At 59.5% G+C, this 50,423-nt stretch carries 47 protein-coding genes and 1 pseudogene; 20 read left to right on the top strand and 28 right to left on the bottom strand.

What is annotated here, in order from left to right; all coding sequences use genetic code 11:
* Window positions 1-434: 434 nt before the first annotated feature.
* From FHT77_RS29805 to FHT77_RS29775, 7 genes are all read right to left on the bottom strand, one after another.
* Complete coding sequence (locus tag FHT77_RS29805; protein ID WP_183759094.1) at window positions 435-1,304, bottom strand: sugar phosphate isomerase/epimerase family protein; 870 nt, start codon at window positions 1,302-1,304, stop codon at window positions 435-437.
* A 158-nt stretch (window positions 1,305-1,462) separates the two neighbouring features.
* The gene (locus FHT77_RS29800) at window positions 1,463-2,110 is read right to left on the bottom strand and encodes a nucleoside/nucleotide kinase family protein (protein ID WP_183759093.1); all 648 of its coding nucleotides are present in this window, start codon (window positions 2,108-2,110) and stop codon (window positions 1,463-1,465) included.
* A 38-nt stretch (window positions 2,111-2,148) separates the two neighbouring features.
* Window positions 2,149-3,009, bottom strand: coding sequence for a sugar phosphate isomerase/epimerase (locus FHT77_RS29795; protein ID WP_183759092.1), 861 nt, complete (start codon window positions 3,007-3,009; stop codon window positions 2,149-2,151).
* Window positions 3,010-3,012: 3 nt separating this feature from the next.
* Window positions 3,013-4,008, bottom strand: a complete 996-nt coding sequence (locus FHT77_RS29790) for an ABC transporter permease (RefSeq protein WP_183759091.1) — start codon at window positions 4,006-4,008, stop codon at window positions 3,013-3,015.
* Window positions 4,005-5,021: an ABC transporter permease gene (locus tag FHT77_RS29785; protein ID WP_183759090.1), complete on the bottom strand. Its 1,017-nt coding sequence runs from the start codon at window positions 5,019-5,021 to the stop codon at window positions 4,005-4,007. The genes FHT77_RS29790 and FHT77_RS29785 overlap by 4 nt, the downstream gene beginning before the upstream one ends.
* A complete protein-coding gene (locus FHT77_RS29780) occupies window positions 5,014-6,504 on the bottom strand; it encodes a sugar ABC transporter ATP-binding protein (RefSeq protein ID WP_183759089.1) in 1,491 nt (496 codons plus the stop codon). Before FHT77_RS29780 ends, FHT77_RS29785 begins: the two co-directional genes overlap by 8 nt.
* A 115-nt stretch (window positions 6,505-6,619) precedes the next feature.
* Entirely contained in the window at window positions 6,620-7,594 is a 975-nt protein-coding gene (locus FHT77_RS29775) for a substrate-binding domain-containing protein (RefSeq protein WP_028827899.1), read from the bottom strand.
* Window positions 7,595-7,841: 247 nt separating this feature from the next.
* Between FHT77_RS29775 and FHT77_RS29770 the strand changes: the two genes are divergently transcribed.
* A complete protein-coding gene (locus tag FHT77_RS29770) occupies window positions 7,842-8,930 on the top strand; it encodes a LacI family DNA-binding transcriptional regulator (protein ID WP_183759088.1) in 1,089 nt (362 codons plus the stop codon).
* Between the two features lie 88 nt (window positions 8,931-9,018).
* Here the strand turns inward: FHT77_RS29770 and FHT77_RS29765 are convergent, their stop codons facing one another.
* The gene (locus FHT77_RS29765) at window positions 9,019-9,357 is read right to left on the bottom strand and encodes a sulfite exporter TauE/SafE family protein (protein ID WP_183759087.1); all 339 of its coding nucleotides are present in this window, start codon (window positions 9,355-9,357) and stop codon (window positions 9,019-9,021) included.
* A 244-nt stretch (window positions 9,358-9,601) separates the two neighbouring features.
* On the opposite strand from FHT77_RS29765, the gene FHT77_RS29760 reads away from it, so the two are divergent.
* Window positions 9,602-9,994: a helix-turn-helix domain-containing protein gene (locus FHT77_RS29760; RefSeq protein ID WP_183759086.1), complete on the top strand. Its 393-nt coding sequence runs from the start codon at window positions 9,602-9,604 to the stop codon at window positions 9,992-9,994.
* 27 nt (window positions 9,995-10,021) lie between these two features.
* On the opposite strand, the gene FHT77_RS29755 is transcribed toward FHT77_RS29760, so the two are convergent.
* From FHT77_RS29755 to FHT77_RS29735, 6 genes are all read right to left on the bottom strand, one after another.
* The gene (locus FHT77_RS29755; RefSeq protein ID WP_183759096.1) at window positions 10,022-10,291 is read right to left on the bottom strand and encodes a hypothetical protein; all 270 of its coding nucleotides are present in this window, start codon (window positions 10,289-10,291) and stop codon (window positions 10,022-10,024) included.
* A 66-nt stretch (window positions 10,292-10,357) separates the two neighbouring features.
* Window positions 10,358-11,104 carry a TfuA-like protein gene (locus FHT77_RS29750; RefSeq protein ID WP_183759085.1) on the bottom strand — a complete coding sequence of 249 codons (747 nt, stop codon included), beginning with the start codon at window positions 11,102-11,104 and terminating at the stop codon, window positions 10,358-10,360.
* On the bottom strand, window positions 11,101-12,354 hold the full coding sequence (locus FHT77_RS29745) for a YcaO-like family protein (protein WP_183759084.1): 1,254 nt from the start codon (window positions 12,352-12,354) through the stop codon (window positions 11,101-11,103). The genes FHT77_RS29750 and FHT77_RS29745 overlap by 4 nt, the downstream gene beginning before the upstream one ends.
* Window positions 12,355-12,365: 11 nt before the next feature.
* Window positions 12,366-12,497, bottom strand: a complete 132-nt coding sequence (locus tag FHT77_RS32015; RefSeq protein WP_259130587.1) for a hypothetical protein — start codon at window positions 12,495-12,497, stop codon at window positions 12,366-12,368.
* 124 nt (window positions 12,498-12,621) lie between these two features.
* Window positions 12,622-14,568, bottom strand: coding sequence for a BTAD domain-containing putative transcriptional regulator (locus FHT77_RS29740; RefSeq protein WP_183759083.1), 1,947 nt, complete (start codon window positions 14,566-14,568; stop codon window positions 12,622-12,624).
* A gap of 225 nt (window positions 14,569-14,793) precedes the next feature.
* Window positions 14,794-15,834: a glutamine synthetase beta-grasp domain-containing protein gene (locus FHT77_RS29735; RefSeq protein ID WP_183759082.1), complete on the bottom strand. Its 1,041-nt coding sequence runs from the start codon at window positions 15,832-15,834 to the stop codon at window positions 14,794-14,796.
* A 462-nt stretch (window positions 15,835-16,296) separates the two neighbouring features.
* Between FHT77_RS29735 and FHT77_RS29730 the strand changes: the two genes are divergently transcribed.
* Window positions 16,297-16,497, top strand: a complete 201-nt coding sequence (locus FHT77_RS29730; protein ID WP_183759081.1) for a DUF2735 domain-containing protein — start codon at window positions 16,297-16,299, stop codon at window positions 16,495-16,497.
* A gap of 164 nt (window positions 16,498-16,661) precedes the next feature.
* A complete protein-coding gene (locus FHT77_RS29725; protein WP_183759080.1) occupies window positions 16,662-17,891 on the top strand; it encodes a TIGR03862 family flavoprotein in 1,230 nt (409 codons plus the stop codon).
* 92 nt (window positions 17,892-17,983) lie between these two features.
* Here the strand turns inward: FHT77_RS29725 and panB are convergent, their stop codons facing one another.
* Together panB and panC are read right to left on the bottom strand one after the other, a co-directional pair.
* Complete coding sequence (gene panB / locus FHT77_RS29720) at window positions 17,984-18,808, bottom strand: 3-methyl-2-oxobutanoate hydroxymethyltransferase (RefSeq protein ID WP_183759079.1); 825 nt, start codon at window positions 18,806-18,808, stop codon at window positions 17,984-17,986.
* Complete coding sequence (panC, locus tag FHT77_RS29715; RefSeq protein WP_183759078.1) at window positions 18,808-19,683, bottom strand: pantoate--beta-alanine ligase; 876 nt, start codon at window positions 19,681-19,683, stop codon at window positions 18,808-18,810. The genes panB and panC overlap by 1 nt, the downstream gene beginning before the upstream one ends.
* A gap of 359 nt (window positions 19,684-20,042) precedes the next feature.
* Here panC and FHT77_RS29710 point away from each other — a divergent pair, with 359 nt between their 5' ends.
* The gene (locus FHT77_RS29710) at window positions 20,043-20,708 is read left to right on the top strand and encodes a J domain-containing protein (RefSeq protein WP_183759077.1); all 666 of its coding nucleotides are present in this window, start codon (window positions 20,043-20,045) and stop codon (window positions 20,706-20,708) included.
* A 59-nt stretch (window positions 20,709-20,767) separates the two neighbouring features.
* Here FHT77_RS29710 and FHT77_RS29705 read toward each other — a convergent pair whose 3' ends face one another.
* The 3 genes from FHT77_RS29705 to FHT77_RS29695 form a co-directional block, all read right to left on the bottom strand.
* Window positions 20,768-21,769: a Tim44 domain-containing protein gene (locus FHT77_RS29705; protein ID WP_183759076.1), complete on the bottom strand. Its 1,002-nt coding sequence runs from the start codon at window positions 21,767-21,769 to the stop codon at window positions 20,768-20,770.
* Between the two features lie 90 nt (window positions 21,770-21,859).
* Window positions 21,860-22,318, bottom strand: a complete 459-nt coding sequence (locus FHT77_RS29700) for a YbaK/EbsC family protein (RefSeq protein ID WP_183759075.1) — start codon at window positions 22,316-22,318, stop codon at window positions 21,860-21,862.
* A 52-nt stretch (window positions 22,319-22,370) separates the two neighbouring features.
* Complete coding sequence (locus tag FHT77_RS29695) at window positions 22,371-23,144, bottom strand: DeoR/GlpR family DNA-binding transcription regulator (protein ID WP_183759074.1); 774 nt, start codon at window positions 23,142-23,144, stop codon at window positions 22,371-22,373.
* 440 nt (window positions 23,145-23,584) lie between these two features.
* Between FHT77_RS29695 and FHT77_RS29690 the strand changes: the two genes are divergently transcribed.
* The 6 genes from FHT77_RS29690 to FHT77_RS29665 all read left to right on the top strand — a co-directional run bounded on the left by FHT77_RS29690 (window position 23,585) and on the right by FHT77_RS29665 (window position 29,789).
* Entirely contained in the window at window positions 23,585-24,364 is a 780-nt protein-coding gene (locus tag FHT77_RS29690) for a glycosyltransferase family 25 protein (RefSeq protein WP_183759073.1), read from the top strand.
* A complete protein-coding gene (locus tag FHT77_RS29685; protein ID WP_183759072.1) occupies window positions 24,361-25,725 on the top strand; it encodes an O-antigen ligase in 1,365 nt (454 codons plus the stop codon). Before FHT77_RS29690 ends, FHT77_RS29685 begins: the two co-directional genes overlap by 4 nt.
* 5 nt (window positions 25,726-25,730) lie before the next feature.
* On the top strand, window positions 25,731-27,656 hold the full coding sequence (locus FHT77_RS29680) for a nucleoside-diphosphate sugar epimerase/dehydratase (RefSeq protein ID WP_183759071.1): 1,926 nt from the start codon (window positions 25,731-25,733) through the stop codon (window positions 27,654-27,656).
* A 52-nt stretch (window positions 27,657-27,708) separates the two neighbouring features.
* A complete protein-coding gene (locus FHT77_RS29675) occupies window positions 27,709-28,620 on the top strand; it encodes an NAD-dependent epimerase/dehydratase family protein (RefSeq protein WP_183759070.1) in 912 nt (303 codons plus the stop codon).
* 40 nt (window positions 28,621-28,660) lie between these two features.
* Window positions 28,661-29,239: a sugar transferase gene (locus tag FHT77_RS29670; RefSeq protein ID WP_183759069.1), complete on the top strand. Its 579-nt coding sequence runs from the start codon at window positions 28,661-28,663 to the stop codon at window positions 29,237-29,239.
* A 112-nt stretch (window positions 29,240-29,351) separates the two neighbouring features.
* Entirely contained in the window at window positions 29,352-29,789 is a 438-nt protein-coding gene (locus FHT77_RS29665) for a GFA family protein (protein WP_183759068.1), read from the top strand.
* 84 nt (window positions 29,790-29,873) lie between these two features.
* Here the strand turns inward: FHT77_RS29665 and FHT77_RS29660 are convergent, their stop codons facing one another.
* The 3 genes from FHT77_RS29660 to FHT77_RS29650 all read right to left on the bottom strand — a co-directional run bounded on the left by FHT77_RS29660 (window position 29,874) and on the right by FHT77_RS29650 (window position 32,467).
* Window positions 29,874-30,926, bottom strand: coding sequence for an adenylate/guanylate cyclase domain-containing protein (locus tag FHT77_RS29660; protein ID WP_183759067.1), 1,053 nt, complete (start codon window positions 30,924-30,926; stop codon window positions 29,874-29,876).
* 84 nt (window positions 30,927-31,010) lie between these two features.
* Window positions 31,011-31,457, bottom strand: coding sequence for an SRPBCC domain-containing protein (locus tag FHT77_RS29655; RefSeq protein WP_183759066.1), 447 nt, complete (start codon window positions 31,455-31,457; stop codon window positions 31,011-31,013).
* Between the two features lie 278 nt (window positions 31,458-31,735).
* Window positions 31,736-32,467, bottom strand: coding sequence for a hypothetical protein (locus FHT77_RS29650; protein ID WP_183759065.1), 732 nt, complete (start codon window positions 32,465-32,467; stop codon window positions 31,736-31,738).
* Between the two features lie 232 nt (window positions 32,468-32,699).
* Here FHT77_RS29650 and FHT77_RS29645 point away from each other — a divergent pair, with 232 nt between their 5' ends.
* The gene (locus tag FHT77_RS29645) at window positions 32,700-33,830 is read left to right on the top strand and encodes a calcium:proton antiporter (RefSeq protein WP_183759064.1); all 1,131 of its coding nucleotides are present in this window, start codon (window positions 32,700-32,702) and stop codon (window positions 33,828-33,830) included.
* Window positions 33,831-33,892: 62 nt separating this feature from the next.
* On the opposite strand, the gene FHT77_RS29640 is transcribed toward FHT77_RS29645, so the two are convergent.
* The 3 genes from FHT77_RS29640 to FHT77_RS29630 form a co-directional block, all read right to left on the bottom strand.
* On the bottom strand, window positions 33,893-35,692 hold the full coding sequence (locus tag FHT77_RS29640; protein WP_183759063.1) for a serine aminopeptidase domain-containing protein: 1,800 nt from the start codon (window positions 35,690-35,692) through the stop codon (window positions 33,893-33,895).
* Window positions 35,693-35,823: 131 nt separating this feature from the next.
* The gene (locus tag FHT77_RS29635; RefSeq protein WP_183759062.1) at window positions 35,824-37,242 is read right to left on the bottom strand and encodes an oligosaccharide flippase family protein; all 1,419 of its coding nucleotides are present in this window, start codon (window positions 37,240-37,242) and stop codon (window positions 35,824-35,826) included.
* Window positions 37,239-38,321 (bottom strand): endo-1,4-beta-xylanase, encoded by a 1,083-nt coding sequence (locus tag FHT77_RS29630; protein WP_183759061.1) that lies wholly within the window; start codon window positions 38,319-38,321, stop codon window positions 37,239-37,241. The genes FHT77_RS29635 and FHT77_RS29630 overlap by 4 nt, the downstream gene beginning before the upstream one ends.
* Before the next feature lie 206 nt (window positions 38,322-38,527).
* On the opposite strand from FHT77_RS29630, the gene FHT77_RS29625 reads away from it, so the two are divergent.
* The 3 genes from FHT77_RS29625 (at window position 38,528) to FHT77_RS29615 (ending at window position 42,406) form a co-directional block, all read left to right on the top strand.
* Window positions 38,528-40,003, top strand: coding sequence for a GumC family protein (locus FHT77_RS29625; RefSeq protein WP_183759060.1), 1,476 nt, complete (start codon window positions 38,528-38,530; stop codon window positions 40,001-40,003).
* Window positions 39,996-41,360: an O-antigen ligase gene (locus FHT77_RS29620; protein WP_183759059.1), complete on the top strand. Its 1,365-nt coding sequence runs from the start codon at window positions 39,996-39,998 to the stop codon at window positions 41,358-41,360. Before FHT77_RS29625 ends, FHT77_RS29620 begins: the two co-directional genes overlap by 8 nt.
* Before the next feature lie 128 nt (window positions 41,361-41,488).
* Window positions 41,489-42,406: a glycosyltransferase family 2 protein gene (locus FHT77_RS29615; RefSeq protein WP_183759058.1), complete on the top strand. Its 918-nt coding sequence runs from the start codon at window positions 41,489-41,491 to the stop codon at window positions 42,404-42,406.
* Here FHT77_RS29615 and FHT77_RS29610 read toward each other — a convergent pair.
* On the bottom strand, window positions 42,403-43,272 hold the full coding sequence (locus FHT77_RS29610; protein WP_183759057.1) for a DUF6492 family protein: 870 nt from the start codon (window positions 43,270-43,272) through the stop codon (window positions 42,403-42,405). The two genes, FHT77_RS29615 and FHT77_RS29610, sit on opposite strands and share 4 nt — an antisense overlap.
* Before the next feature lie 14 nt (window positions 43,273-43,286).
* Window positions 43,287-44,057, bottom strand: a complete 771-nt coding sequence (locus tag FHT77_RS29605) for a WecB/TagA/CpsF family glycosyltransferase (RefSeq protein WP_183759095.1) — start codon at window positions 44,055-44,057, stop codon at window positions 43,287-43,289.
* 261 nt (window positions 44,058-44,318) lie between these two features.
* Between FHT77_RS29605 and FHT77_RS29600 the strand changes: the two genes are divergently transcribed.
* From FHT77_RS29600 to FHT77_RS29585, 4 genes are all read left to right on the top strand, one after another.
* A complete protein-coding gene (locus FHT77_RS29600; RefSeq protein ID WP_183759055.1) occupies window positions 44,319-45,395 on the top strand; it encodes a glycosyltransferase in 1,077 nt (358 codons plus the stop codon).
* A gap of 293 nt (window positions 45,396-45,688) precedes the next feature.
* Window positions 45,689-45,991, top strand: a complete 303-nt coding sequence (locus FHT77_RS29595; RefSeq protein ID WP_183759053.1) for a DUF982 domain-containing protein — start codon at window positions 45,689-45,691, stop codon at window positions 45,989-45,991.
* Window positions 45,992-46,181: 190 nt separating this feature from the next.
* Complete coding sequence (locus FHT77_RS29590; protein WP_183759050.1) at window positions 46,182-46,364, top strand: hypothetical protein; 183 nt, start codon at window positions 46,182-46,184, stop codon at window positions 46,362-46,364.
* 1,412 nt (window positions 46,365-47,776) lie between these two features.
* The gene (locus FHT77_RS29585; RefSeq protein WP_183759048.1) at window positions 47,777-48,064 is read left to right on the top strand and encodes a hypothetical protein; all 288 of its coding nucleotides are present in this window, start codon (window positions 47,777-47,779) and stop codon (window positions 48,062-48,064) included.
* A gap of 1,044 nt (window positions 48,065-49,108) precedes the next feature.
* Here the strand turns inward: FHT77_RS29585 and FHT77_RS31815 are convergent.
* Window positions 49,109-49,238 (bottom strand): annotated as a pseudogene (locus FHT77_RS31815) (ATP-dependent DNA ligase); the annotation flags it as partial.
* Between the two features lie 506 nt (window positions 49,239-49,744).
* Here FHT77_RS31815 and FHT77_RS29580 point away from each other — a divergent pair.
* The gene (locus FHT77_RS29580) at window positions 49,745-49,951 is read left to right on the top strand and encodes a hypothetical protein (protein WP_183759047.1); all 207 of its coding nucleotides are present in this window, start codon (window positions 49,745-49,747) and stop codon (window positions 49,949-49,951) included.
* Window positions 49,952-50,423: the final 472 nt, after the last annotated feature.

The following is a 50,423-nucleotide window of genomic DNA, read 5'->3' as shown; positions in this document are numbered from 1 at the left end:
AGTTCGTAGCGGCGGCGTGTCATCATAGCTCCTAATTCGGAAGCCTTGAATCACGCCGAACGCAATACGCCAAGAGAATTTATGAGTTTACGGCCCAGCACACAGCGGCACGCAGTCGCGGGAGCGGCGAGGATCCCAGATACCGTAACATGACAGAAGACGGGTCAACACCGTTTTCCCCGGTCCGCGCAAAGGGGAGCGCGCAATTGACCGTGCGCTCCAACTGGCGATCTCCTGCTTTTCAAAGCCTATCAGGGACGCGCACGGGCGGCATACCTCAGAACCGCACCAGAGCACTTCGAGCAACGCTCTTGATCACTGCATCGACCCGTTTACGGTCGCGGCGGTATCAGCGCATTTCGTGCCATGTGTCGACCGCGACCAATGTTCTTCATGCAACTGGGGCAATGAACACTGGCCGAAGTGGCCCTGGATCACCCCCCGAGCACAAACCGGGAAAATGCCAGAGAATTACGCGCATCGTCATCCATCCTGGCTTCGTCTGCGCCATCTGTCAGATCACGCCAAACACGAATGTCAGAGCCAATCGTGCCGCCGGTCTTGACGAACGGTTCCATCACGACCGCACCGGTGTAGTTGATCTCACGGAGCGCGAGGCCGATCTCGTGCCAGGGTATTCTGCCCTTCCCAGGTACACGGCGATTACTTTCCCCAGTGTGGAAATGACCTAGCAGCGGACCGGCGTTGCGGATGGCGTCGCCGAAACTGTCTTCCTCGATGTTCATGTGGAAGGTGTCAAGCATCACCTTGACGTTCGACTTGCCGACGTCCTTCACGAAGGCAACGCCTTCAGTGGCGGTGTTCAGAACGTGGTTCTCGAACCGGTTCAACACCTCGATGCAAAGGTTTATGCCGAGGTCGTTCGCAAAGTCTGCAATGCTGTGTATGCCTTCGACACCGCGAGCCCGATCGCCGACCTTGTCGACCGGTTGCGTATAATCGACCGGCCAGTACGAATGCAGTGCACCGCCGATCGTCTTGATATCAAGCTTGGCCACATTGGCGAGCGTCTGCTTGAAAAATGCCTTGCCGGCTTCCCTGACTGCACTGTCGGGCGACGACAGGTTTTTGCTCTTGGAAGGACCAATACCTGCAGTCAGGATGATGTTGTTATCTATCGCGCTCTGCCTGATGATCGCGAGGTCAGCATCACTGTATTCATTGATATGATGCGCCGCGACTTCGATAACGTCGAAACCAAGTTTCGCGACCTTTTCAATGTACGGGCCAAACTTTGCGCTCCACTCATGTTCCCAGTAAGAGTAGTAGATGCCATGTTTCATAGGAGCCTCCTTGAGGTTTCAACTTGCATTTCCTGCCGACGCTTTGTCGGACAGATACGAACGATGGTGCCTGACAGGGCGACGGAACCGACGAAGACGGTAAAGCGACCCGGTGGCGAAAGGCGGCGAAGCGAAAGGCTTCGTTCCGACTTGGAGAATTAATTGTTGTCGATGCGTCGGTCGGGCTCAGCGCTTCCCGAGATGATGGCAAGGCCATTCGGCAAATCGTTCTCTTCGACCTTGCGATCGATTTCCCTTGGATCGAGCCCGAAGGACCGCCAGCGATCCTGGAGCCTTTTTCGCAGATTGTCCTCGCTGACGTCCACAAAGACAGTGAAGTCGAAAATCGGTTTCAACCTGTCCCAGGGGGCCTGGCGGGAGAGGAGGTAGTTCCCTTCGCAGACGATGATGTCCACCGATTGCGGGATCAGGCTTCCCCCAGCACGGGCGATTTCGATCATGCGATCGAAAACCGGGACGGCAATGACGTCATCTTCGTTTGCCTTGATCCGCTCGAGCATCCGACGGAACCCATGCGTGTCGAATGTGTCGATGGCTCCCTTGTAGGGCCGCCGGCCCATCTGCTCCAGCACGGCGTCATCATAGTGATAGCCATCCATCGGAAACAAAGCGGGCCTGACAGCGTACTCGGTCTTGAGATCGTGAACGACCTTTTCCGCGAGAGTGGATTTTCCCGACCCGGGTGCACCTGCAATGGCAATCAGGACTCTTCTGCCACCATTTTCAGATAGGCGCTGAACGGCGACTTTCGCGATCTCACGCGCGTTTGCATCAATCTTGCTCAAGGAGTTCCTCCTTTGCCATCCGCCAGACAGACCACGGCCTAGGCCCCGAAATCCCGCCACCCGTATTGAGCGGCCTTGCCACGCAGGAACGAGAGACCGCTCCCCATGACTTCCTCCACGTCGCGGGCCACCGGACGCCATGTCGATATGTCGCCGGCCATCTCCGTCGGCATGCTGACAAAGCTCTCCAGCACCAGTGCCCCTTTGAAGCCGATTGCCGAAAGGGCGACGAAGATCGAATCCCAGGGGACGTTGCCTGCGCCCGGCGTTCCACGATCGCTCTCCGACATGTGCATGTACTTGAGGTGATCACGAGCTGCGAGAATGCCGTTGGCGGCCCCCTTCTCCTCGATATTCATGTGGAACGTGTCCAGGTGGACGAAGACGTTGTCCATGCCGATCCGCTCGACCAGCGCTACGGCTTGCTCGGCGGTATTGACGAGATGGTTTTCGTATCGATTTACGGCCTCGACGCCGAGCTCAATACCCTTGGACCTGGCCCGTCTCGCAGCCGCCTCGAGGGCACGGGTAAGGTTGTCGTATTCGGCCTGGGTTGGCAGCGAGCCCGTTCGTTCATTGGTGCCGCCAAAGGTTACGCCGGTGAGCGCCTCGGCGCCCATTTCGGCGGTCTTGTCGATTGCTGTTTCCAAGTGGCGGATCGCCGCATCGGGTTGTCGTGATGCCCACGCCGCCTCGGGCAGCACGAGTGAGCATGCGGCTTTGATCCTGTTTGTCTCGAGGAGCGCACGAGTGTGCGCGGCGTCTAACGAGGATGCATCAACCAGCGGGATTTCGATAAATCCGAGCTGGTACTTCTTCGCCCCGGCAATGGCCCGCTCCGCACCTGCGCGGTCCCAATTCATTGTCCACATGCTTGCGTGAATTCCAAAACCCTGCACCGTTCAACCCTTCCTTCTACGTGCGGCCATGTAGGCCGAAGCTATGGTTCGCGCAGCCATGACGACGATCATCAAAACGCCCCATAAAGCCGTTGCGAGATGTTGGTTGGCCCCCATCAAATTGAGACCCGAGGACAGAAGCTGAAGCACGATGAGTGCGACGAAGACCGGCAAGACCCGCCCGAACCCACCAAAGGGGTTGATCCCACCCAGGAACGCCGCAAGAACGGTAATTAGCAGGTAGGATTCACCGTGACCGACGCGAACCGAATTGAACCGGGCAAGCATGATTACGCCGGCGACAGCACACATCACTCCGGACAAGGTATAGACCAGCACCAGAATGCGACGGGTATTGAGACCGGAGTAGCGCGCCGCGTCGATGTTCGAACCGATCATCAGGAGGCCAAAACCGAGCTTGAAACGTGTGAGCAGGAGCTGCCACAGACCGACGCACACGATGAAGATCAGGAGGGGAATCGGGAACCCGAATATCTGTCCGTGCCCGATCGGAGCAATGAAGGTCGGAAAGCCGGACACGTCGCCGCCACGCGTGAGGAATTCGCCCAGGCCGCGCAGGAAGATCATCATCGACAGCGTCACGAGGATTGGATGCGCACGTGTGTAGGCAATAGCAGCACCCGTCATCAGACCCGCTGCAGCGCCAGTGACAAGAGCCGCGATGACGCCAAGAAGAAAGGCAGACGGCGACGCATCGACACCACCGTACGTTTGCATCACCCACGCTGCGGCAAGACCCGACAGATTGGCGGTGAATGTCACGGACAGATTGATGCCGCCGGTCAAAAGCGGCAGCAGCATCGCAAGCGTCAGCAGGCCGAGTTCCGGTAACTGGAAAGCAACCGAGCCAAACGTTGCAGCGGAGATAAAATTGTTTGCTGCAAGACCGAAGATGACCATCACCGCCAGGAAGGCGATGGCCGGACCTGTCATATCCGCGCCGAAGGTGGCATTGAACCTTTGAGCTATGGCTTTCATGAGTGGGTGCTCCCCCTTCTGGTGCCGCCCTTGGCAAGGAATGGCAGAAGCTTGTCGATCCGTGCGGAAGAAAGCGTTATGGCGGCAAGAATGATCGCGCCGACGATCATCTTGAATGCGAATGGCGAGACGCCCATCAGGTTCAACCCGTTCTGGGTAACGGACACCATCAGCACCCCGAGAACGCATCCGATGACCGACCCCTTGCCGCCCCCGAGCCGCGCGCCGCCGAGAACCGTTGCGGCAAGGACGTCGAGTTCACGACCGTAAAGCGCGTTCGGAACGACCTCCTCGGCGTAGTGGGCCTGCATCAATCCACCGATACCGGCCATCAGACCGAGCCAGCCGAACGAAATGTAATGCATGGTTCCGATATTAATGCCGAAGCGGCGCGCTCCCTCCGGATTGTCGCCAAATGCGTAGAGCTGCCGCCCAACGGTGGTGCGCGAAATCATAAACCAGGTCGCTACACAGCAGAGGACCATGACGACGACAGGCAGGGTAAGCTCCACCCAAGACCCGTCGGCCATCTCGCGTTCGAAAAACACCACGCGCGTCGTCAGCCATTCGGGCAGGTCGTAGATCGAGACGCCCTTGGTGAAGAACATCAGGAGACCGAAGAAGATGTTGAAGGTCGAGATTGTCGCAACAATCGAGATGATATGGAGGCGGTAGACGAGTGCCGCGTTGATCAGGCCGAGGCCGATCCCGATCGCTCCGGCGATGATGAACCCTTCGGCCCAGTTGCCGCCGCCCAACGCGCCGAGCGCGAGAGCGGTGACATACTGCACGACGGATGCAGCGACGGCGAAAGAAATGTCGATCCCGCCTGAGATCAGGACGACGAGAAGTCCGACGGCGAAGATAATGTTGACGGCCGAAACGTTCAGCACATCAAACGCGTTGGAGATCGTCAGAAACCGGTCCGTCGCAAAGGACAGACCGAAGCAAAGCACGATCATGACCGCAAGAAGCGTGAACTCGGTTGTGTGTCCAAGGATCAGCCTACGCATAGACGGAAGCCTCCAGTTCGGCGAGCGATACGCTTCGCGGGTCGTAGGTCGCGTGAATCTTGCCTTCCACCATGTGAATGATGCGGTCGGCGTTGAAATAGACCTCCGGTGGTTCGTCGGAGATCAGGATGATGGCTAGACCCTGGGCCGCCAGCTTGTGTACGATCTCGAAGATGCCTGCCCTGGCCCCGACGTCGACGCCCACCGTCGGGGCGTCGAGGATCAGGATTTTGGGATCGATGGCCAGCCACTTGGCAATCGCAACGCGCTGCTGGTTGCCACCTGAAAGCGTCCGTATGGGATCATCAGGCGTACCGATCTTGACGCCGAGCGCGTTGATCCAATGGTCGACGACGCTTGCCTTCTTCGTCGGAGAGATCATCCCGCCCGACATAAGCTTGTCGAGGGATGCCATGACAAGGTTGTCGGCAATCGATTGCGGCTGGTTTAGGCCGAGTGACAGCCGGTCTTCGGACAGGTAAGCAACACCAGCACGAATGGCGTCCCGATTAGACCCGAAACTGACGCGCTCGCCCTCGATGCTGATCTCACCGGCTTGCGGCCGATGCATTCCGAAGATCGTAAGCGCCAGCTCTGTGCGACCCGCCCCAAGGAGGCCTGTAATTCCGAGCGTTTCACCGCGCCGCAGGTCAAATGAGATGTTCTCGAACTCTTTCGCTCGTGTAAGTCCACGCACGGAGAGCACGACTGGATCTTCATCGTGATCGTTGGCGATGACGATGTTGTCGAAGTTGCGACCCGTCATGAGTTCCGTCACGCGCGACTGGGTCATGCCTTCGACGGGGTAAACGCCAACCAGCGCACCATCGCGGAGCACCGTCATCCGATCGGAAATCTCCAGGACTTCGGCGAGGCGATGCGAGACGAACACGACCGCGACGCCGGATGCCGACAGGTTGCGAACGATGTCGATCAGATAGTCGGTTTCGGATTGCGTCAGCGACGCAGTCGGCTCATCCATGAACACAAGGCGAGCTTCGCCGACAAGTGCTCGCGCAATGGCGACGATCTGGCGTTGCGCAATTGGCAGCTCCTTGAGTGGCAGGTCGGGGTCGATCGTAACGCCGAGCCGGGCAAGCGCCCTTTCGGCCGCGTCTTCAATCTTCCGCTTGTCGACGAGGCCGTATTTGCCATTGACCGCGTACTGAAACCCGATGTTTTCGGCGACCGTCATCTCCGGGAAGAGCGCCAGGTCCTGCCAGATGACCTGAATGCCAAGTGACTGCGCCAGCGTCGGTGTCATCGCTGTGACCGGCTGGCCGTCGAAGAAGAACTCCGCACCATCCTGCGGTTTATAGACGCCGGTTATGACCTTGATCAGCGTGCTCTTGCCGCACCCGTTTTCTCCTGCAAGGCAGTGGACCTCGCCGGGATTGACCTCGAACGAGACCCCTTTCAGAGCCCGCACACCGCCAAACGTGACTTTGATATTCTTGAGTGAAAGGAGCGGTATAGCGCTCATGGCATATCTCCCTGATCAGCCGCCCGCTCGGCGGGGTCCGCAGGTACCAGTAAATCTTAAGGAGTGGGTCGCGTGGAGCGAGCTCCTCGCGACCCCAGGCTGAGGCCTCGGGAGGTTAGAGGCCCATGCCAACCAACTTGTCGATGCTTTCCTTGTTGATGGCCAAGAGCTGATCAACGATGATTGTATTTCCTTCTGGAGTGATCTTGCCGAGACCCTCTATGTCATCGCCGGCTTTCGGCTCCTGCCCCTTGGAAATGCGATCAGCGAGCGTCACGAAGACCTCACCGGCCTGCTTGGGATTCCACATGAACCCGCCGGTCAGAGCACCCGACTTGATGAGCTTCGCACCCTGTCCTGGCGAGAACGGCCCGATCACAAAGACCTTTCCGTCCTTGCGGCGCTCTTCAACAGCGCGGCCCGCACCAATCGGACCTTGCGAGCCGAATGCGAGGAAGCCCTTGAGATCGGCGTTCGCTGCCATCAGGTCGAGAGCGGTCGAACGGCTCTTGTCGACATCTTCAGCTACACCGTAGCGGTCGCCTACCAGCTTCATGTCGGGATAGTTGGCCTTGATATAAGCAATCGCAGCATCGGCCCAGGCGTTGTGCAGAGGAACGGTCAACGACCCAACGAAGACCGCGTACGAGCCCTTGCCACCCATCTTCTCGGCGAGGAGCTTGCCATGCGCCTCACCGAAGCCCTTGGCGGAAGCCAGTTCGAAGTCCCAGTTCGCACCGACCTGCTTGGGTGATTCATGCGTAATGACCTTAATGCCAGCATCCTGGGCCTTCTTCAGCACCGGCTCAAGAACCTTGGCGTCGTTGGGAACGACACCAATGTAATCGACCTTTTGCGCAATCAGGTCTTCGATAGCGCGAACCTGGAGAGCCGGATCGGCGCTGGTCGGGCCGACCATGAAGCCCTCGACGCCGAGCTTGGCGCTCTGCTCCTTGATGCCGGCCTCCATGGCATTGAACCACGGGATGCCGCCAATCTTAACGACCACACCAATCTTTGGCCCGGCAAATGCAGTCGATGCAAGAAGCGTCAGCGAGAGGCCGAGCGTGATTGCGAGCATTCTCTTCATGGGTTTCTCTCCTCCAAACAGCGGGCAAAGGAGATGCGCCCACACGAGCCCCATGCTGGTGTGCCAAGCGTTTTCGGCTCCATGACAGAACCTCCTCCCTCGTCGCCTTCCTCAAAGCGCCCATCTTTTTGCACAATCGTTATTGCTTTCTTGCACAATCGATGGTGCAATAACCATAACATCAAAAAGCCTTTCGTCAAGAGGTGCGATTGTTCTAAATAGTGACGAGAGGCGAGGAGATTCGCGGATGTCGGAAAAAGAGCAAAAGAAAGCAACGATTTACGATCTGTCTGTCGTATCCGGCGCGTCGCCTTCGACCGTCAGCGCGGTTCTGAACGGCACCTGGCGCAAGCGGCGGATCTCGGAGGAAACAGCGGACAAGATCATGACGCTCGCTAAAGCACACCGCTACACGGCAAATCTCCAGGCCCGTGCGCTGAGAAGCTCGCGATCCGGCCTTACCGGACTGCTCCTGCCCGTCTATGATACCCGGTTCTTCTCCTCAATGGCTCAGACCTTCGAAGCGAAGGCGCGTCAGCGGGGGTTGGTCCCCATGGTTGTTTCAGGACGACGGGATCCTGAGGAGGAACGACGCACCGTCGAGTCGCTGATCGCATACTCCATCGATTCTCTCTTCGTTGCCGGCGCGACCGATCCCGACGGCGTTCATCAGGCCTGTTTGCGGGCGGGCGTGCCGCACGTAAACATCGACCTGCCCGGCAAGTACGCACCATCGATTATTTCGGACAACCGGCAGGGCGCGGAGGCCCTGACGACAGCTATCATTCGACACGCGGAGGGAATGGGGCCGCTCGCGCCCGAGGACGTGTTCCTGTTCGGCGGGCGCGACGACCACGCAAGCCGTGACCGCGTGATCGGCTTCCATGCGGTAAAGCACTCCATTTTCGGCGGTGACGTCCCGAAGGACGACATAGAGACAACCGGATATTCTCCGGGAATGACCGCCCTCGCTTTCGAGCGCTTTTACGAAAAACATGGCCGACTGCCGCGCTGCTTCTTTGTGAATTCCTCAATCAACTTCGAGGGCCTGTTGCGATTCATGGGACGTCACGACGGAGAAGCCTTCGGGGACATCGTCGTCGGCTGCTTCGATTACGATCCTTTTGGATCGTTCCTTCCCTTCCCCGTCTACATGATCAAGCCAAACGTTTCCGAGATGCTCGATCGGGGGTTTGACTTGCTCGAGGACGACGATGCGGAGCCGCAGATCATCATGATTGAGCCGCAACTCGTGCCTCCACGCACGGCACTCGAAGGACCTCTCGACGCGATAAAAGATCCGTCGCCCTCTCTCGACCGACCAGGCCGACATTAATAATGAAATCTGCTTGGGCCACGAACGCATTCCATGGGATGAGTAATCGTTCGGTCAGCCCCGGTCCGGGCGCCACCCCCCCCGGTGCTCAGCCGGCAGCGGACACATAGTCCAAAATGAGCTTTATCGACAATCCGAGCAAGGCAATCTCGACCAGGCGGAAAAAGAGCTTGTCGGGAATCACTTTCGTCAACTTGCGTCCAACGAAGCTTCCAATGATCGCGGCCGGAACGATGCAACTTGCCAAGTTGACGTCGAACTGGGCAAACTGTCTCAGTTGCCAATAAGGGACTATCTTTGCCGCGTTCACGATCGCGAAGAGAATTGTCGAGGTCCCCGCAAACACCACGACGCGTCGCGTCCGTGGCTCGGTCGGGCATGGTGCGAGCCGCCGAGTGGCCTGTTTTGCCGGAAAATAAACCGACATTGAGAAAGCCTCAAAGCGGATTACAATGGAGCATCGCGTAGTGGGGATCTTGAGGGGTTCTGAACGCCACCGGGGCTCGCGTAGTGTCAGAATTTCGGGCCGGCCGACGTTTTCACCATGTTCGGATTCACCGCTCTATGCGGGATAAAAAACGTATCAACACAATTGATCCGTTCAATTATCTCCGTTAGGTTGATAACTGGCATTATAGTCGCGCAGCAACCGGCGTTCGAAGGAGACACCGATGAAAGATGGACCGCACGCAGTCGATGTTCACGTCGGGAAGACGATCCGCATCAAGCGATTGATGAGGAAAGTATCGCAGACAGAGCTCGGTGACAGGGTCGGCGTCACGTTTCAGCAAATCCAAAAATACGAAAAGGGCTCGAATCGTGTTTCGGCAAGCATGCTTGTCGAAATCGCCGGCGCCCTCGACGTCGATGTCCGGTCCTTTTTCGAGGAAGTCAACGCCAACATGGCGAATGACAACCCGTCGCCAAGCGAGGAATTTGTCGTTTCGCGCGACGGCGTCCTCCTCAATGCCGCCTTCCTGTCGATCAAAAGCGAATCGGTTCGCAAGAAGATCGTAAAGCTTGTGCAGGCAATTGCCGGCATGGATCACACGGACGACGAATAAACGTCAACGTCCTCCCGGTCCTGAACGTCAGTGGCAGTCGAGAAGCACCAGGTTTTCGGCTGCGTCTTTCATCGCGACCTGCGTTTTTGTGCCGATCAGCTTCTCAAGATTGACGTCGAGCTCCCGCTCCGGATCAATCCCGTCCCAGTCAATGACAACCTGAAGAAGAGCCATGTTCGTCAAGTGCATCAAATTTTGCAGCTTGAGCTTATGGGCCTCATCTTTTGCGGCCGACAGCAACCGGAAAATTCTGGCGTACTCCTTCCCCGTTCCTTCGTCCCTTGTCAGAATGTTCATTGCCACCGCCTTCTCCATAGATGAGCCCTCCGGGGCTTCAACACGACCCATCATTTACAGGCGGCGTTACTCGGGCGTTACAGGCGTGACAGCACCCGTGACTTCGGCACGCAAATGCTCCCAGTGAGAGGTGGCAGCAAAGCCCCAGTCACGGTTCTGCGCAACAAATTCCACGTCCTGCAGATATTGCAGCACGAGATCGGCATCCTTTCGCTTGCGCTCGACCTTGCCTGCGCGAATCGCCCGCAGGATTTCCTTAGCCCGGCCCTCGGTCGAAAAATTGCAACCCTCGACGGCCTTCGGATAGGTTCGCTCGGAAAAATGCAGCGAGCGACCGGCCAGAAACAGCATCTTCTGCTCCGCAAGCGATAGCGCGCCATTCCGGTAGAGCCGGGTGATCGTCGGTTCGAAGTCCACCCAGGGAATGGAAAGGGGCAGCCAGCCGAGCTCGGCGGGTGCATGCACGAGGGCGACGGCCTCATCATCAACCAAGGTGCCGCTTTCATAATCGTCGTAGATCGACCCGATGCCGACCATCCCGAAGTCGGCACATTCGGCCGCGCGAAGCGCGCCCATGCTGGCGCCGCCAACCACGATCACATTGTGCTGCAGGGCATAGAGGATTTCCTTGTGCCATACGGACGGCACCTCGCCGAAGAAGCCATCAACAATCCCGATTGCTTTTGCGCCGTCCTGGACGGCTTGCAGGATGTCGCCGCGCGCTGCCGGTCCACGGAAAACCACTGAGGGATTCTCCGCACGCAGCCTGTCGATGTCAGCGCCGAAACTGGGCCCCGCGAAAATGATTCTCATTGCAAAGTTCCCTGCATGGCGCTGACGGCGCGAAGCCCCAGCTGGATATACTCTCCGCTGACATCGACCTCTAGCCCCGGGACGATGACTCGTACGACCGAGACCGGCAAATGCCGATGCTCGAGTGGGACAGCCACCACCTGCTGGATGCCCCTTGCCTTCAGTCGGTCGAGAATGTGACTGATGTTTTCCTGGATTGTCCGCTGCTCGGATCCGAATGTGGCGGCGACCGGCTTTTCATTGCAGAGATTGACCAGATCCTGCATCGGGCCGCCATCCTCCATTCTTTGGTAGATGCGCGGAGAAAAGTCGTCTCGGCTTCCCGCAATCGCCGTCAAGCGGCTTTGCGCGGCTTCGGTGATGGCACGCAACGCTGCCCGTATGGGATCGGGGTGACATCCACATCCCCCACATACATGGGTCCAGCGGGCGTCAACCCGTTCCCCGAGATTTCCCGGGATGATCACCGCAAGAAAGCTTGGAACCCCGATATCGGTCGTCATGTTCAGCAGCAGCAGGCGCATGCCAGCGCGCTCGATGCGGTCGACGATGATATTCAAAACGGTGTCGCCGAAGGCGGCAGGATCGATCCGGGCACCGCGCAGCTGATCGTAGGGCCGCAGCTGCGTCAGCGCCCACGCGTCGCGTTCGACCAGTTCACAAAGGCCGTGCAGGACGGCTTCGGCGGGCCGGTTGCCGGAGGCAAGACCATCGCTCGACTGTTCGAAGCCAGAGGGCCTCGCTCCCCTGTGGTCGAGGCCGACCAGGGGCCAGGGAACGAAGACCGGGCGATCGGACATGATGTCGAGACCCTCACTCCATGCGAGCGGCTGGTCACCGATTTCGGAAGGCACACACCGGGCAACAGAATCGAGATCGATCATCGGCGCGCGTTCGGCCTTCATGCCCTCGAGCGTCGCGATGACAGGCGCGCCTGGCGGAATTTCCGCAACGCGGGTCTCGACTGCCTCCATAGCGGCGGAAGTCATGGCAGCCTCTTCATCGATCCCCTTGCCCTGAAAAACCGAAAGCGTGTAGCTGTTCGGCCGCGTGGCGAAAGCCACGGGAATTTCGAGCAGATCGAGAGCCGTCAGCAGCCCGACGCGTGTGATGCCGAGCTCCTTGAAATACGGCTTGATCGCCGCGAATGTCTGTCCAGGCGTCATTAAGCGGTCGTGATAGCTGTTGATGCCGGTCGACGACAGGCTGAGATCGCGAGCCAAACGCTCCAGTTCCGTCTGAACAGACATTCGCATGTTCCTCAACGAAACTTCAGGGCGTGAACGATGTTCGCCGTGGCGTTCGTGTCGAGCTGGACGCATTCCTGCTTGAGAACGGCCTGGGCGGCTGCGGACAGGCGGACTGCAACGGGCTTAATCTGGGTCGTCGTCATCGGGTTTCTCCTGGTTGGGCAGCTGGGTGCTGCAGACAGGAGAGAACATGCCTCGACAGGCGTTATTTCGGCGTGACCGCACTCAGCACAAGAAACCAGCCCAAAAGGCGGAACGTGTAACGCTTCAGGACAATCCGGCCATGCGCAGGCCGTCAATCAGCTGGCGCGTGTCGTCAGGATTGCGGTCAGGCACGAATTGCCACACGTCGTCGGTGCGGAAATCGGGAAAATTCTCGAGCACGATCGAGGCGTATCGCGACGCAGCCCTGCGGTCACCGTTCTTTGCATGGGCCGCGGCAAGGAGGCGAGAGGTTGCCGGACGATCCTTGACGCGATCCAGAACCTCGATGGCCTTGGCGTAGTTTTCCTGCACGAAATGGATCCCGCCGAGGTTCCAGTAGTAGTAATCGGGCGGCAGAGGATTGAGCTTGAGCGCTGCCAGGCTGAGTTCGAGCGCCCGGTCGCTCTGCCCGTCATGCAAGAGCGCGTCCGCGTGGTCAGCCAGGATATCGGCATCGTTGGGGTTGAGCATCTGTGCTTCGGCAAAGAAATCCAGGCTGTCGCCGAAGCGCCGGCGATAGAGGGCGACAAAGCCGAGCTCACGCATCGCCCGCCCGCTGTTCGGATCGTTGTCACGGGCAAGCCACGCAAAACGATCCGCCTCCTCCAGCAACTGCGTGTCCTTCATTCCCCGGACGAGCCACTCCATTCCCAGCACGCGCGCCATGCCGGCATTTGCAGAGGAGAACCTGTCGTGACGCGCAAGCGCCGACTTGAACCATTTTCTCGCCTGGCGCAGATGCTGCAGGTCGGTCTTCGAGACCAGCCGCTTTCCTTCGAGATAAAGGCGATAGGCCGACGGATTGACGTCATGGGTCATGTCCAGCAGCTCGCGCCGCTCGATCGTATCGGCCAGCGTCATCACGATACGCCGGGCGAGCTGGCCGAACGATTGGTTGACCTTCTGGATGGCAAGCGGCAGGTCGATCGCCCACAGCACCTCGGCGGTCGAGGTTTTCGTCAGCCGGCAGGTTGCATAGATGTCGTCCTCGCGGCCATGAATGGTGACGTAGACCGTGTAGTCGAACCTGAGTTCGGGTGGCGTCGGAGCTGACAGCGCTCCGGTCACGCTGCGGTTGACGATTTCGAGACTGGTATGGGCAGCGATCACCTTGAAGCCACGCTGCTGGCTCAATCCGATCGTCACCTCTTCAAGAAGCGCGCGACCGACACGCTGCAGCACCGGATCTGACAGGATCGTATCCGGCGGCAATATCAGGACTCGCGGCTGACCAAGGGGATCCAAAGTGATACTTGCCGCAGTCGGGGCGGCCTGCCCGGCAAGCCCGGCCGGAACGATGATCCCGAGTTCATGAGCCAGGACCTGGGTCGCGGCATCCGGCTCTGCACCGTATTCGCTTTTGAGTTCACTGCGGCAACGCGAGTAAGCCTGGCGCGCGGCGGCCACGTCTCCGGCCTGCGAATGCATTTGCATCAACGCCCGGCAAGCGATCTCGTTTGCGGGATCAGCATCGATGAGCAGACCGGCGAGCAGAAGGATATCGTCGGACGTCAGTTTTTCCGGCGCGTCGAGAAGGGCGACGATATGGGCTTCACGGCGCTGCTCCACGCGTTGTCGCTCGACGACAACCCTCTCTTCGGCCTCCATCGTCGGCGCCTTGAATCCTTCAAGCAAGTCACCGCGAAACAGGTCCCACGCAGGCCGAGGCAAGGGCGCGGCCATGTTGCTGAGCATCAGGACGTCGGCTGCCCAATCCTCGTGATTGAAGAACACATGGGTGTTGGTCGCCTTCAAAAGCCGCGGCACTTCCTCAGGAACCCCGCGATCAATGCGGGCAAGAAGCTGGCGCAAGCTGCCGGCGCGCTGCTTCGACTGGTCCGACTGCCAGAGAATGGAGCGCAGAACCTCACGATCCATCGCAAACTGGGGAGCAGTCACGAGAAAGACGAGAAGCGCATAGGCCTTTTCAGGCAAGACGATCTCATTGCCATCTGCGAATAACGCGGGCGTACCAAGTAGACGGAGAAATCGGCTCTTTTTGCCTGTCACGGGCAACTCGCGATTGGGGGATCTACCTCAACTATAAGGGTAATCACTGCCAACGCAAAGGATTATGCGTGTCAGGTTGAATATTTCAACCGGTGGATGATGCAAGCAAGCGACCACGTCAAAAAGCCGCCTTCCAGAGAACGAATCCGTTGTCGAACGTACGCTCCAGAAGAACGTGGCGCCAGTCGAGATCGGCGCCACTGATATCGAATAATGACGGCCCGATCAGGCAGCCGCGGCCGCGTAACCGGTGGTCGGAACTTCCGAGATCGTCTTCAGAACCTGCGAGGCGATCTGGTAAGGGCAGCCCTGGGAGTTGGGGCGACGATCTTCGAGGTAACCGCGGTAGTCGTTCTTGACAAAGGAGTGCGGAACACGGATTGACGCGCCACGATCAGCAACGCCGTAGGAGAACTTGTTCCACGGGGCAGTCTCGTGCTTGCCGGTCAGGCGCAGGTGGTTGTCCGGACCGTAGACATCAATGTGATCCTGGAGGTTCTTATCGAACTGAGCCATGAGTGCTTCGAAATAGGCCTTGCCGCCAACTTCGCGCATGAACTTGGTCGAGAAGTTGCAGTGCATGCCCGAGCCGTTCCAGTCGGTATCGCCGAGCGGCTTGCAATGGAACTCGATGTCGATGCCATACTTTTCGCAGAGGCGCAGAAGCAGATAGCGCGCCATCCAGATCTGGTCGGCGGCTTTCTTCGAACCCTTGCCAAAAATCTGGAACTCCCACTGGCCCTTTGCCACCTCGGCGTTGATGCCTTCGTGGTTGATGCCTGCGGCGAGGCAGAGGTCGAGATGTTCTTCAACGATTTCGCGGGCGATCGAGCCGACGTTTTTGTAGCCAACACCCGTGTAGTACGGACCCTGCGGAGCCGGATATCCGGTTTCCGGGAAGCCGAGCGGACGGCCATTCTCGTAGAAGAAGTATTCCTGCTCGAAGCCGAACCAGGCGTCTTCGTCGTCAAGAATGGTTGCGCGGCTGTTGGACGGATGTGGCGTAAGGCCATCGGGCATCATGACTTCGCACATGACGAGCACACCGTTCGCACGGGCCGGATCCGGATACAGCGCGACAGGCTTCAACACGCAGTCAGAGCTGCGGCCTTCGGCCTGCATCGTGGAGGAACCGTCAAAGCCCCAGAGCGGAAGCTGCTCGAGCGTCGGGAAAGCGTCGAATTCCTTGATCTGCGTCTTGCCGCGCAGGTTTGGTACCGGGGTGTACCCATCGAGCCAGATGTACTCGAGCTTATACTTTGTCATTTGCGAGTCTCTCAAACATGAACCGTGAGCAAATCCTCAAGCAAACGGCCGCAGAAAGGCCGCCCGCGAAGGGATGCCACCTATCATGCACGTAGCGTGCCAGTTTGAGTTCGTCCCGCGGGGATCGGCGCCCAATTTTTCGTCTTGGCGGTAGATCCCCACGGAACTGATAGCGGACTCAATCAGTTAGTGGGAGAAAGACATCCCTACCCCTGTCGATCGGTGGCGTCGTTGGAAAATCCTTCGTCAGGGCGGATATTTGGCAACACACCGGCACCGCACAACAATTAGGCAATTGCCCATTTAATTTACTCGACGAAAAACTGATACAAAGACCAGCAGATCTCAATGCACATTATTCCAACAAATATTGCCTTATTTTCAATCATATCGCGCATTTCCTGTGCATCTATGCTATATCGATCTTGAGACGACGGAAGTGGATGAGCAAGGAGGCAGGAAATGGCCATTGGTGTGCATCACGAGACAGCGACGATCTACGCCTTCCCGGGAAAGCGTTTCACGGCGGAGCCGCGCAAGTCTATTGATCTTGAGAGCCAGATAGAGCCTTCCGTCTATGACAGCTGCTGGTACCACGACGAGGCAATGAAGGAAGCTGAAAAGCCATGCCCACCGAAATCCAAACCGCGCATCGTGGACTGATACTAGAGACGACGGCCAATCGCCCGTCGGCTGTCGCACACGGGCGATCGGCACGCTATTGCGCATGACCCCGACCGCTTCCCCCCTGCCCAACACAGGAAACCTAGCAGTTTCCATTCAGCCCGGTATTGAGGACTTTCGCTCGAAAGCCTAAGCACCGTTTCATGGTCAAAAAGGACATTGCAATACTTGGCGGCGGCCCGGCAGGACTGATGGCCGCGGAAAGCCTGGCGGCAAACGGTCACGCCGTTACGGTTTATGAAGCCATGCCGACGGTAGCGAGGAAATTCCTGCTCGCCGGGAAATCCGGGCTAAACATCACGCATTCCGAAGACTATACTGATTTTACCCGGCGCTTCGGCCCGTCGAATTTCCGGTTGCGGGACGCGCTTGACGCCTTCATGCCATCCGACGTGAGGGCCTGGGCGGCGGCGCTTGGGACCGAAACCTTTATCGGATCCTCCGGACGTGTCTTCCCTGTCGTCATGAAGGCCTCACCGCTCCTGCGGGCCTGGCTGCGGCAGCTTGAGGCAGCAGGCGTTCGTATCCGGACGCGGCATCGCTGGATGGGTTTTTCCGACGGTGGCTATCTGATCGCATCGCCTGACGACACCAGGGTCGTTCGTCCCGATGCCGCGCTGCTCGCACTCGGCGGCATGAGCTGGCCGCGGCTCGGGTCGGACGGAACATGGGCTCCGTGGCTGCGCGAGCAAGGCATCACCGTCAATGGCTTCCGTCCTGCCAACTGCGGCTTCGACGTCGACTGGAGCGACATCTTGCGCCAACGCTTTTCCGGCGCGCCCGTCAAATCCGTCACGGCAACCTCGCAGGCAGGCACCCTACCCGGCGAATTCGTCATCAGCCAGCGTGGCATCGAGGGGAGCCTCGTTTACGCCCATGCAGCAGCATTGCGGGACAGGTTGTCACGCGGCGAACCGGCTTCGCTCGTCATCGATCTGGTGCCGGGCCGTTCCGGCGACCGGATTGCACGGGACCTCAGAAAGCAGGATGCCAAGGCGAGCCTTTCCAATCGCCTGCGCAAAGGCGCGGGTATCGACGGAGTGAAGGCCGCCCTGGTTCGTGAGCTTGCCCTCAGCGGAGAACTCAACGATCCGGATCGACTGGCAAGACTGATCAAGGCCTTGCCCATTCCCGTTTTGAGGCCGCGTCCCATAGCCGAGGCGATCTCATCGGCAGGTGGCATCGACTGGGCCGGCATCGACCCGAACTACATGCTGCGGGCCATTCCCGGGCTCTTTGTGGCAGGAGAAATGATCGACTGGGAGGCGCCGACAGGTGGTTACCTGCTGACAGCCTGTTTTGCCACCGGCCGCGCCGCAGCGCGCGGCATCACCGACTGGCTCGCCCGATCACAGCGTCCGGACGCACCGTAACGCATGGGACGGCCGGCTTTGCCCTCGGGCACTCGGACGGTCCAAAGCGCCCTCAACTGCGGCCTGTCAACCGCAACCGGAGAGCGCCGATGCTAGCGCTGCCTGGGCTGGAATGTATGTTCCTTGGCGGGGAACTGCCCGTTACGGACCTCCTCGGCATAATCCCGGACGGCCTGTGAGACAAGCGGGCTCAGATCGGCGAAGCGCTTGACGAACCGTGGCTTGAAATCATTGAACAGCCCCAGCATGTCATCCGACACCAGAACCTGGCCGTCGCAGGCTGGCGACGCACCAATACCGATGGTCGGTACCATCAGGCTGGCGGTAATCTGCCGGGCAACGGGCTCGACGGTGCCCTCCACGACAACAGCGAAGGCGCCGGCCTTCGCGACCGCCTCGGCATCGCGGTGGATCTTTGCAGCCTCTTCGTCCGAATGACCGAGCGAGCGGAATCCGCCGGCTGTATTGACCAGTTGCGGCATGAGCCCGACATGACCGAAGACCGGCACGCCCCTCGCCGTGAGGAAGGCAACCGTTTCGGCCATCTCCTCGCCGCCCTCGAGCTTGACGCCATCGCAGCCGGTCTCCTGCATCAGCCTGACGGCGCTGCGAAAGGCCTGCTCCTTCGATTCCTGGTAGCTGCCGAACGGCAGGTCGACAATGACGCAGGCATGCGAGACGCCACGCATGACCGCGCGGCCATGCGCGGCCATCATGTCGAGGGTCACGCCAACGGTCGTCTCCATGCCATAAAGGACCATGCCGAGGGAATCCCCGACCAGCAGAAGGTCGCAATGGGGATCAAGCAGCCGTGCAATCGGTGTCGTGTATGCCGTCAGGCAGACGACGCGGTCCTTGCCCTTCATTGCTCGGATGGATGCCGTCGTCTGGCGCTTCTCTTTGCCGTGAGCGCTCACTATGCTGCCCTCGAATGCTGGGTCGGGCTAACCCCGATGACGCGGTTATCAAGCAGACGCGTCGTTCCAACGCGCACGAAGAGTGCGACGAGCGCAGGCGCAGACTGCAAAGACGGCAATGGTTCGAGCGTCTCGGGGTGGCGAACGGCGACCACCTCCGGCGTAGCAAGCGGTTCGGCGGCGATGAATGCTTTCAAAAGCCTCTCCATCTCGTCGGCACTGTCACAGCCGCCCGCGTAAAGCCTTTCGGCTTCCTGAAGCGCCCTCGGCACGATCACGGCCGCGGCCCGTTGCTTCTCGTCGAGATAGACATTGCGCGACGAGCAGGCGAGACCATCGGCTTCCCGCACGGTCGGAACGGCAACGACCTCAACCGGCTGGGCAAGATCCTCGACCATGCGCCTGATCAGCGCCACCTGCTGGTAATCCTTCTCCCCGAAATAGGCTCGATCGGGCTGTACGATGTTGAGAAGCTTGGTCACGACAGTCGCCACACCGGCAAAGTGTCCCGGCCTGACCTCTCCCTCCAACACGCTTCCAAGCCGCGGAACATCGACGACGGCAAGCATCTCCCGCGGATACATGTCGCTGACCTCCGGGGCGAAAAGGACGTCGACACCGGCTTTTTCGAGCATGTTGGAATCACGCGCCAGATCGCGGGGATACTTGGCAAGGTCCTCGTTCGCGCCAAACTGCAAGGGGTTCACGAATATCGAAACGACGCTCACCGCATTGTCACCGCGCGCACGCGCGACCAGTTCCATGTGCCCGACATGGAGGTAGCCCATCGTGGGAACAAGACCGATCGAACGCCCCTCACGTCGATGCCCGTGCAGGAATTGCCGCAGCTCTGCGATCGTGCGGATAGTGCGCATGTAACCTCCTCCAGATTTGCCTGTCGCGAGAGCGGTCCGGCAAACGGTGGCGGATAAAACTCGATTTGACAGACAGCGTCAACGCGGACCGCGCCATTATAACGATTAACACCGGGCTCGAGCATGCTTTAATTCGCCGTCCGACCGCAAATGGTCCCGCTGCCTATGTTTTCGCGAGGCGGCCATCGGCCTGGGGGCTATTCACCAGATGCGCGTCGGTCGGGCCTGCTTTATCGGGATAAGCGATTTTGTTTATTCTTTTTGTCCAAACTCCGCCCCACTGATGATAGAAGAAGGCCTCAAGGGATGAATGCCCTTCATGGATGTCACGGCAATGTCCGAGCAACAACGGAGGGATAGTGACCAATCCTTATGAGATTCTTGGTGTACGGCGCGACGCGACCGACGACCAGGTGAAGGCTGCGTACCGCCGGCGCGCCAAAGCGACCCATCCGGACTCGGGCGGCGACCCGGATGCTTTCAGCCGCGTACGGAAGGCCTACGAGCTTCTGCAGGACCCGGTGCGCAGGAAGGTCTTCGACGACACCGGCTATGACGTGGAACTTGCGGACCCGGTAGACCTCCAGGCCCTGATGGTCATCGAGAAACTCGTCAACCAGCTGACCCTCGACGAGCGCGAGCCGGGGACATTCGATCCGCTCACACGCATGCGCACGGATCTTTCCGAGGAAATGCGCAAGGCGCGCTTCAGCAAGCGCGAACTCGAACGTCACTCCCAACGCATCGAGCATCATCTTGAGCGGTTGGAAAAGCGGCCGTCAACGGACATTTTGGGCTCGATGCTCCGGGCCCGCATCAAAACCATAGCGATCGCGATCAGCGAAACGGACGCCAAGATCAAGGCCAATGAACGCGCCTGCGAAATGATCTACGACTACAGCTACGAAGTGGACGTCCAGGAGCTCGAGGATGGCCTTGCCGTCGAGGACCAGTCACCGCCAGCCATTCGCAAACGTGAGGACCGGCCGCTCTGGGTCGTACCCTCCGCAGCCCAGGAGGGTTGAGGGCCAGACCAGGGCGGGCCGCCCTGGCCAACAAGACAAGATCAGGGAGGCTTCGTCCCTCAGGCGGCACGCTGCTCCGTGCCCTGGATCGCGGCGAGCTTCCACTCTCCCGCGCCCTTGCGAAGGAATGTCCAGATTTCGGTCGTCTCCGTCGGGCGGCTGTCATCGCCGCTGACGAGCTTGCCGCTGCCCCGCTCGACGAGCGAATCAATCGAGGAGTAGCGCATCGCAAGCGTTGCGTAATCGGCGCCATCCTCGCGCCAGGCTTCGGCGACATCACCCTGCAGCAGCTTGACACTCGAGACCTTGTTGCGCACGCCATTCGTGGCGTTCTCGCCAAGCTCCTCGGCAAGGTAGGACATCGCCTCGGGCGTCGTCAGTCGACGCAACGTGGCATAGTCTTCAGCCCCATAGGCCGTCTGAATTTCCGTCAGCAATTGTTCGAAGCGATCAAGGTCGCCCTGCCCAAGACCGACCTCGTCGCCAGACTTCGAATTCGTCTGTCCGCCACCGTCGCCCGCGCCTGTGCCGATCGAAGGAATGCGGAACGAAGAGGTGTTGCCACCAGCCGCGATGGGGCTATGAGGGGCCGGACCCGCGGCCGGGCCATAGGCAGGCTGGCGCCGGTTGGCAAAGAAGCGCATGGCAAAGGAAATCGCGATCCCGATCAGCACGATCTGCAGCAACATGCCGAGGAAGCCGAAGCCGCCGCCAAAGCCATGGCCGAGCAGCATGCCGAGAAGGCCGCCGGCGACAAGGCCACCGATCATCGACCGGCCGAAGCCGTTAAACAGGCCAGGGCGCTGCGTATTGACGGCCGATTGGCCTGCATAGGGAGCAGTGTTCTGGGGGCGCGGCGTCATCGACCGCTCGATCGGAGCAGCCGGGGCCGGCGCAGTCCTCGTCACCGGCGGCGCCTGGAACGTCCTGGTGCCACGGCTGCCAAAGCCGGAGCCGCCGGCGCGACGCGCATCAGCATCCCCGATTGAGGCAAAAACGGTAGTGCCTGTCAGGACGGCAATCGCCGCGAACTTGGCAAAACGCGAAACGGCACCGGGCATCAAATCTTCTCCTGTCGTGACGACCAACTGATGTCAGGGGGATATATAGGGATTGCTCGGCCGGTTTGAAGCTTTTGGCCGGTTCAATGTCTATTGGCAGACATCCACCCATGTCGCGCCGGTGAGGTCTGCCAGGCGTTCGGTGGAAATTCGAACGGCCGAATTGGTTGAGCCTGCAGCCGGCACGACCACGTCAAATCGCCTGAGTGAAATGTCGCAGTAGACCGGCAATCTCGTCGGGAGCCCGAACGGGCAGACCCCACCGACCGGATGGCTCGTCACATCCATGACTTCATCCGGGCCGAGCATCCGGCCCTTGGCGCCGAACCGGTCCTTGACCTTTCTGTTGTCAAGCCTCGACAGGCCGCCGGCCACAACGAGCATCGTCTCTTCACCCACCCGCAGGCAGATCGTCTTGGCAATCTGCGCCGGATCGACCCCATGCGCCTCGGCCGCCAGCGCCACGGTTGATGAACTCTCGGCCGTTTCGATGATTTCTATATCGGGAGCGTGGGCGCTGAAAAACGCGCGGACGGTTTCTAGACTCATGACGGGAGGCTAGCCCAGGATCTGCGGCAAATGAACCCCGATTTGACAGTCTCTATGCACCAGCTGCCGATGTCTCGATCAATTTCACGCTATTTTCCTGACAGAGACGCCGAATAGAGGGGGTGACGCAACGATCGGTGATGAAGGTATGCACCTGCGGTAGCTGAGCGATTCGAACCGGCGCCGTGCGCTCGAATTTCGTCGAATCAGCCACAAGAATGACGTGGCGGGCATTGGCGATGATTGCCTGCGCGACCTTCACTTCGCGAAAGTCGTAGTCAAGCAGGGCACCGTCCTCATCGATCGCCGAGGTCCCGATGACTGCATAGTCAACCTTGAATTGCCGGATGAAATCGACCGCCGCCTCTCCAACGATACCGCCATCCGACCCTCGCACCACACCGCCAGCGATCACGACCTCGATGGTCGGAAACAGTCGCAGCCGATTGGCAACATTGATGTTGTTGGTGATCACCATCAGTTCCTGGTGGTTGGTCAGCGCTTCGCCAACCGCCTCTGTTGTCGTCCCGATGTTGATGAAAAGCGAGGCGTTGTTGGGAATGAGCCCGGCCGCGGCAATACCGATGGCTTGTTTTTCCGACGCTGCAATCTGGCGCCTCGCTTCGTACTTCACGTTCTCGGTGCCACTCGGAAACGTCGCGCCGCCGTGGACACGGGTTAGGATCTGTGCGTCACAGAGATCGTTGAGATCCTTTCGAATCGTTTGCGGGGTTACCGAGAAATGTGCCGCGAGCTCCTCCACGAACACGCGTCCATCCGACCTTGCCATCCCGACTATTTCCGTTTGTCGATCGCTCAGGAACATGCGTGCGGTCTCTTTCGTTTCCGTTTTCGGTTCACATGGAATGCTTAGCAGAGGCGAAGACGCGCGCAAGACAGATGATGATAAACAGACAGCAGCAAATGTCTGGTCCGACAATGTGGACAAAAGCCAGTTTAATCGCGCGGCCCTAAAACTTTACAGGGCGATGGTATCGGGGCTTGCAATGGCATGCCAATCCGAGGATAGAGACTGCGGCGCGCCTTGCAGCCGCGGGTGCCGACGTATCCTCGATCCCTGCCACGCCGGCCAGAGCACGATCCGTCACAATTGTGGACACACACGCAGAAGGTGTTGTAGATAAGAATGGTCGGAAATACTATGGATCGGCGCCATCAACGGCAGACGACACGATGATGAGTCTCGGTTTCCCGGAAACGCGGAATACGTCAATCGTGCATCATGCCAAAAAAGACGCGGAATAGATGCTGGAACTGACTACGGCAACAGGACAGAGGCGTTTGCAACGGTCGATCGGTGCGTACGTGATTAACATGGACGGCTCCTCCGATCGGTGGGCGGAAGTGTCGTCGCAGGCAACCTTGGCCGGCATTCAGATCGATCGCGTCCCCGGCGTCGATGGACGCTCCATTCCTGTCGTGGAGAGATCCGGCTTCAACGAGAAGAAGTTCCTGCGCCGGAACGGGCGGCAGATGCTTCCCGGCGAATATGGCTGTTATCGTGCCCACATGAGGGCACTGCAGGCTTTTCTTTCGAGTGACTACGAAAACGCCATCATCATGGAAGATGACGTGGAACTGCGGCAGGATTTCACACAGAGGGCGGCGGCGATCCTGCAGGCTGTTCCGTCCGCCGAGGTGGTCAAGTTGCTCAATCACAGGTCAAAATGGTGCCGCACCGTCGCTGTCTCCGAGTACGGAGACGAAATCGGGCGTTGCCTGCACGGCCCGCAGGGCTCCGCCGCCTGCTATCTTGTCACGCGCGAAGGCGCCCGAAAGCTGCTCCGAAGCGCCAACGACATCGAATTTCCCTACGACATGACCCTCGAGCGCGGATGGAAGACAGGCGTCAGCATCTACACCGTCCGGCGCAATATCGTTGAACTCTCCGAGCGCTCCACCGTGAGCCAGATCGCCAACAGGGCTGAATACCGTGCCGTCAAGTTGCGAGGCGTCCGCAAGATCGGAACGCATTTGCTTCGTATGCTCGAGTATGCGCGCCGAATACGGTATGCACTATCATGACAATGCCCATATCCGTCACCCAGGTGAAGTCGACAGGCCTTGACGTCGTTCTCGCCATTCTCTGGCTCGGAATGATGTCGGTGACCGTGATAGAAAGTGATTTCTATCGCTACGCTGCCCTTCTCCTCCTGGGCTTGACCCTCGCCTATCGCAGGGCGCCCATCCGCGCCAATTCAGGCGACTGGCTGGCGATCCTCTGCGTCGCCTGGGGCGCTTTCGCGTTGGTAAGGTTTCTCTTCGGGTTGATCGTTGACCATGAAAAGGGCGCGTCCGAGTGGCTCTACGCCTTCGCGATCTTCTTTCCCGCGATGGGCATGGCGCTCAATGCAAGCTGGCACTTGGTCAGGCCGATCCTCCTAGCATTCTTCTGCACCGTACTGGTCGTGCTGATCATATCGACACCCTTCTCCATGCTGCTTTCCGGAGAGCGGATCTCACCCGCCTTCCACCATAATTCGATCCACGGCGCGGTCGGATGTGGCTTTCTCTTCATCGGAGCCTTCTACTGGGCCCTGCACCAATGGGAAATCGGAAGCTCGGCGCGGACCAAGTCGATCGTCTTGGCGATTGCCGTGGCCGTGATCGGACTTGCGATCCTCAACGTCTATGGCGCCAAGTCCAAGGGAGTGTGGGTTGCCCTGCTTCCAGCCCTTGGGCTTATGCTTGGTACAACATTGTTCTACCTCAGGCGCAAGACCGTCTTGCTGGCCGCGATCGCCGGGCTCCTGGTATTATCATGGGGCGCCTATGAGGTTCGTGGCAATGTCGCGCATTTCGGAGCCGCCACGTTCGAGTCCGTCATGGGTATCGCCAGTCGGGTAGAAAGCGGCGTTTCCGTCGAACACGTCATGCAGGACGCGATCGCTTCCCCGGATACGCCGCCATCCCTGGATGAGCGACTGCAGCTCTGGGCCAACGCGATCGACGTCATATCTGTCGCACCGGTCTTCGGCAGCGGCAATGGTTGGCTGGCGATCTGGCAGACCACGCCGTACCGCGGTGTCACCTACACGCTAATGCACAATGGATATCTCGAGATCCTCATCCGCTATGGTTTCGTTGGTCTTGCCATTCTGGCGGTGATCGTCCTTTCAGGCCTTTACCGTGTCTATCGGGCTTGCGCGGCCGGCATCGTCAGCAGGAGCGCGTTTGCCTGCCATCTGACGTTCGCGATCTACTTTGCCACCACGATTCTCAGCAATTCCAACAACCGACTTGCGATCGGAGAATCCTACGCGCTGCTTTTCGGGGCCATATGTTTTGCCTGCTCGATGAAGCTTCGTTCGGCCTCCATTGCCGATCGACGTAACGGGGCCTCGCTTTCTGGCGGCTCGTCGATGCCGCAGCCGGTCGGGGGCTAGATCGGATGCGGGCGGTTTCCGACAAATACGTCCAGAGCATTCTCGACTTACCCAGGCCAACAAAGCGCGCATTGGCGGTGTTGGTCGATTGCTGCCTGTGCATCCTGACGATCTGGCTTGCCTTCTGCTTTCGTCTCAACGACTGGGTGACCCTTACTGGCCTGCAACTGCTGACGATCCCCGTATCGCTTGTGATCGCCCTGCCGATCTTCATTACAATGGGTCTCTACCGGGCGATCTTCCGTTTTCTCGGCTGGTCGGCCTTTATTACTGTCATCAAGGCGATCACGATTTATGGCCTGGCCTTCATGGCCGTGTTCACGGCCATCAGCTTTCCCGGGATACCGCGCACGATCGGGATCATGCAGCCACTGCTGCTGTTGCTGGCTATTGGCCTGACCCGGTTCATGGCACGCTATTTCTTCAGCGAGGCCTACAAGCGGATCCTGCGGCAGAACAAGCAGACGAACATGCTGATCTATGGTGCCGGATCCGGCGGCAGGCAAGTTGCCGGCGCGCTCAGCGGCAGCGCCGATTTCAAGGTCGTCGGCTATCTCGACGACGACAGGAGCCTGCACGGCAGCCTGATCGGCGGTGCGATGGTCTATGATCCCGAGAAGATCGTGGAGCTCAGCTCGCGGCTGAACGTCCGCACGATCCTGCTTGCTCTTCCGAAGATCGATCGCTCACGCCGCAATGAAATTCTCGAGAAACTTCGCGGAGCCCGCGTTGCCGTGCGCACAGTTCCGGATCTGAACGCGCTTGCGGGCGGCCAAGCGGAATTCACCGACCTGCAGGAACTGGATATCGAGGATCTGCTCGGCCGAACACCGGTCAAGCCGGATGCGGCTCTCCTGGAGCGAAACATTCGCGGCCGGGTGGTTCTGGTGACGGGTGCGGCAGGTTCGATCGGCAGCGAGCTGTGCCGGGGTCTCGCTAGGCTGAAGCCAGCCACGCTCCTCGTTCTCGACCAGAACGAATATGGTCTCTACGCCCTCGAAAACGAGTTGCTGGACGAGAATCCGGATGGCGCTGTCCAGATCGTGCCTCTTCTTGCCAGCGTGTCCGATGAACAGCGCATTCGCAGGATCATGGCGACCTGGAAGCCCGATATCGTCTATCACGCCGCAGCCTACAAGCATGTGCCGCTGGTCGAGAAGAACCCGGTCGAGGGCGTGAAGACGAATGTGTTCGGCACGGTCACGGTTGCCAGGGCAGCGATCGACGCAGGTGTCGAACGATTTATCCTGATCAGCACGGACAAGGCTGTCAGGCCGACAAACATCATGGGCGCCACCAAACGGCTTGCGGAGATGGCTCTCCAGGGACTGGCAGCCGAGGGCGCGTCGACCATCCTGACGATGGTCCGCTTTGGCAATGTGCTCGGATCATCCGGTTCGGTCGTTCCGCTGTTTCGCCAGCAGATCAGGCAAGGCGGGCCGATTACCCTGACGCATCCCGAGATCACGCGCTTCTTCATGACTATTCCGGAAGCGACCGAACTCGTGATCCAGGCCGGTACAATGGCCAAGGGAGGCGATGTCTTCGTCCTCGACATGGGCGAGCCGGTCAAAATCATCGATCTCGCAAGGCGCATGGTCGAACTGTCAGGCCTGACCCTCCAGGATGAGCGGAATCCGTCAGGCGACATCAGCATTGTGACGACCGGCCTGCGCCCGGGCGAAAAGCTCTACGAGGAACTGCTGATCGGTGACGATCCCCAGCCGACGGCACACGCCAAGATCATGCGGGCGCGGGAGCGCTTCATCGCATGGAAGACGCTGACACCGAAGCTGGAGCAATTGAGCTCGGTCGCCGAGGAGGGAGATGCCGACGGCTTGCGGCGGGTCTTAAGCGAACTCGTCCAGGACTACCGTCCGTTCGATGTCGTCGTCGACCTGGTGTCGCTCCGCCAGGGATTGGCATCATGACGCTATCCTGCGCCGATCTCGGCGCCACCCGACCCCCGGCCAGGAGCTGACGATGCTGCTCGTCACCGGTGCGACCGGTTTCGTCGGTCAGGATCTGCAACAGGAATTGTGCACGCGCGGCACTGCCTTCAGGGCGGCAAGCCGTTCCAATCGGCATGGGTACAGCCCCGTCGGCGATATCAACGGCGCCACCGACTGGAGCGCAGCGCTCTCAGGCATCGAGATCGTCATTCATCTTGCCTCCACCAACCAGAATGTCGTGGCCGGATCCGGGGAGGATCGCGCGCTCCTTCGGACCGTCAATGTCGAGGGAACCGTCAATTTTGCCCGACAGGCTGCCGCGTCCGGCGTCAGGCGCTTCGTCTTTCTGAGCACGATCAAGGTCCACGGCGAACGAACCGCTGAAGGCCATCCCTTCAGGCAGGATGACGTACCGAACCCGGTGAGCGGCTACGCGGTCTCCAAGCTCGAGGCCGAAAGAAGCCTGATCGAGCTGTCCGGTTCGTCGGGCATGGAGATCGTCATCATCCGTGCGCCTTTGGTCTATGGCCGCGACGTTGGTGGCAGTTTTCGCGCCCTGACCAAGCTCGTCAAAAGCGGGATACCCCTGCCCCTTGGGTCGATCCGCAATCGCCGATCGATGGTCTATGTGGAAAACCTGTCCGACCTCATCCTGACAGCGGCGCTGCATCCGGCCGCCGCAGGACAGACCCTGCTGGCGGGTGACGACGAGGCAGTCTCGACGCCGGAACTTGTCAGGCGCCTTGCTGCCGCAACGGGATGCCCGGCACGCCTGCTGCCTTGTCCTACGCTCGCCTTGCGGAGCCTGGCAGCGATTGCCGGCAAGACGGAACTCTTGTCGCGCCTGACCGACTGGCTGGAAGTTGACATTACGCCGACGCGCACGCTCTTGGATTGGACGCCCCCTTTTGATATGGGGCAAGCGCTGAAGCGCTGTTTCTAAGCGTTTCGGGTCAGCAACTTTGACGGGAATGCAATTTTTCATGCTCCACGGCTTTAACCGACTCTTGAAGCGGCTGTTCGATATTTGCGCGGCATCGTTCGGACTGATCCTCCTGTCACCGGTCTTCCTGGTTCTTGTAATCCTTGTGCGCCGATCATCTCCGGGCGGGGCGCTTTTTCGCCAGGAGCGCGTGGGGCGCTATGAGATGCCATTTATATGCATCAAGTTCCGGACCATGGCGGCGGGGACGCCTAATGTCGGCTCCCACGACGCGCCGGTTTCGTGGATCACGCCGCTCGGCAGAAGGTTGAGGGCCTACAAGCTTGACGAATTGCCGCAGCTCATCAATGTGCTCAAGGGCGAAATGAGCCTCGTCGGTCCGAGGCCTTGCCTGCCGACCCAAGGTGAGGTCATTGCTGCGCGCCGCAAATACCGCGTCTTTTCCGTGCGCCCCGGCATAACCGGCCTCGCCCAGCTCCAAGGGATAGACATGTCGACGCCAGAGGCACTCGCGCAGGCCGACGCCCGCTATATCAGGAAGGCCGGGTTCTGGCAGGACATCGTTCTTGTTGTCGGCACGCTTCTCGGCCGGGGAACTGGTGACGCTGCCGTCAAGTGAAGGCGTTGATGCCGTAGCGACAGGCAGCCGACGACGTGCAAGCGAGGCTTGCGCCCCTATTTTTTTGAACGACCTGCGTTAGATCTCGAGGCAAGCCCTCGGGAGAACGTCTATGGCAACGCCCACCGATAACCTCGCATCGGGCCCGACTACCCGCGGGTCGTGTCACTGCGGAGCGGTCCACTGGGAATTCCGTGGTGCAATTCCTGACGCCACGATTTGCAACTGCACGCTCTGCCGTCGCTATGGCGTGCTTTGGGCATACGACTATGACGGTGAGGGAATTACAGTCGCAGACACTTCCGGAGCGCTGACGGCCTATACCTGCGGTTCACGCTCGCTCTCATTCAACTTCTGCAGTCGCTGCGGAAATCTCGTGAGCTGGCGCGCGCTGCAGCCTGGTGGCGATGGACGCACCAGGATCGCTGTCAACCTTCGCCTGGCCGAGCCCGATGATGTTGCCGGAATCCGGCTGCAAAGGTTCGACGGGCTCCACAGCTTCGAGGATCTCCCACCGGACGCCCGTACCGTCGCCGACGTCTGGTTCTGATTTCCGGTCGTGCGAAGGACCAAGGCCGCTCTGCGCTTGAGCCCGTGGCGCGGTCGTGCCTTGCCCCGCACCGACCCTTCATTCCTAGACCAGCGTGAAGACCGCACAGGGCTTGGCTATCCCCCGTAGCTGGTGCTCTCCGGCAGCGACGAGGGGCATCACCACCTCGGCGGCCACAGCTCCTGAAACCAGGACACTGTGTCCCAAGGGTTTGCATAGTCCTTCAAGTCGACTGACAAGGTTCACTGCTGGCCCGATCGCCGTAAAATCGAGCCTATCCGCAGCGCCGACATTGCCCCAAAGGATCTCCCCGAAATGCACGGCAATTCCGAATGGAAGCGCTGGTGCCCCCTTATCCTGACGCAAGGAATCGAGGTGAGCCATGCCGGCGCGGGCCGAGGAGACAGCGCGCAGTGCCGCTTCGCACGCGGATCGCGGCGTGCTGGTAACGGGAAAGATTGCGAGCACACCATCGCCCATGAATTTCAGCACCTCGCCGCCAAACGCATGCACCGCACCGGCAATCCGGTCGAACCACGCGTCGAGCATCGCGATCATCACGGCAGGCTCTGTTGCCTCGGAAAGAGCGGTGAAGTCGCGCAGATCCGCACACAGCAAGGCAGCCTGTATCGTTTCGCCGACGCCACGGGTCATCGCTCCGGCCTGTACGCGCGCAGCACTTCTGCGGCCAAGATAAGCTTCGAGAAGGGCCGTCAGCCCTGCCCTCGCTGACAACGCAGCGACGGACGGTGCGGCGAACCGGGCCACGTCCTTCAGGCAGAGGCCCTCGCTGTCGGCAAACGGCCGGGCTCCCGCCCATCCAAGGGTAGCGTTGCCTGGAGGTTTGCCGACAATGCTTTCCTCAACTGGTCCCAGTCCCAAAAGCCACTGACCGTCGGCCTCCCCCAACAAGGTGTTGGAAAAGCTGAGAGCCTCGATGACCTCTCCCGTTTCGGCACGCCAGAGCCAGGTGCGACGCGTGATGATCGGGTGTGGCGCAGCAAGGGTCAGTGCGCCACCCGCAATCGGCATGCCATCGAGAAGAAGCCTGCGACCCAGTTCCGCGAGGAACCACTCGGGACTTGGCGCAGAGCCAGCCTCATCGAGAAGCCATGTGAGGGAGGGTGAAAGCTCCATATCTTCATGCCGTCATGGCGAGACCATCGTTCGCTCCGAGGTAAGGTCCACATTTAGCGTAGACGGCCCTCCTGTTTGCGGCCATCAAACCCGGCCTCTCCAGGGATCCGGATCCAGTGTGCGCCCAGCTGCACATTCTGCAAGCCGTCCCAGATAGTGCTCCCAGCCTTCCGAATGGCCGGCGCATTGCTCTGCGTTGGGCAGCCCTGAATGGGTCAACTTCAAAAGCGTCCCGTCCGGCTTTTCGATCAGATCGATCTCCACCAGACTTGAGCCGGGTGGCACGATCTCGCTTCCATCCCAGCCGAAACTGTAGGCGAGCCGGTGTACAGGTATCACCTCCCGAAACGATCCCCTGGCGAAACGAGAGCCGGTGACGTTGACGAGGTAAAGCCCGCCCGGTTGTGGTTCGACCTTGGCCTCAGTTCCCATCCATCGCAGGATTTTTTCAGGATCGGTCAGCAAGGCAAAAACGGCAGATGGCGGCGCCGGGATGTGGGCCTCGCGGTGAACGACTGTCTGCTCCTGCATGGTTCCTCCCGTTTCGGCCAGGGCCGCCCGCGCAACCCGGTGACCTCTACATGTCTCTTCTCATCAAGCACATAGGAGGCCAGCCGAGCGCAACAAGCTCACAAGATCGCCGGCAAGCGATTTTGACGTCACAATGCGGCCCCTGGCGGAAGCGAAAAACAACGCTCGCCGGTCACCGCCGGTGTTGGTCGAACCGTCGTGGGGCGTGGCTCGCAAGCTCTCGGGGTACGGTGACAGCGCTGTCACTGTCGGCGGTCGCCACGCGCTGATCATTGCGGTCAATGTCTGAGCCGTGCCTTCAACGCGCTTTCGGCATGTGGATCGAAATAATGGTAGAGCGCGGTTGCCCTGACTGTTCCGGGATCGCAAGGCTCGTTCGCATGGATGCTGCGATAGCCCCAGAAGAAATAAAGGGATCCGGGGACCATCCTTATCCGCGTGAAGGACGTCGGATCCTTCTCGGCACGGTCTCTCAGGGACTTCTGGCGGACCTTGTCCACCAGGATCTTGTCGAGGAGGTTGCCGACATAGCTGGCGCGAGCGGGCCGCCTGTTCGGGACCATGTAAAGATCGCCGGGCCTGCCTGCCGTCGGTATTACGATCGGGATCAACGCCGTTATCAGATAGGAATCATAGTGGAAATTGAGGGAGTGCTCGGCCATGCCTTTTCCCGTGAGGCACCGCAACACCTGATGGAATTCGACCGGAGGGGCCGGCCTTCCTCGGCTCGCCTCGTAAAGACGTCTGAAGATCGACTGAAACCGGCCTGACTGTGCCAGTTCATCCAGTCCCGATCCCCTGACTGCTTCGCTTCCTTGAAATGCGACATATTCGTGCTTTGACCCGGTTACTGACGAAGCCACAAAAGCCTGCATGGTCGAGAGGCTTGCTGCGTCCACGAAATCTGGAATGCAGCAAAAACCGTCGCGTTCCATCGCCGCGAAGAGTGTCTGTAAATGGTTGTCGGAAATATTGGGCGTCCTGGCATCAAGCGCATTGGCGGCATCCATTCCGGACCTCTAAGCGTTTGCAGCTGGTCCGCGGATCATAGTGCAGTGCAAAAATTTGTCCAGACGGGATAGCGACTGAGCCTCCCCGTTGGCAAAATCGCTCGCGAGCCACGATGACGGTCGAGAGATCGCATGGCTTTAAGGTCACGGCTACGCCATTTCCACTAACGATGGGAGTGGACGGAGCCGTCGGCTTGTGGCGTATACTTGCCGGCATAACGAGGGCGGAAGGATGAATCGGGAAGCAGCCATGCAGCAACGCAGAGGGCTGGCGTCGATACGCCGTGAACGGCTCCTTGCGTTCGGTCTTCTGACGAGCGTCGTGTTCCTGATTTCAGGTCAATCGATCTTCGCTCTGCTTTCCAATCCCGTGTGGCTGTTCATCATTTTTGCATGGCTGTTTTCAGTCGTCCTCGGCTGCGCATTGTCGGTCGTTCGCCATGCCGACGATCTCGCAGAACGCCTGGGTGAGCCCTACGGGACCCTCATCCTGACGCTTGCGATCACATCCATCGAAGTCATGGCGATCACGGCGGTGATGCAACATGGCGAAAACAACCCGACCCTGGTGCGCGACACGCTTTTTGCCGTCGTGATGATCATCCTCAACGGCATGGTCGGACTGTCACTGCTGGTTGGCGGCTGGCGGCGCCATGACCAGCATCACAACCTCCAGGGCGCCAATGCCTATCTCGGTGTCATCGTGCCACTGGCCACGCTCAGCATGATCATGCCGAATTTCACCCATTCGGCGAGCGGACCGCCCTACTCCTTCGTCCAGCAGACAGTCCTCGCCTTTATTTCGGTCGGTCTCTACAGCGTGTTTTTGAGCTTGCAGACCGGACGCCATAGAGAATTCTTTGTCGACGATACCGGCGAAGCCCGCCCCGAGCGCGTCGAAACGAAAGAACGAGGCCTGCTTCTTCCCGTCATCCTGCTGGTGGCCTACATGGCACTCGTCGTCTTCCTAGTCGAGGAACTTGCCGCGCCGATCGATTACTTCATCGAGACGCTGCATGCCCCCGCAGCATTGGGCGGGGTGATCATGGCAATCCTCGTCGCTACACCCGAGGCAATCAGCGCGGTCAGGGCATCGGTCGCCAATCACCTGCAGCGATCCGTCAACATTTTCCTGGGGTCCGTGCTCTCGACGATAGGATTGACCGTCCCGGCAATGCTGGTGATCAGCCACGTGACCGGGCACCCTGTCGTGCTTGGTCTGGACCGTACGGATTCCGTCATGCTCATCCTGACGCTCGCACTCAGCATCATCACCTTCGCAAGCGGGCGCACGCATCTGATGCAGGGGGCCGTGCACCTTGTCCTTTTCGTGGCCTATTTCCTGCTGATATTTGAAACCTGAGGTAACGCTTCCCGCGGACAGGATGTCTTGCGCGGCTCATCCCAAATCGATACCCAAGGCCTTCAGCCTCGTGCCATACTTTTTTTCAGGGAAGCGGCACTAATCGCGAGCGCCTCAACCTTGGCCAGCTCGATCAGTCTTTCGCGGGCTGGCATCGGTGTCAGATTATGGTCGGCATCGGGAAAGAGGTGCAGTGCCACGTTGGGATAGGCCGACAATCTTTCGCCCGCATCGCCAAAATTGACCCTGAACATATCCTGGCCCTCGTCCCCTTCGGTGTAGACGATTGCGAGCGGCATGCTGCGATCGGCAAGAACCTGGAAATCACGGTGCACCTGCCGGGTCAGTTGCGTCAGTGGCTTGGCTGGCGCAAAAACCGACGACAGCCGGCTCGCCATTCGGTCAACAAGACGCACGGAAATGTTCCTGGTCACCGCGCGAAGGTCGAGATCGCCCGCCCACAGACGAAGCAGGCTTTCCCGATCGAGCGCATTCTTGAGGTAAGACTTCAGGGTCTTTGGAAGCCCTCTGAACCGCCACCGGAACGCAACCGGGTTGACGAGGATGCAGGCGTCCCAGCGAGGATCGGCAAGGACGCTACGAAACGCGACGTAGGCACCACTGCATCGCCCGATCAGGATCGTGCTGCCACCTGGGCCATGCTGCTCGAGAAAGTCTCGCGCGATTATGACATCGTCCACCTGCGCCTCGTCATAGAGAACCTGCCTGCGCCGACCCGGCACCGGCGGACTATCCCCGACGCCGGCGCTGTCAAATCTGAACGATGCCACCCCGGCGGTTGCGAGCGCGCGCGCAAGCTCGACCGAGAACCGTCCCCAGCCCGCCGCATGATCATAAGCCGTCGTCAGAATGACAGCCGTTACACCGGCGAACGAATCTGTCGGCTCGCACAGGATGCCATGGAGCCGCTCGTCCGGACCGAACCGAACCGCGGTTTCGCGAATGCACCTTGATCGAACCGATGCGACGGGCATCGGCATTGTCCTCGCCGAAAGGCGCCCGCTTTGGTAGCCGGGAAGAGACTGGACCCAATCGATCAGATCCCGGGCCACGGCGTCAGGAATTTCCTGATTGAGGGGATTGGACACAAACGCATCATAACCGGCAAAATCAGTCGCACGCAGCCGGCATCCAGCCGCTTCCAGCTGATGACAGAGGGTGACGTCACTTTCGAGACCGGGGCGAACGGCAAGGAACAGATCAGGGGGTGCATCGATCTCCACCTTCGTGAGGTCCAGGCGCCGGAGGTCATCAGCAACGGCCCGCGGCATGCGTATCCCGGCAATCGATCCGGCCGCGTTGTCCCGCAACTCGGGCTTGATACCGAGCCCGTCGTCGATGAGCCTGGAATAGAGCGACAGCTCGCGGAGATAGGCCCGCCCCTTCAGCACAGGCGCCAGGAGGGCAAGGGCGTCCGGCGAGGGCCGCTTATCGGCAGATAGAAGGGCGAGGCTCGCACCGATCCCCTGTCCGAGGAAAACGAGACTGCGCGCTCCAGAAAGCTCCCGGAGGGTTTCCGCGGCCGTTGCAACCTGCTGCTGCCAGACCGAGAGACCGCGTTCGCCGGCGGTTTCGTCGAGCGAATTCACCGTGCCCGAAAAATCGAACCGAAGGCTGGCCACGCCGATGCCCGAGAGGCGCTCGGCCAGAATCCGGTAGAACCTGCGCGTGCACATCTCCTCCATCCCCCAGGGATTGAGAAAAAGCACGGCCACGCCGCTTGGCCGCGTGCCCTGATCCGCTTCGGCATACAGGCCGGTGCTTGATCCGAAAGCGACCGGCCGCGAGGCGCAGCACGCGCCTGTGACCGAATTCGCGCCATTCTCTATCGTTGTTGTCATCCCATGCCCCAACCCGGCCCCCGCCGTGCGTCCTTCCCTGGCTTCTTCCTTAGGTGGTAAGGATTAGCGGAATCTGTACGGAGTGCGCCTCTTCCCTTGCATTGCCGCCAATCACGCAAACGTGTTCGTCCTCAGGCAAGTCGCAGCCGCTTCGTCAATGCGACGCGGACGCCGGCGAGATTGAGTGCAATGCCGGCAAGCGTATAGACGACGACGCCGGTGATGATTGGCGCTGCGAGGTCAAGCACCACATTACCGGTCGGGTGCCGCCCGACGATGACGGTCGGCACGGCCATCGTTGCGGTCGCGAGGCTGACCTTGAGGATCGGTCTGAGCTCGAATGGCAAGCGGTGAGCCCGATAGGACAGGAAATAGCCCGCGATCGCGCCGCCTATCTCGGCAATCAACAGCGCGTAAGCCGCCCCGACCAATTGGAACCGCGGGACAAGGACAAACATGGCGGCAACGTTGATCGCCAGGATGATCAAGCCCTGGACACCCATCAGCCCCGGCTTCTTTGCCAGCTGGAAACTGACGTGAACGAACTGATAGGAGATCGATCGGAACAGCCAGGCAAAGACCAGGATTGGCATCAGCATCGCGGCAGCGTCCCGAAACTCTGGCCCAAGGATCAAGGAGGCGAACCCTGGCGCCACCAGCGCCAGCCCGACGACCATCGGCATCAGCACGGCCAGAAGCATCTCGGCTGTTTCCGTCAGATGCCGGTTGGTGGCCTCGCGGCCGTCCTGCGTCAACAGCCGGATCGCCACAGGGATCGTGGCAGATCCGATCGCGACGCCTGGAAACAGGATGATCTGACGCACCAGATCGGCAGCAGCGCCATAGACACCGGCGGCCGTCTCGCCCATGTAGGTCACGATGATCATGCGGTCGAGGACGGTGTGGAGGACGAAGACGAAGGACGACGCCGTCATCGGAATCCCGAAGCGCAGCATATCCTTCAGCAGATCGACATCGAAGGGATGGCGAGGCCGACGCCAGACGCCCGGCGCGTAGACGAGGAGTGTTGCGAGGTAGGAGCAGGCGACGCTGACGAGCAGGCCCTGCCCTCCCATGCCAAACAGCATCACAAGACCAGCCGAGAATATGACGGTCAGCACCGCGCGCAGAATGACGGACCACATGTAGGCTCCCGTCTGCTGGCGTGATCTGAAGATCTCCTGGACGAATTCGAAAAGCCCCACCATGAACGCGACGAACACGGCGGGCACGACATAGGTCGATGAATTCTCGGCGATCAGCCACGTCACGGCAACGACCAGCGGGCTGACCAGCATGAGCCCGCCATAGGCATAGAGCGCGGTTGTGCGGACATCCTTCCTTCCGCCTTCGGATTCGAAACGCAGTACCGAGAATTTTATCCAGCCGAAGAGCAGCGTCGAGATTACACCGGCGACGCCCGTTCCGACGACATAGATCCCATATTCATGCGGGCTGAGCATACGCGTGAACAGCACGACCGAAACGAAGCCGAAGGCTGCGGATACGGCATTCGCGATCATATAGGTCGAAATCTGGCGAAACATCATTCAGCCGCGCGCGTGAACTCGTCGATCACTTTCATCAACGCCTTCGGTCGGCACGAGGCATCAAGCGGCAGCGGCCGGTTCGGCTTGCCGTCCGATCGCTTGAACCACATCGGCACCCAGGTATAGCGATCCGTAATCCCCCAGGTGAGGACGGCGCTCGGACGCGCAGCCTCGTCGATTGCAGCGAGGAAATCACCCGCACGCCTGGCCACGATCCGGTCGCGGTCGTACTCGTTGGGGGGCAGCTTGTCGTCGATGACGTCGAGCTCGGTGACGAGAACATCGAGCTGCATTCCCTTCACGTCTTCCACGAACCTCGACAGTCCTTCCCTGTCGATCTCCAGGTCTCCGGGCAGGTGCCCCTGTATTCCGACAGCATGGAACGGAACATCACGATCCTTCAGGCTGCGCAGGAGATCGAGCAAGGCCTTGCGCCGGTCGCGGCACTGGGGTGTCGGGTTTTCGACGTTGTAGTCGTTGATGACGAGCTGGGCCGAGGGGTCGACCGCGGCCGCGGTCCGAAGGGCAATCTCGATATAGCGTGGGCCAAGACGTTCCTGCCAGATTGAATTGCGTATGACAGAGCCGCGCATCGGCGTTTCGGCAATCGCCTCGTTTACGACGTCCCAGCTGGGGATCCGTCCCCGATAGCGTCCGACGACGGTCGTGATGTGATGGACGAGCTCGCGTTCGGCTTCTGCCGCACTGGCAATGGTTTTCGTCCAGTCCGGCATGGCGCCATACCAAGCAAGCGTATGCCCCCGCATCTGCATCCCGTTGCGGTTGGCGAAGTCGATCAGGCGATCGGGCTGCTCGAAAACGAACTGCTCCTGGCTCGGACGCAGATCGATCCATTTGAGGCCGCCTTCACCGACCACGATCTGACAGTGATCGATAATGGCTTCCTTGTAGTCGAACTCCGTGTCGAGGAGGTCCGTGCGCACCGCCGCGCCGTAGGGAATGCCGCCTCTGGCGAATGCCGCCTGCGCGGTGATGTCGTTTCGAACGAGGCTATCGAAGGCGCCCGTTGACGCCAGGCCAGCACCCAGGGCACCGAGAACGAAATCCCGCCTGCGCATTGATCAACATCCTTCGATTTGTCTTCAAATGAGACAGGGTTCGGCCGGGCGCGCCAGCCAAGCCTTGAGAGTCCGGCTTTTATCGAACGCCTGTGTCGCGCGCACGCAACAAATGAAATCGCCATTAATGGATAGTTAAGGAAAATCAGGTCTTTTGACCGTATATTTCGCGTTATTTCGCGCCGTGTCACTCAGATCTCGCCGCCATGTACGAAGCCGCTACCAGACATCAGACTCCGGTCATCAGCACGCGCGGCTGGACGACACGCCAGGAGGGGCGTGTCGGACAAGCCCGTCCAGGCCTGACCCTGGTCGAACCGGCGCCGCTGCAGGGCCGTCTGGCCGTGGTCCAGGAACTCCTTCAGTTCGATCTGACGCGTATCCTAACCTGGCTCAGGAAAGGCGTCATTCTCATCATCTCTTGTGCGCTCCTCGGGGCGGTTGCAGGGTATGCCGTCGTCTTCGTCGTCAAGCCGCGCTATACCGCCGGCATCGACCTCCTGGTCGACCCGTCGAACCTTCGCGTCGTTGCCGACGACATCTTTTCCGAGAGCATCCAGAGGGACACCCAGCTCCTGGATGTCGAGAGCAAATTGCGCGTCCTGACCTCTGGCAACGTGTTGAACCGCGTGGTTGGTGACCTGAAGCTCACCTCGGATCCGGAATTCGCGTCTCAGACATCGAAGGATCCGGGCTCCGACGCGCTTCGCACGCTCGCCAAGCGCGTCACGGCCCGCCGCGACGAACGATCCTTCATCGTTAACGTCGCCGTGTGGACGCAGGATGCTGCCAAGTCGGTCACAATCACCAACGCGATCGCGTCGGCGTTCCAGGAAGAACTTGCCAGGGCGGAGTCGGAAGGCGCTGGACGGGCAGCCAGTTCGCTGTTTGCGCGCCTCGGCGACCTGAAGGCGGAGGTTGCCAAGGCAGAGGCTGCCGTCGAGGTGTTCAAGCGGGAACAGGGCTTGCAGTCGAGCTCCGGCGAACTGGTCAGCACCCTCATGTCGAACCAGACGAACACCCAGCTCATCGATGCCAAGGCGCGTCTCATCCAGGCGCAATCACGCTACAACGAGCTCGTATCGACCAATCCGAAGAACCGCCTGAACGCATCTGCCCTGCAATCGGAAACGATGACGATGCTGCGAACCCAATATTCGACGTTGCGCCAACGGGCGACGTCGCAATCGGCGATCCTTGGACCAAAGCATCCGATGATCGTCACGCTTCAGCCGCAGCTTCGCGCGCTGGAGGGCCAGATCGATGCGGAGACCGCACGGATCGTGCAATCGGCGAAGGCAGAGCTTGATCAGGCGAAGTCGGCCCTTGACGCACTCAATTCGGAAGCCAACCAGATGAAGACATCCGTCTTCCAGGATACGGCAGCGCAAATTCATCTGCGCGAACTCGAACGCGAGGCACGCGCCAAGGCAACGGTCTACGAGGCTTTCATGGCAAGGGCCGGCGAAGCCGCCGAGCGCCAGCAGATCGACACGACCAACGTCCGGATCGTCTCCCCCGCCGTTGTGCCGACAGCGCGAAGCTTTCCGCCGCGTGGCTACGTGCTGTCAGGTGCGGGCGGCATCCTCGGCCTCGGACTTGGGATTTTCGCAGCCCTTCTCTCCGGTTTTTGGCGCGACTATCGACGGCTGATTGACAGCGAGGCCAAGACCCATGACTAAGGTCGTCGGGGCCGTGTCGAGCCGAGACGGCCGCGGCTTCACCGCCTTCCTGTTTCTCCTGATCCTCGGCTACTTCTGGATCGGCCTGAACCCCTTTCCCGACCCGAATGCCACCAGCCTCTCCACGCCCTATGGCGCGAGTTCGAACGTCTTCAACCAGTTGATCGTCGTCGCCATGTCGGGTGTGGTACTGGTTACGGTCCTGCGAAACCCGGCCCGCCAACTGTTGTTGCGCCCACATGGCCTGCTGGCCTGTCTGCTTGTCTGGATGCTGTTTACGGGCCTGTTTGCCGGTGATCCGGCCGCAGCCTACCGCCGCATTATCTTTGCGATACTGGTCTGCCTGTGCGCCAATGCCATGCTTCTCATTCCGCGCGATGGCCAGCAGTTCGCAGGACTGATGTCGATCGGCCTGGGTTTCGCGATCGCTCTTTCCTATCTCGGCGTCATCGCCCTGCCGCACCTTGCGATCCACCAGGCCACCGACGCCCTCGAGCAATCGCTTGCGGGCGACTGGCGCGGTCACTTCGGCCACAAGAACGTTGCTGCTGCCGCCATGGTCTATGCCGTTTTCTTCGGTCTCTATGCGAGAAAGGCCGGGCACATCAGGCTTGGTCTGCTGATGACCCTTTCGGCGGCGTTCTTCGTGCTCCACGCCGGCGGAAAGACCTCTGCAGCAATGCTGCCGGCAATCCTTGTTCTTGCCTGGACATTCGAACGTTGGCCGAAGGCCGGCGCCGCCATGCTGCTTGCTGGCCTCATTGGCCTGAACCTCATGCTGTTGACGGCAGCCGTATCGACGTCGTTCAGCACTTTGCTCGCCTCTGCCGGGATCGATCCGACGTTTACGGATCGTGGTTCGATCTGGCGCCTGGCGTTGTCGGCAATCGCCGCGCGGCCCATCATCGGCTATGGTTTCCAGTCGTTCTGGCAGACCGAAGCCTTGTTCAACAGCGGCCAGGCGATGGCGACATGGGCCGTGACCGCGGCCAATTCTCATAACGGCTATGTCGAACAGCTGATCAATGGCGGAATACCGGCACTGGCGATGGTGTTTGTCTGGCTTGTCATCCTGCCGATCGGACACGCCACACGCGCCTTGAAGGGAAGAAACGACCGGGCATTGACCCGGCTTTTCCTGCGGATCTGGTTGTTTTCCCTGTTTCTCGCCTGCCTCGAAAGCCCGTTCTTCGGCAATAGCGGACCGATCTGGTTTACGATGCTTGTTGCCGTCTTCGGGCTGCGCCTGCAGGCAAATGCCGGTCTCGTGAGCACGGCGGCGCCCATACCGACGCTGCCGGCAATTCCCGCGGCGCCGGCGGCAGAGCGGCTTCGACAGAGCCTGTTAACCTCATGATCAGGCCCTGATTGTAGATTATCCCGCAGCCGGCTAAAGCTTCGCCGTCGCGAGGTGAAACCTCCCCCGAACTGGCCGACTGGACGGTCCTTAATACGACGGGGATTTGGAACATGTAGGAAAGCAAGATGTCCGTAGAGGCCGTGGTCTGCATCCCAACATTTCGACGACCCGCCTGGCTCGCTCGGACGCTGCAATCTGTCTGTGCCCAGGAAACCGATTTTCCATTTGCCGTCGTGGTCGTTGACAATGACGCGGCGAACCCGGTGGGTGCCCGCTACGCACGCGAATTCCTCGCCAGCCAGTGCCAACCATCCCTGGTGCTGACGGAGGAGCGGCAAGGCAACTGTCATGCCATCAACCGCGCGTTCGGCGAAGCCATGGACGCATTTCCCGGCGCCGAGTTCCTGCTGATGATCGACGACGACGAGATCGCCCTCGAAGGCTGGCTTGCGGCGATCGTCGGCACGGCAAGGCGCGAGAAGGCCGATATCGTTGGCGGACCGGTGGTGCGGCAGTTCGAGGTGCCCGTGACCGACGCCGTCAAACGGCATCTTCTTTTCGGTTCGATCGAGGGCACGACGCGCCAGATCGACCAGATCCACGGCTCAGGAAACTGCCTCATCCGCCGGCATGTATTCGAAGGTCTCCCCTCGCCGCTGTTTGACGTGCGCTTCAACTTTCTCGGCGGCGGAGACATGGAGTTTTTCACGAGGTGCCGACGGGCAGGCTACAAGAGCTGGTGGTGCGCGGAGGCGGTGATCCGGGAATTCGTTCCCGAGGAACGGGTTTCGGCCCGCTTCCTGATGACCCGATCCTTGCGAACGGGTAGCATCAACTACGTCATCGATCGGATGCATAGCGGATCAGCCGGAAGAGTGATCGCAAAGAATGCGCTCAGTCTCGGAGCAGGTGCGATGCGCTCGCTGGCGCTGCTCGTCAGGACCCGACGGCTGCTACCGGCAAGCCATCCGCTTTTGGTGTCGATCGGTCGAACGCTCGCCACTCTCGGCTTCCTTCCGACGCCCTATCGCGCCAGCAATTAGGCCGCCGTGCCAAGCGCAATTTGGCGGATCACGTCGATCGGTGTTCGCGTATGCGATTGGACGGCAATCGTCGTCTGTTCGGGCGTCATTTGCCGGATGAGCGCGGAGAGGCCCGCCTGGTCGAGCGCCGGTCCTTCCCAGTAGGTCAGACACGGGCTCTGCGAAACACGCATGTGCCGGTTGGCCAGCTCTTCGTCGTTTGCGACGGCAACACCATAGAGCAGGTACTCCGAAAAATGCCTGACGCGAGCGAGCGCCTGCCACCAGGGAAGGCCGCTCGCCGCTTCGACGCGTTTCGTCATGATATCGACGGTTCGCCGCTCCCAGAGCACCATCTGGCTGATGAAATCGTCGCCTGGCAGGGCGGGTGGCGTCAGGCCGAGCAGCCGATGGGCATTGTGCCACCAGCGGACATGCCTTGGTCGTGATGAATTGACGTCACCGGACGCCACGAAATGAGCGACTTTCGGCTGCTGCGCCAAGGCCCCAACGTCGAAGGGTTTGCAGAAACAGTTGTCGGAATCGATGCACATGACCCGATCGCTTCGCTGCGCGAGGGTCATGGCGATCTTGCGCAACTGTTGCAAATGCCAGCCATAAACCGGAAGGCGCATGTATGGGGCCCACCAGTAGTGCCGGCCACGCCATTTCGGAAGGGACCACAGAGGCGGCAACAGGCTGGACGAAACAACAACGTGGCGCTTTTCGCCTTCGAACCCGGCGAACGCGTCGGCATCCTCGTCCCCCACTACGATGTAGTGGGTGTCGTAACCGGTGACATAGCGGTCGATCGAGTCACACAGCAGCCGGCATCTGTCGCGATCGCCACGATGGCTCGGCGTGATGAGCGATATCGAGGGTTTCATGATCGGATCTTCCGTCAATGGCTGCGCCTGGCAACGGCTCGCAGCATGGCATAGATGGCAACCGGATTGCTGGTGAGGTAGCGCACCGCGAGGCGCCGGGGTTCAAGGATCATGCGATAGAGCCATTCGAGGCCGAGCGCCTGCATCCAATGCGGCGCACGGCTCTTGCTCCCGGCCAGAAAGTCGAAAAGACCGCCTGCCGTCTTGATCAGTCCGACATTGTGCAGCCGCTCGATGTTGCGGACGACGAACTGCTGCTCAAGTGGAACGCCAAAGCCTATCCAAAGAATGTCGGGCGCGGCTGCGTTGATCGCTTCGATGACGGCGTCTTCCTCGGCGCGATCAAAGTAGCCATTGCGCCGTCCGGCAAACCGAAGTCCCGGATAGGCCCTCGTCAGATTTTCGACCGCCCGCGCATTCACCTCTTCGGTGGCGCCCAGAAAATAGAAACTGACATCCGTCTTGGCGGCGCGTGCCGCTACCGCATGGATGAGATCGGTGGTCGCGACGCGCTCCGGCAGCGGCTCAGTCGAGGACAGCTTTGAAAACAGCACAACCGACATCCCGTCGGCGTGGATCTGGTCGGCCTGGCGGGTCAACGAGCGAAAATCGGCATCCTGCTCGCAAAGGGCGATCACCTGACCATTGGCGGATGTCGAATAAAAAGGACGCCCGCCAATACCTCGCCGTTCCAGAGCCAGCCTGATGAACGCGTCCGCGGAGTCGTCCATCCCTGCCCGCACGATCGGAAGGGCTCCGAGCCGATTTGTCGGCCAATCCACCATCGAGTAACTGAGAGGCGCCGACGCACCGCCATGCCTAGCCATTCAAGCACCTTCGAAAACCGGCAACGGTCAAGAACAAGCCTCTCAATTAGCGCTTTTACCGAGCAACCGCAGCAAAACCTCGCGCTATAGTTAACCGCCGTTACTGGTGACGGGACTGGCGTACACACTCATGTTTTCGAAGCCAAAATCGTAAGTTGGCCTTTACGAAAAAGCGGTATCAACGTGTTTCCCCGTCGACCACCGCGCAGAAAGTCCGAAATGTCCAAGCGTCGCTATCTTGCACTTGTCTCTGACGCTGTTCAGACGTGCGGCGTCGAGGAGTTTGCCCGCCAGACAGCGTCAAGACTGGGAATTAGGGGCCGTACGCACCTTCTCGACGGCAAGATCCGCACGCTCGTCTCAGCCCTTGACGACGCCGATGCGGCGATCCTCAATTTCCCTGTGGTGGCCTGGAAACGGAAACTTGCGGAACCTGTTTCCGTCGCGTTGACAACCCGCCTTCGGCGGAAGGATCTCGTCGTCGTGCTGCACGAGTGGGATGCGCTGGACTGGAAGCGCAGGCTTGTCCTTGTCCCTGTCGTGCTCCTTGCAACCCATATCCTGTTTTCGGCGCCCGAAGTGGCCGATGAATTTTCGATAAGTCCCCTGTCGGCCCTTGCAACCCGCAAGCGGGATGTCGTCCCCATTCCGCCGAACCTCGCCCTGCCGTTATCGCTCAGATCAGGTTCGGTTGCCCAGGCCCTCAAGGAACAGCGCAAAGCCGGTCGCCTTATCCTCGGACAATTCGGTTCAATCTACCCGAGGAAACAGTCGACCGCAGTCCTTGAGGTTGCCGCGCACCTTTTGGCGCATGGCCATGACGTCGGCGTCGTCTTCGTTGGCTCATTCATCCGCGGCCTCGACAATGTGGAGCGCGATTTCTATGCTCTTGCCGACAGGCTAGGCATTGCCGACCGTGTGACGGTAACAGGCTATGTTGCGGATGCCGAAGATATTTACGGGATCCTCAACCATGTTGACGTGTTTTGCTACCTGTTCTCGGAAGGGTTGACGGCTCGCCGGGCAAGCGTGCTGGCCGCAAGCTTCGCGGGAAAGCCGATCGTCGTCAATGCGCCGCGACAACGCAATGCGCTTGCTCACCACAGTCTGTTTCGCAAGCTGATTGAGCGCGGAGCGGTGCGGCTGGTGGCAACGGATGCAGGCGTGGGCACGATGGCAGAGGCGGTGTCGAAGGCGCCTCGCGGCGGTGTTGCGCCACTTGATGCGACAGCCGAGATTGGCGCCCTGTGGGAATCGGTCATCGACGCGCTCGATGCGCATGCCGCCGCTCACTGATCATTGCTTTCCTATGTCTTGCTCAATTCGAGACCAGTTATCGACGCCCTCGGAACAAAATCGAAATCTTTGTGTTTGAGCGGCAGAGAAGGAAATGAACGACCTTCTCCGCTTTCCTGTACGACAGCCCCGCTTGGGTCTGCCCAGGCGGGGCACGTTTTGTCTAATGGTGGGGTCTTTGTCGCGGTTGTCGCCGGTGGCGACCGTTAACTTTTCGCGTGCCGCCTCTTGAGCTGCAGGGCACCTAATATTAGATTCTCGTTACGTTGTCGTTGAGAGAAAAGGAGGAAAAAATGACGACGTCAGATGTCCTCTGGAATGTCCCTGTTAACGTTCGACTACAGAATGGCACCGAGGTGTCTTTTCAGAGTGTCCACGACACCTTGGACTTCCTCGAGAATGAATGGCCCTCCCCACGCGGAGCCTATCACGATGCAGCTGTCATTAGCTGTCGAAAGGCCCTGAACCACCAGACGCCACCCGCGGTCTGCAAGGAACTCTTTCTTGCGGCATGTCTAGAGGCTGGCCTTGCGGCTCGAAACAACATGCGACCGGATGGCAAGCGCTTTTCACCGTCAGTCATCGAGGCTTATTGACCGATCCGCTGAAATCGCGGATTGCCCTTTCGCTGCTGTAGGGCTGTAGGGTTGAGAGATCCTTGGCCAAGGGCTGCGTTAAATCAGTCCTTGGCCATACGATGAGGCACTGTCATTCATGGATAGAGACCCAAGCCCGAATGGTAGCTAGGGGAAGATCACCTTCCATATCGTTGTAGAAGGCCAGGTAATGATGGACATCATCTTCCAGTGCAAGACGGAGCTCCTCGTACTTGGTCACCGCCTCTTCATCTCCGGCCTTGGACGTCAGGTCGTGCAGCATGGTTACTTCACTGTAGATTTCGCACAATTCTCGAACCTGACCTTGTTGGCCCTCCCAGACGCGAAGGCTTGGGCACCGAAGTTTGAGTGATGTCCATCCGTGCCGATAGAGATCGATGGAAACCCTTGCTTTGGCGCTACCTTCAATCATAGGACTTGAAAACTCGCCCCGAGGGACTCCAACCGACGCCATTTCGAACGGCAGTGAAAAGATCGGCTATCTGATAACTTCAAATCGAACTGCGCAGGCACAGCAAATGCTCCATTAACGCTCACGCGTGCCCCCACCCTCAGATAAATCCTTGACAACGCAATCCAGCACGCAGGCGCCGCCATTAAGCAGGATCTTGGCGCCAATAAACGTCCGTTTTCGATGATCTCTTCTGCCGTCCATGAGGAGCAAAATGGAAGCGAAAGGTAAATGCCTTGTATATTACTAGCCTTTGCGTACGGTAGCAGACAGATGCCGGCATGGCATAAACAACCACTACCTTCCCGTCGCATCGACGGCCTATTATCCTTGCGTCACCAAACTCCAATGGTGACTGGGCCCTGTTCACAGAGCCTCAGGGGCAGGTATTGATTCCACCTGGTTCGCACGTCACTAGGCTTCAGGACCTGCCCCATTCCCTGAACGGGTACCACGGTTCCAGTTCCCGCCCTTTAGCCTACACTTGGGAAATGAGAAGGATGTGGCCATAGACGCTGCCTCCTGCGGTCGAGCCTCACGTTCGAAGGCTTGTGGTTGATTGTGATGTCTTCTCCGGGTGGCCCGCGAAAGATGAAGCTCACCCGCTCGAAGGCATGACGCTGGACGACGCACTTGAGATGGCGGATTTGATTCATGCTGAAGACTTGTTCCACCGACACAAGTTGACGCAGCCGCGTCGTCTTTAGGATTTCCACGCTGTATCAGACGATCGGTTTGGGAGTGGGGGGAAGAGCTCCGGATCGTCGGGGGCTGGAGACGCCGAAGAAATGATCCGCCGTCTAAGCTCGAAGCCAGCTATCAGGACAAGACAAGTGAGCAGCATAGCGATTAGCGGGAAGAGGCAAAGAAAAATGCAAAAGGCGGTCAGCCTAGCTGAAATAGCGCCCCTTAGAGCCGCAAGTCTTGTCATGAAAAGAAACCGGAAGAGACTAGCGTGAACAGATAGATTACACCGCACATCAGAAGAAGCAGACGAGGTCTCGCATGCCATCTCCCGAGTTGCTTTGGGCAGATTGCTACAGGGGGATTGTGCACAGTGCAAGTAGGGGCGTTGTGCTGAAATAATACCCTACGCATTTCGTCTATCTAACCAGACTCCGTCCGGGGGTAAGCTCCGCAACGCTTGCACACAAGCGCACGGCATGAGGAGGAAGGCTCGACCCCTTGCCCCCCGAGCCTTCCTTCCACCTGATCATGCTGTGCCACACCTGATTACTCGTCAGGAAAGCTGAACGTGCAAAGTCTGTGGATTGTGTTAGGAACGCGTCTTCAACGATACAGGCGTCCTAAACATGATTGAGCTTTCCCCATCGCTAATTGCAGCATTGAAACTGGCCAAAGACGGAGATCTATATCCGCAGCCGTCGAATAAATGGACGCACCAGAACGCAACGGTGACCTACGCGAAGTCCGACCGCTGGAAGGAACGGCCCCAGAAAGTGAAGTCCGTGACAGCCAAAGCTTTGGATGAGCTAAATGGACTTGGCTTTCTGGAGCGGCGGCATCTCGACGATGACAGGTCGAAAGACGTCTACGGCATTACGATGGCCGGGAAGGTTTGGCTACTTAAGAACAAATAGACGCGGAGCATTTTCACAATCGGCGATTGCGAGCGAGAGACACTTCCAGGGCCTTAGCGCATTGCGAATGCGCGGCGTTTCCCAGGTCCGGCTTAGCTCGATCCTCGAGCCGGCCTCCAGCCTATCCAAATGAGGAAAACCAGCACTTGTTTGGTGGAAAGTACTATTAGGACCGGTCGAAATGCCGCGTGAAACCAGAGGCTTTGGTCGCTACATGACGTTCAGCGCCGGAGCCGTTCCCGACGACCGACGCAGGTCGGCTCCCTAGAGCGATCCTGTCGCGCGAGGCGAGCCGGCCGCTCAGCCAATAAATCGCCATCACCTGGCGCCGCACCTCTTCTCGGCGACGGTGGTGCGCGTGGCGGGTCGAGCTGGCAACACCGGCTCCTCGCTGCGTTCGCCTTGTCCGATGACAGACACCTTCCGCTTGGACCTAAGTCCGTTAAATCGTTCGACTTTCGAAAGGCGGCGACGAACCATCCAAGGTGTAGCCTTCCAAACGTCCTCGTAACCGAGGACATAGTGAAGGCCGGATACCGCGGATGGACCCCTCTCAGCCCCGGGACCTGCTCGTTGTCGGCCCTTGAGAGAATGAGCGAGCACCAGCGAGGAACACGAATGAACTGCTTCGACATTCCGGGCATCATCTTGGCCCTGCTCCTTGTCCTCACCGCGATAGCTTTCGTTGGGAGAGGCTTTTGGTTGACCTCGCCTTGGATGTTCGGAGGATAAGGCTTCATTGCCGCGAAAAATGCGACATTTTACGGATATCATTTCTGACCCGCAGACGTCATCGTGGCTGGGCGTCGAGAACGGGTTTTGTTAACCGCGACGCAGGGTCGAGAGATCCTTGGCTTAGGGTTGCGTTCCTTCGCCCGAATTATCGTGAGCCGCATGAGCCCAACCTTCAATCACGCTGGAACATTCGGACCACGCTGAAGTTAGACGGATAGAGAAGAAGCGTCGGACACGCTCCCTCAAACGGCTGCATCTGCAGAAACCAGTGTCTGGGCTTCTTCTCGTAGCAAACACCGTCTTCCGCGATCATGAGATTTCACAGACTGCAGCGTTGTGCTGCACCTCCCGCGGGTCCTTGTAAGAGGCATGGCGCAGTTTTCCATCGTGCGTCAATGCGCGGTATTCGATCGGCCATCAGCGTCGGCTGCACCCACACGAAGAGGTGAACCGGGAGACGCTCACGCATTGCCGTCTGGAGGAGGCCGACGATATGGTTGACCTTCTCAACGCCAATACATCACAAGCCGCAAGGGATTGACGCGTTGAGGCGGCTGCTGAGCTCGGCGCTTCAGTGGGCCAGCCTCTTCCAGAACCACGACTTTACATCCGCCATTGTTGAATCGGATATCGCGGAGTTCCGTGCTAATATTTGTCGAGCGCTGGCCCTGCCCTCCAGACGCCAGCGTCGGGCCGGTTCGCAATCAGCCGTCGTTGCTAGTGAACCGGCCGCTTCTGTCCGAGCGCACCACACACGAGCCATTGTCACGCCCCGGCATATCAAAGGAAGCCAGGAACAAAGAAACGTTCCAATCGTTACACGGCGGGATCATTTTGATATGGAGGCAGCATTCTTTGAGTAGAAGCTCTGATATCCAGTTGGCGCTCCTGTCCCTACTACCAAAATGGCATCAAACCGTTCCTCTTTATAGGATAGGAGACCGAATGAAAGGTCTTGGCTTTTCCGAAGCTGAAATCATGGGCGGGTTGATCAAGCTGGCGCACAACAAGGTTATCCAGCTTCTTCCTGGCAGCCGATTGGTGGTTCTAAAACCTGCTTCCGTCCATTCGAAAGGATATGGAAGGCAGCCTGACAGACAACGCCCTGAGACCTTCCTGGCAGCAACATCGCGTGCTACAGATCCATTGTGATGATCATAAAAGATTGAACAGTCCGACGATGCAGCTCGCAAGTTCAGCCACCTTTACGCAGGCTGGGCCATGAAATGTCCTCGGCTTCGAGCGTTCGAAGGAAAACAACATTGGGTTCAAGACCTGTGTGAAGTGTACAGCGAGGCCGTACCTTTCGCGATAAGACGAGGCTGGCCGGTTCGCCGAATACGATGAGACCTGCAAGGCACTGGAAGAAGACATCGGCTACTTGGTCTTCTACGATTCATTGCAAACTGCCGCCTTGGGAGCTGGCTGCTAGCTGGTGGCCACTGCGACCTTTCCCCTTGCACCGCTCGCCCTTGGTGCAGCCCGACGCCTTGAGCCTCGTGCTTGTCGAGGCTGACCGCTCAACTAGCGCTAGAGCGCCGTACGTTTAATCGAACCCATAGCCTGCGGCTGTAAAATAGTTTCGACATTCTTGGCTATTGAAGAGGTTGCAGATTGATCCGAG

This window comes from Rhizobium sp. BK181, assembly GCF_014193305.1.
Lineage (GTDB): Bacteria > Pseudomonadota > Alphaproteobacteria > Rhizobiales > Rhizobiaceae > Rhizobium.
Note: the sequence above shows the minus strand (reverse complement) of the source record. Positions and strands in the feature narration are given on the sequence as shown.

Excerpts from the sequence above, each read along its gene's own strand:
- FHT77_RS29805 (WP_183759094.1), bottom strand. The coding sequence starts at position 1,304 with ATGAAACATGGCATCTACTACTCTTACTGGGAACATGAGTGGAGCGCA.
- FHT77_RS29790 (WP_183759091.1), bottom strand. The coding sequence starts at position 4,008 with ATGAAAGCCATAGCTCAAAGGTTCAATGCCACCTTCGGCGCGGATATG.
- FHT77_RS29785 (WP_183759090.1), bottom strand. The coding sequence starts at position 5,021 with ATGCGTAGGCTGATCCTTGGACACACAACCGAGTTCACGCTTCTTGCG.
- FHT77_RS29780 (WP_183759089.1), bottom strand. The coding sequence starts at position 6,504 with ATGAGCGCTATACCGCTCCTTTCACTCAAGAATATCAAAGTCACGTTT.
- FHT77_RS29775 (WP_028827899.1), bottom strand. The coding sequence starts at position 7,594 with ATGAAGAGAATGCTCGCAATCACGCTCGGCCTCTCGCTGACGCTTCTT.
- FHT77_RS29770 (WP_183759088.1), top strand. The coding sequence starts at position 7,842 with ATGTCGGAAAAAGAGCAAAAGAAAGCAACGATTTACGATCTGTCTGTC.
- FHT77_RS29765 (WP_183759087.1), bottom strand. The coding sequence starts at position 9,357 with ATGTCGGTTTATTTTCCGGCAAAACAGGCCACTCGGCGGCTCGCACCA.
- FHT77_RS29760 (WP_183759086.1), top strand. The coding sequence starts at position 9,602 with ATGAAAGATGGACCGCACGCAGTCGATGTTCACGTCGGGAAGACGATC.
- FHT77_RS29755 (WP_183759096.1), bottom strand. The coding sequence starts at position 10,291 with ATGAACATTCTGACAAGGGACGAAGGAACGGGGAAGGAGTACGCCAGA.
- FHT77_RS29750 (WP_183759085.1), bottom strand. The coding sequence starts at position 11,104 with ATGAGAATCATTTTCGCGGGGCCCAGTTTCGGCGCTGACATCGACAGG.
- FHT77_RS29745 (WP_183759084.1), bottom strand. The coding sequence starts at position 12,354 with ATGTCTGTTCAGACGGAACTGGAGCGTTTGGCTCGCGATCTCAGCCTG.
- FHT77_RS32015 (WP_259130587.1), bottom strand. The coding sequence starts at position 12,497 with ATGACGACGACCCAGATTAAGCCCGTTGCAGTCCGCCTGTCCGCAGCC.
- FHT77_RS29735 (WP_183759082.1), bottom strand. The coding sequence starts at position 15,834 with ATGACAAAGTATAAGCTCGAGTACATCTGGCTCGATGGGTACACCCCG.
- FHT77_RS29730 (WP_183759081.1), top strand. The coding sequence starts at position 16,297 with ATGGCCATTGGTGTGCATCACGAGACAGCGACGATCTACGCCTTCCCG.
- FHT77_RS29725 (WP_183759080.1), top strand. The coding sequence starts at position 16,662 with ATGGTCAAAAAGGACATTGCAATACTTGGCGGCGGCCCGGCAGGACTG.
- panC (WP_183759078.1), bottom strand. The coding sequence starts at position 19,683 with ATGCGCACTATCCGCACGATCGCAGAGCTGCGGCAATTCCTGCACGGG.
- FHT77_RS29705 (WP_183759076.1), bottom strand. The coding sequence starts at position 21,769 with ATGCCCGGTGCCGTTTCGCGTTTTGCCAAGTTCGCGGCGATTGCCGTC.
- FHT77_RS29700 (WP_183759075.1), bottom strand. The coding sequence starts at position 22,318 with ATGAGTCTAGAAACCGTCCGCGCGTTTTTCAGCGCCCACGCTCCCGAT.
- FHT77_RS29695 (WP_183759074.1), bottom strand. The coding sequence starts at position 23,144 with ATGTTCCTGAGCGATCGACAAACGGAAATAGTCGGGATGGCAAGGTCG.
- FHT77_RS29690 (WP_183759073.1), top strand. The coding sequence starts at position 23,585 with ATGCTGGAACTGACTACGGCAACAGGACAGAGGCGTTTGCAACGGTCG.
- FHT77_RS29685 (WP_183759072.1), top strand. The coding sequence starts at position 24,361 with ATGACAATGCCCATATCCGTCACCCAGGTGAAGTCGACAGGCCTTGAC.
- FHT77_RS29680 (WP_183759071.1), top strand. The coding sequence starts at position 25,731 with ATGCGGGCGGTTTCCGACAAATACGTCCAGAGCATTCTCGACTTACCC.
- FHT77_RS29675 (WP_183759070.1), top strand. The coding sequence starts at position 27,709 with ATGCTGCTCGTCACCGGTGCGACCGGTTTCGTCGGTCAGGATCTGCAA.
- FHT77_RS29670 (WP_183759069.1), top strand. The coding sequence starts at position 28,661 with ATGCTCCACGGCTTTAACCGACTCTTGAAGCGGCTGTTCGATATTTGC.
- FHT77_RS29665 (WP_183759068.1), top strand. The coding sequence starts at position 29,352 with ATGGCAACGCCCACCGATAACCTCGCATCGGGCCCGACTACCCGCGGG.
- FHT77_RS29660 (WP_183759067.1), bottom strand. The coding sequence starts at position 30,926 with ATGGAGCTTTCACCCTCCCTCACATGGCTTCTCGATGAGGCTGGCTCT.
- FHT77_RS29655 (WP_183759066.1), bottom strand. The coding sequence starts at position 31,457 with ATGCAGGAGCAGACAGTCGTTCACCGCGAGGCCCACATCCCGGCGCCG.
- FHT77_RS29650 (WP_183759065.1), bottom strand. The coding sequence starts at position 32,467 with ATGGATGCCGCCAATGCGCTTGATGCCAGGACGCCCAATATTTCCGAC.
- FHT77_RS29645 (WP_183759064.1), top strand. The coding sequence starts at position 32,700 with ATGAATCGGGAAGCAGCCATGCAGCAACGCAGAGGGCTGGCGTCGATA.
- FHT77_RS29640 (WP_183759063.1), bottom strand. The coding sequence starts at position 35,692 with ATGACAACAACGATAGAGAATGGCGCGAATTCGGTCACAGGCGCGTGC.
- FHT77_RS29635 (WP_183759062.1), bottom strand. The coding sequence starts at position 37,242 with ATGATGTTTCGCCAGATTTCGACCTATATGATCGCGAATGCCGTATCC.
- FHT77_RS29630 (WP_183759061.1), bottom strand. The coding sequence starts at position 38,321 with ATGCGCAGGCGGGATTTCGTTCTCGGTGCCCTGGGTGCTGGCCTGGCG.
- FHT77_RS29625 (WP_183759060.1), top strand. The coding sequence starts at position 38,528 with ATGTACGAAGCCGCTACCAGACATCAGACTCCGGTCATCAGCACGCGC.
- FHT77_RS29620 (WP_183759059.1), top strand. The coding sequence starts at position 39,996 with ATGACTAAGGTCGTCGGGGCCGTGTCGAGCCGAGACGGCCGCGGCTTC.
- FHT77_RS29615 (WP_183759058.1), top strand. The coding sequence starts at position 41,489 with ATGTCCGTAGAGGCCGTGGTCTGCATCCCAACATTTCGACGACCCGCC.
- FHT77_RS29610 (WP_183759057.1), bottom strand. The coding sequence starts at position 43,272 with ATGAAACCCTCGATATCGCTCATCACGCCGAGCCATCGTGGCGATCGC.
- FHT77_RS29605 (WP_183759095.1), bottom strand. The coding sequence starts at position 44,057 with ATGGTGGATTGGCCGACAAATCGGCTCGGAGCCCTTCCGATCGTGCGG.
- FHT77_RS29600 (WP_183759055.1), top strand. The coding sequence starts at position 44,319 with ATGTCCAAGCGTCGCTATCTTGCACTTGTCTCTGACGCTGTTCAGACG.
- FHT77_RS29595 (WP_183759053.1), top strand. The coding sequence starts at position 45,689 with ATGACGACGTCAGATGTCCTCTGGAATGTCCCTGTTAACGTTCGACTA.
- FHT77_RS29590 (WP_183759050.1), top strand. The coding sequence starts at position 46,182 with ATGATGGACATCATCTTCCAGTGCAAGACGGAGCTCCTCGTACTTGGT.
- FHT77_RS29585 (WP_183759048.1), top strand. The coding sequence starts at position 47,777 with ATGATTGAGCTTTCCCCATCGCTAATTGCAGCATTGAAACTGGCCAAA.
- FHT77_RS29580 (WP_183759047.1), top strand. The coding sequence starts at position 49,745 with ATGAAAGGTCTTGGCTTTTCCGAAGCTGAAATCATGGGCGGGTTGATC.